Source organism: Methanobrevibacter millerae (assembly GCF_900103415.1).
GTDB lineage: Archaea > Methanobacteriota > Methanobacteria > Methanobacteriales > Methanobacteriaceae > Methanocatella > Methanocatella millerae.
Genome location: NZ_FMXB01000012.1, coordinates 1 through 57,671 on the forward strand (window position 1 = coordinate 1; position 57,671 = coordinate 57,671).

The following is a 57,671-nucleotide window of genomic DNA, read 5'->3' on the forward strand; positions in this document are numbered from 1 at the left end:
TAAGCAGTACCATTTACTACTTCAGCAGTGAAGTTCTTACCGTCAATCGTAATAGTCACATTACCAGTTGCATTATCACCAACAATAACAGCAACTGTACCATTTCCTAAATCAACAACAGTTAAATCAGGAACGATCATTGCTTTTTCCACAGTAACGTTTGAAATAACTTCATTAGGAGCGTAATTATCGTCACCTGAATACCTGACAACAACAGTATGATTACCAGCAGTCAAGTTACCAATCTCAACAGTAGCAACACCGTCTTTAACTTCAGTTGTAATCTCCTTACCACCAACATAAACAGTAACATTACCAGTAGCACCATCAGGAACAGTAACAGTAACAATACCGCTTCCACCCTCAGTAATATTACCAATTTCAACATTTATTGGAGTATCGTACTTAGGAACATCAATAACAGAAGTAGTGGAAGTTGAATTATGCGTATCATCACCAGAATAGATTACTTCAATATCATGGACACCAGGAGTCACATCATCAACATTCACATAAGCAGTACCGTTAATTACTTCAGCAGTAAAGTTCTTACCGTCAACAGTAATAGTCACATTACCAGTTGCATTATCGCCAACAACAACAGCAACAGTACCGTTACCTAAATCAATAACGTTCAAGTCAGGTACAACTTTAGCTTTCTCGACAGTAATATTGGAAATAACTTCATTAGGAACGTAATTATCGTCACCTGAATACCTGACAACGATTGTCTGATTACCAGCAGTCAAGTTACCAATCTCAACAGTAGCAACACCATCATGAACTTCAACAGTAACATTCTTACCGCCAACATAAACAGTAACATTACCAGTAGCATTATTTGGAACAGTTACAGTGACTATACCGCTTCCGCCCTCAGTAATATTACCAATTTCAACTTTTATCGGCGTATCATACTTAGGAACATCAATAGTTGAATCCTTAGCAGTAGCATTGTGAGTAGCATCACCAGAGTAAGTTACATTAACATCATGAACCCCCGGAGTCACATCATCAACATTCACATAAGCAGTACCGTTAATTACTTCAGCTGTGAAATTCTTACCGTCAACAGTAATAGTCACATTACCAGTAGCATTATCGCCGACAACAACAGCAACAGTACCGTTACCTAAATCAATAACGTTCAAGTCAGGTACAACTTTAGCTTTCTCGACAGTGAAGTTGGATAATGTGTAGTTAGATACGTAATTTCCATCTCCGGAATATTCAACGACGACCGTTTTATTTCCAGGAGCCAGGTTATCGAATCTGACACTTGCATTTCCTTTAATTAATTCAACAGTCTGTGCTATATTGTTAATGGTTACAGTGACATTGCCGGTTGCGTTTTCAGGTAATGTTATATTAATTACAGCCACATCACCTTCAGTAATATCTTCAACATCGACTTTAATGGTTGAATTGGCCTTGTTAACGTAGAATACGTCGTTGGCTGTTGCAGTGTTGTAATTGTCATTTCCATTGAATGTTACTTCAACAGGATATTCACCGGCTAATAAGTTGTATAAGTATACATGAGCTTTTCCATCATAAGTTTGAGTTGGACCTGCTCTAAGTATTACGACACCACTGTCATCCGTTTTAAGGACAATAGTATGTTCAGTTCCGTTTACTTTAACAGTTACGTTTCCTTCAGCATTTACACGGATAATAATATGTTCAACATCACCATAGGAAATGTTTTGAACTTCCAATTTAATTATCGGATCAGCCTTAAATACAGTGAAGTTGGCTTCGCCGCTAACGCTGGTTAAGTTATCATTTCCGTTATAGGTAGCATAAGCCGTGTAATTGCCTGCAACTAAATCGTCAATGACAAATGTTGCTTTGCCGTTTTCTAAATTCTTGGTATCAATGACAGTTGTTCCAAGTCTTAAGGTCACGTTACCTATTGCATCAACGTAAACAACAACGGTTTCGCTGTCAAGGTAGGTAATGTTCATGACGCTTAATTCAATTGCAACACCTGATTTATTTACCGTGAATTTATTCTCAGCAGTTGCATTGAGGTATTTTTCATTGCCATTGAAGTATAATGTAATGTTATAATCACCGGCAGCCAAGTCGTATAGGGTTAAATTGCCTTTTCCTTCTTCAATGAATGAAGTGTAGTTAACTCCGTTGATTTCAACTTTAACCAGGCCGGTTATGTTATATTGAGTTTCGAATTTGATTAATTCATCGCTTCCAAATGTGATGTTGGTTCCGTTAACGACAAACTCAGGCTGATACTTGGATACGATGAAGCTTGAATTGGATTTGTTTGTGAAGTATTTGTCGTCACCTTCATAGGTTACGTTGAAGCTGTACTTGCCTGCATCCAATCTGTAAATGTTGAATGTAGCGTTTCCGTTTTCAACATCTGCATAATAGTGGCTGTCTCCAACGTCAAGCAATATCCTTCCTGTTGCATCATTAAGGAGTATTACTGTAATTTGTTCTACTCCGCCGACATATGAGTTGGTTACAACAATATCCATTGGAATTGGGTTTTTGGATACCTTGAACTCTGCAGAAGCGTTTGATACGAGATAGTTCTTGTCTCCATAATAGACTGCATGTACATGGTACTCTTCAGCGTCCAAGCCCGGAATTACGATTGTAAGGTTTGAACTGTTGACAATGTGTTCAACGCCGTTTACGAATACGCTGATGTTTCCTGTAGCTTCCACAGGACCGAATTCGAGTTCGATAGTTATGTTTTCACCTACAGTAATGTTAGCGATTTCCTTAATCGTTAATTGTGTAGGCAGTTTGGATACAACAAAGGTATTAGAACCTGTGTGTTCTATCTTTTTAGTACCGTTTATTTCAATGTAAATAGCTTCTACAAGATATTCTCCGGCATCGAAATGGCCTAAGTTCAATACAACTGAAGTTGCATTAAATGGACTGCCAGAATAACTAGTGAATGTCTCATTTCTATTAATTAAAATATTGCCTTGGGAATCAGTAACAAGGATTTCCACTTGATCTCCTTTATGATTACCTGAAACCATAACTGAAATACTTTCTGTATCATTAACAAATATTAATGGTTGGGTACCAACATATAAATTCAATGCGGTAGGATATACTTCGAATTCCGTCTTGTTTTCGCTTCCTATGTATTTTCCGTCACCGAGATATACTGCAGTCACATTGTAAATTCCGATTGCAGGAGTTTCAAGATGCAGCATTCCAGTACCGTCATTTACATAGACGATGTATGATATGTTTTGTAATCCGTCATTTATTGTTACGTTAACTTTTCCAGTTGCATCAATAGGAGCTTTAATGGTTATGTTAACGTCAGTTCCGTTTGCAACTATTCCTAAATGGCTTACGGTTAAGTTAATGCTTGACTGTACTTTGTTTACATTGAATAATGCGTTGCCTTCACATTCATTGTAGTTTTCATCTCCAAGATATCTTGCGTATACCGGATATGAGCCGTTAGCCAGATTATCCAGTTCTAAAGTAGCAAATCCGCTTTCGATTGTAACTGTGTAGTTTTTACCGCCGACACTAATCAGCACTTTACCTGTAGCGCCTGTAGTTACATTGACTTTAATTGTTTCTTTTTGACTTACATAAATGTCTGATACGTTAATCGTTAATTCAGAGGCCAGTCTTTCAACTTCAAATGTCTTGATAGTTATATTGGAAGTGAAGTTTCTGTCTCCAGGATAATAGACCGTTACGGTATGGTTACCGTAGGCTTCAGTCAAGTTAATTTGAGCAAATCCGTTTTTCAATGTTTTTGTGTAATTTACGCCATCAACATTAATGAGAACGTCACCGGTTGCATTAACATTGCTAACGGTAATATTGACCACTTGCACTACGCCGACATCAATTGAACTTAGAAGTTCAACATCTATGCTGATAGGAGCCTGATAAACGACAAATACGTCATTTACGCTTAATGAAGTGTAGTTTTCATTGCCGTTGTAAATAACTTCAACAGGATAGGTGCCTGCTGCCAAGTCATATACAGGCAGTTCAACCTTATTGCTGTTGATTTCAAGTTCTCTTCCTTTAACGGTGCCGTTAACCTTAATAGTTACGTTTCCACCCACATTAACGTTGACAATAATGTTTTCAACGCTGTAATAGATAATGTTTGAAACGATTACGCTCAGCTGAGGAGTTGCTTTAGCAACTGTGAAGTCCGCTTCGGCGCTTACTGAAGTCAGATTGACGTTTCCGTTGAATGTTGCGTTGGCAGTGTAGGTACCGGCAGCCAAATCAGTAACTGTGAATGTTGCCTTGCCGCCAACTAAATCCTTGGTATCAATTACATTTGCTCCAATTCTTAAGGTTACGTTTCCAACTGCGTTTACATAAACAACAACAGTCTCGTTGTCAAGGTAAGTAATATTCATGACGCTTAACTCGATTCCAACACTGGTTTTATTAACAGTGAAGTTGTTCTTGGCTGATGCGTTCATGTATCTTGCATTTCCGGCGAAGTAAACTGTCACGTTATAGTCTCCAGGAAGCAGGCCGTTAACCGTCAGGTTGCCTTCGCCTTCCTTGATAAATGAAGTGTAGTTGACGCCGTTTATTTCAACGATAACCTCAGAGGTAATGTTTTCTGAAGTTTCGAATTTGATTAATTCCTCGTCTCCAACTGTAATGTTGGTTCCGTTTACGATAAATGCAGGCTGCAGTTTGGATACTTTTAATTTTGAGCGTGTATTGTTGGCGAAGAACTTGTAGTCTCCGACATATGTTACGTTGAAGTCATATTCACCAGCTTCAAGACCTGTTATGTTGAACTGTGCAAGTCCGCTTGTTACGTTGGCGTAGTAATGCTGGCCGTTAATGTCAAGGAGCACTTGACCGGACGCATTGTCAGGCAATGTTACGTTAATCTGCTCGATTTCTCCAACGGTTGAGTTGGTTACTTTAATGTCCATTGGAGCAGGGTTTTTAACAACGTCAAATGAAGCCGTTGCATTTGATTCAAGATACCAGTCGTTTCCGTGGAATACCACATTGACTTTATAGTGTGAAGCATTCAATCCTGCAATCTCTAAAGTTAAATTGGAAGTGTCGGTCTTGTATTCAACGTCATTTACGAATACGCTGATGTTTGCGTCAGCTGCTCTTGAATCCAAGTCAATGCTTAATACAATGGTTTCGTTTTCGCCGACAAATATTGTGGCATTAATGCTTTCAATCTTGATTTGTGAAGGGAGCTTGTCAACATTGAATGAACCCGTACCTTCATGGACTGTAACTTTGCTTCCGTTTATTTCAATATAGTAAGCGAATACGTCATATGCGCCTGCATGCAATAATTTAGGCAGGGTCACGTTTGCTGAACTTAACGTATCGTTAGGAGTGATTGTAGCGTTCTGTTTGAATATTTCACCGCTTGCATTTGATACGATGATTGTCATTTCGCCGTTGTATCTTCCAGGAATCACGACAGTAATGTTTTGGGATTGATTTACATAGATATTTTCAACTAAAACTCCCAGTACTCCTCCGGTTGCATATACTTCATATGATGTTCTGTTGGTATTGCCGAGATACTTGTCATCACCGAGATATTCACCGTAAACCTCATATAAGCCTAAATCAGGATTATCAATGTGGAGGAATCCTTTTCCTTCGTTTACAAATACGATGTATGACTTGATGATTTCGACTCCTTTATATATAGATACGTTAACTTTACCCGTTGCATCTACAGGTACATCGATAGTTATGTTAAGGTTGTTACCATAAGCAATTATTCCATCTTCAGATACTGTTAAATTAATACTTGAAGCAACTTTATTAACTTTAATTGATTGAGTATTGTTAATTCTTGAAAGGTAATTGTCATCTCCAAGGTAAGTGACATTTACATTATATGTTGTGTTCCTGAGACCTGAAATTTCAACTGATCCTTTACCTAAAGTGAGGTTGATTGTGTAGTTGTTTCCACCTACATTTACAACGACATAACCTGTAGCGTTACTTAATAATTCTACGCTGACTGTTGCATTGTCGCCAACGTTGATTGTTGGAGTAACCGTTACGATTACGTCCAGCGTGCATTTGGATACAGTGAAGTTTTCAGTCGTTGCGTTTGCGAGGTATTTGTTGCTTCCGCCATAAATAGCTACAACAGTTTTATTGCCAACCACTAAATCAGATACCTCGAAGTATGCAGTACCTGATGCATATCTTTCCGCATTATATGATTTGCCGTTGATTTCAATAGTTACATTATTGCTTGGAGCAGTCACGTTAATGTAAGCCGTCTGACCGACCAATATGGAATCTACAGCTATTGTAAGAGGTGATTCATATTTGAATACCCAGAAATCGGCAGTTGCATATCTGTCACCATATTTAGCATCACTGAATGTAGCATTGACAGTGTAATTGCCATAAGGTCTGGTTACATTCAATTTGGCAACGCCGTTACTGATTGTAGCATTACCTTCAAAGACTCCATCAATGTAGATTGATACGTTGCCTCTGGCATCATCAGGAACATTAACGATTACGGTAGTGTTCAAGCCAACATAAGTGTCATTTGCTGAAACGTTGATTTGATAGCAGGATACTTTAGTTACAGTTAAAGTATTGTGAACGGTTGCAGCTGCAGTATTGTTATCATCACCGATATAATCTGCAGTGATGTCGTAAGCGCCTGCGACCAGTTTATCAATGACAAATGTAGCAACACCGTTTACGATTGTAGCATTGTATTCAGTGCCATTAACGATAATAGTAATGTTTCCTGTAGCGGTTTCATTGATTGTAACTATGATTGTAGCGTTAGTAGCTGCATCAACGCTTACAGGATTAATAATATTAAGCACTGAATTGACCTTATTGACCTTAAATGTCTTGTTGACCTTATTGGTATTGTTGATGTTGTATTTGCCGTCACCGGAATAGTTGGCCCAAACCATATAGGTACCTGCAGCCAAGCCGGAGACGTTCCATTCAACCATATTATTGACAATAGGTAACGTGATGAACTGAGTATTATTAAGCCTGAGTGTAATGAATCCTGTAGCGTCATTAGGATCTACAGTCACATTGATTCTGGCAATGTCACCATAAATTATGTCGACAACATTAATAGTTAATGTGGTATTGGACTTGGTTACGCCCAGTTTGGTGCCGTTTATGCTTGAAAGATATTGGTCATCGCCGATATAGGTTACATTTACATTGTATGTTCCGTTAGCAAGATCTTTGATATGTACATGACCGATTCCACCGGTCAGGTTAGCTGTGTAGTTAACGCCGTTGACAACAACAACCACATATCCTGTAGCGTTGGCAGGAACTTTAACCTCAATATCAGCAATGTCGCCGACAGTAATGTTTTCAACAGTGACATTTACATATGAATTGCGTTTGTTAACTGTAAAGTTAGCGGTTGTGGAGTTGGATACATACTTATCATCACCAACATAAGCTGCAACAACAGTCTTATTGCCATAAGTTATTGCAGGAACGTAGAATGTTGCAATACCACTAACAGTAACATTGGTTAATTCAATACCATTAATTTCAATTGTTACGCTTTCAGTTACATCTTCAGGAACGGTTACAATGACTTTTACAGTGTCGCCAACATAAATACTATCTTTATTGACTACAGTAATTTCAATTGGAATGTCAACTCTTGATACATAATAAGTGGTTTCAACAGTCTGGTTAGCATATTTAACATCCTCTAATGTTGCATTAACCACATATCTTCCTTCTTTTGTCTGGTTAATGTAGAATATGGCTTTGCCGCCGTGAGTTGCATTAGTTAATTTGGTGCCATTTACCCAAACCGTTACAGTTCCTGTAGCATCAACAGGAACATTGACAACAATGGTTGTGTTTTCACCGACACCCACATCAACAGCAGTAACATTCATAAGGTAAGAATTATCCTTAGTTACATTCAATCCGTTTACAAGGGTTGCATTCTTTGAAGTGTAGTTAGCATCACCAGTATAATTTGCTATAATGTCATATAAGTTTACAGGCAATTTATCAACAGTGAATCTAGCCACACCACCGATAATATCAGCAGTGTAATTCTTACCGCCAACAGTAATGTTTAAAGTACCAGAAGCATCACTACTAATTCTAACATAGATTGTAGCATTAGTGTTAGCATCAGTAAGAGAATCAACAATAGTGATTGCAGGAGTTGCCTTAGTCACATTGAAGTCCTTATCAGCAGTACCAGCACCGTATTTAGCATCACCTTTGTAGTATACGTGGACTGTGTAATTTTCAACAGCTAAAACACCCGCATCAAATACAACTTTACCGTTAACAAGAGTGAACTCGCCTTTATCTGTATCATTAATCTTAATGGTTAAATTACCAGTTGCATCAGGAATAATAATTTCAATTATAGTAGGATTACCATAAGGCACATTACCAACATTAATTGTGATAACTGGCGGTACTTTACTCATTTCAAAGGTTTCAGTGTTATTTTCACTTGGTTTGTACTGATCATCACCAAGATAAGTAGCATAGACATAATAAGTACCATTTCCAAGACCAGAAATATTAACTGAACCGAGACCTCCGGTAGTATTAATTGTATAATTGGTGCCGTTCACATTAACAACCACATATCCAGTAGCATTAGCCGGAATTTCAACACTAATTGTAGCATTGCCGCCAACACTATTGTCTGTAGCAGTCACATTTACAAATGATTCACGTTTAGTTACAGTGAAAGTATCAGTAGTTGAATTGAATAAATACTTATCATTACCATTATAAGTTACTGTGATTGTTTTACCTCCGTTAGTTACAGATGGAATAACGAAAGTAACAACGTTTGAATCAGATTTGTTAGTTAATGTTATGCCATTGATTTCAAGAGTGATATCTTCGTTTTTAATGTCAGTTGGTAAAGTTACGGTTACGGTTACATTATCGCCGACCTTAATATTTTGACTGACAACATCAATAATGAGAGGCGTTTCATGTTTGAATACCCAGAAGTCGCAGATTGCATATCTAGGTCCGTATTTGCCGTCTGTAAATGTTACGTTAACCGTGTGGTTTCCGTAAGGTGCAGTCACATTCAATTTAGCGATTCCTTGGCTGATTGTAGCGTTTCCAACGAAAATAGTATCAACATAAACAGATACATTACCTTCAGCATCAGCAGGGACTTTGACAACAATTGTGCTGTTTAAACCTACCAAGGTATCATTTGCTGTCACATTGATTTGATAGCAAACCACTTTAGTTATCGTTAATGCATTTGAAAGCGTAAATGTGGCATTAGTGTTATTATTATCACCAGTGTAATTGGCAATGATGTCATAAGTGCCTGAGAGCAATTGGTTAATGACAAATGTTGCAACGCCGTTTACGATTGTAGCGTTGTATTCAGTGCCGTTAAGTGTAAGAGTAATGTTTCCTGTTGCGGTTTCATTAATTCTTACTATAATGGTTGCATTTGTGGCAGCATCAACGCTTACAGGAGTATCAATGCTGATTACAGAATTAACCTTCTTGACTTCAAAGTTCTTGGATTCTGTATTGTTGATGTTATAATAATTATTTCCATTATAAGTTACGTTAACCGTGTAATTTCCGGCAGCGAGGCTTTCAACAATCCAGGTTACCTTGTTATTGACTATAGTCAAGGTTATTTCGCTGCTGGCAGTGTCATTAAGTTTAAGAGTAATGCTTCCTTCTACGCCGTCAGGAACAGTTACAGTGATTGAAGCGTTCTCACCGTAAACAATATCATCAGCGACAATTGAAAGAGTCACGTTAGCTTTGGATACCTTGAAAATGCAGTCATCTTCAGCCGTTGTGTAATTGTCATAGGCTTCACCGTAATACTTGATATGTACACTGTAAGTACCGTTGGCCAGTTTTTCTAGCGGAATTTCAGCTACACCATTATTGAAGCTGTCCACACGGATTTGATAGTTTGTGAAGTTTCCGGATACTATTACATAACCATTAGCATTGGCAGGGACATTGATTGTCAGTTTGCCGTTCTCCAATGTAGTAACATTGATTGCTGTTACGCTCACATCAGGAGTTCTCTGTTTTACTTCAAATCCACCCATGGCTTTACTTGGATTCAAGTCTCCATCTCCACCATAGAATGCCCATAGAACCTTATGTCCAACAGTTAAATTGTCAATGTTGAATGTGGCAATACCATCTACGATTTTTGAAGAATAATCAATACCGTTTATATTGATTGTAACGTTTCCAGGAGCACTTCTGATTAAATAACCACCATTATCTAAAACTCTGACATGAATATCTGTAGTGTCCCATACGAAGATATTTCCTGCAGCAATATACAATTTAGTATCCATTGTTAGAACTTCAAACTCAGCCGTATTGGAAGCAGAATTGAAGTTATCGTTTCCGCTGTGAATAACTTCTATTGTATGTGTACCTGTTCTAAGGCCGGTCAGGGATTTTGAAGTTTTATTATTTGCATCTAAAGCCTCATTTTCTGCAATAATGACACCATCCAACTTGATAGTTACATTTCCTGCAGCATTTACAGTAATATTTAGCTTTTCAGTTTTACCGAATAAAATATCAGCAACTTGTATGTCTATTTTTGGATTGGCTTTATATACCTCGAACTTGGATTGGCCGGTGTTGCCTTCATCGGATTCGTCTCCGCTGTAGACTACATCAATCACATAGTCACCAACAGGCAATCTGACCGTAAATGAGGCTGTGCCATTATCAAGAGTTACATTTTCATATACTTTCAGCGTATCGTTAATTTTAAGAGTTACATTACCTCCAACAGCGCCCTGGACTTCAACCAGAATAATGGTGTCATTTCCATAGGTTACGTTATCGGCTTGAATGATTACTGGAGGCTTCAATTTGCTTACTTTAAATAGTGTAGAGTTGGAAGTGAATTTATACTTGGCATCCTCAAATAAAACTGTTATGTTATATACGTCCACATCCAGGTTTTGGAGAGGTATTTTAACCGTTCCGTTAATGATTTCAAGAATATGTTTATATTTGAATTCAGTTCCGTTAATAGTTACGTTTACAATTCCCACAGCATCCTGAGGAACCGCAATGACAATATCCTCTTCGCTTCCGTGAGTAATGTTTTTAGCATCAATCAGGACATCCGCATCGTATTTGTGCACATTGAACGGAGCATAACCTGTACTTGGCGCAAGGGTTTCATTTCCTGCAAACATTGCAACTACATACTTTTTACCTGCAGTCAAACCTGTTTTATTGAATGAAGCCATTGAATTGTTTAAAGTTAAATTGTATTCGACATTATCCAGAATAACAGTAATGATACCTTCCACAGTCTGGTTGGAAATTATCGTAACATTTATATAAATTGTTTCATCAACCATAATGTCCTCGGCACTTACCTTTATTTCAACCAGTGTCCTGATTCTTTCCGTGATATTTTCATACGTGAAGTTTGAGGAAGGCTTGTAATTATCGTCACCGGAATATGCGGCTTCTATTCTTATAGCGCCCGGAGGCATGTTATAGGCTATGCCCATTCCGGTACCGTTTACAAGTTCGACATTAATGATTTGGCCTCTTACATTCAGGGTCACATTACCTGTAACATCATTAGGATCAGTTACGATTCCAGTATCGTTGTGCTCGACGGTTACGTTAATAACGAAATCGTAATAATGGGTAGTTACATTCAGAATTATTCTGGATTCGGCTTTTGTCACATTGAGTACGGTTGTGGTTTCAAACGGCCTGTACTGTCCATCACCGGCATATTTTAAAACGACAGTGTGACTGCCGACTTCCAGATACTTACCGTTTACCAATGTAGAGACATTGATTGTACCTTTACCCTGTTCTAAAGTAATGTTACCCATGAATTGGTCATAAATATAAACAGAGACATTGCTTTTTGCTTCTTGAGGCAATTCCATGCTTACAGTTCCGTTTAAGTGGAATGTGGCATTGGTTGTTGAAGCTTTAAAGCTAGGATATTTTCTTGTAAATTTTTCAACATAAGTGTAATAATCCTGATTGGTTAGATAAACATCAACATATTCAACAGCTCCAATTGAAGCACCCTCATCTAAAATGTCTGCCTTTTTAACAGATATGTGACCGTTTGCATCAGTCAGGAAAGTGCAATTCTTCTTGTTCAGCTGGATTCCATCAGCATTTCCTATTTCAATGGTGAAATTCTGACCGGATTCATTAGTTGGAACCGCTGGATTTCCGGGTAATGTTTGTTCACTTGAACCAGTGTTAGCCTCACCGTTTTCATTCCAGTATTTAACGTTTTTAACCTTCAAAGTCTTTGAATTATCCATGAAAATTCCGTTTAAGTAGTTATCCCAACCTTGGAAGTCTATGGTGATAATTCCATTCGCATCATCGACTACAAATGATGAAGTATTAGCCCTATTCTTTAATAATACTGCATTGTTTAATGTAAAATCTGCAGTTGAATAAATTGCAGAACCCTTGAATGCCTTGTTACCTGTGAAGTTTAAATTATTATTAGTAATAGCGAGAGTTGTGTACAATCCTCCACCTTTTTCGTTTGCAGTATTATTATAAAATGAAGTATCATACATTTTAAGTGCTTTTTCGGCTGAAATTGCTCCACCATTAACTTTAGCTGTGTTGTTTATAAACTTACAATCATACATATTGAAGTCTTGTCCAGTATGAAGAGTCATCAGAGCTCCACCACTAAGTTTAGCTGTGTTGTTTATAAAGGTAACATTTCTAAACTCAACATATTTATATTGTTTAACTTGAACGGCACCTGCCCCATAGGAATGCGGACCAATACACTCTGCAATGTTATTTACGAATTTTACATTTTCAACTTTGAAACTTAAATCATAGTTGTTGTGGTTATATTTAGTACCTGTTTGTATATATAATGCTCCGGCTTCTTTAGAAGATGAACAGTTCTCAAATAAACAATTTCTTATAGTATAATTTCCATGTGATCTTGCATAAATAGCTCCTCCTTGAACCCAAATCTCAGCACCATCATTATCATTTGCTTTATTAGAAGTAGTGTTAATATAATTGCCTACAAAAGTACAGTTATCAATCAAGGCATTGTAACAATTATCCCATAAAATAGCTCCACCATCAGCCTTTTTATCAGATTGAACGGAGTTATTATAGAATTTTGAATTTTTAACAGTACCATAAGATCCCAATTCAGACCAGTAAATACCACCACCACCCAAAGTGGTTCTTGGATCTGTGCCTGCTGGAGGATCTTTAACTACCTTACCTTTAGCATATGCAATATTTCCTGTGAATATACAACCGTCAACAGTATTGTTCATGGAATTAGTTCCACCATACCAGTAAATACCTCCACCATCATAATCTGCAATGTTATTAGTAAAGTTAGAACCATATACAGTAGAATATGAACCAATTGAGTATATTGCTCCACCAAACTTAGCAGAAAAAGAATTGTTGAATGAAGAATAAGTTACATTAGTATGATTACCTTCCAAGTATATTGCTCCACCACGAGCATCACTGTCATCAACTTTAGAACGTAAGAAATCAGAATGTGTTATAGTAGTATAATTACCTTCAACATAAATAGCACCACCATTCAACTTAGCATAAGAATCAACAAAACTGGAACCCTCAATAACAGTACGTGTACCATTAACGTAAATAGCTCCACCTTGAGAACCATCGGCATCCACCATAGAACCAGTGAAACTAGAATTACTTACAGTAGTGTCATTACCTCTAATATAAATAGCACCACCACGCATTTCAGCAGAAGAACCAGCAAAGCTGGAACCCTCAATAACAGCATACTCACCAAATACATAAATAGAACCGCCTTCGGATTCAGCATCATCCACTTTAGAACCATTGAAAGTAGAATTACTTACAGTAGTATAATTACCATTAATATAAATAGAACCACCATCCAACTCAGCATAAGAACCAGCGAAGCTGGAACCCTCAATAACAGCATACTCACCAGAAACGTAAATAGAACCGCCCTGAGAACCTATAGCATCAACTTTAGAATCAGTGAAATCAGAATCCCTTACAGTTGTATAATTACCATTAATATAAATAGAACCACCATTCAACTTAGCATAAGAATCAGCGAAGTTAGAGCCTTCAATGAGCGCATGTTCACCGTTTACATAAATGGATCCACCCTGAGAAACATCACTATCTACCTCACAGTCTGTGAAATTAGATGTTTTAACAGTAGTATTGGTACCATTAATATAAATAGCTCCACCATAAAGGTTGGATCTTGAATGCTCGAAGTTAGAATCAGTAATAGTCGTATTTAAACCACTAATATAAATAGCTCCACCGCGTGCTTCATGGTTATTGTTAGCGTAATTATTTGTGAAGTTTGATGATTCGATATCAGCATAATCACCGCTTATGAATATTGCTCCACCACCATTGTCACGGGAACCGAATGCGTGAGTATTGTCAAATGATGAGTTTACAATTGTTGCGTGTAAACCGCGTACATAAATTGAACCACCGGATACGGTAGCGTTTGTATTTACAAATTCAGCTGATATTGTTGCGTTATGTCCTTCAACGTAAATAGCTCCACCATTTTGAGGAGAACTGGAATCTTCAATGACACAATTTACAATATTCGTATAATTACCTAGGATATAAATTGTACCACCGTCTCCCACTCCTACAGTTGAGTTTTTAAATGTGGAATCCGTTACGTTTACATCATTACCTGTGATGAAGATTGTACCACCGATATATCCAGCGTAACTGTTTTCAAAGTGGGATTTAGTTAATAAAGTGTCATTTCCTGTAATAATAATGGTTCCTCCTTTTGTTGAGGAAGTACCTCTAGGAATGCCAGTACCGGTACCGTTGTTATTAATACAGGTGATATTGTAAATAATACCGTTGTTTCCATCCCAGTAGATTGCTCCACCATCATCAGTTACTGTGTTATTTGTGAAGTTGGAATTGTACAGTTTGCCCCCATGACCGGAAACGTAGATTGCTCCACCGTCTTCAATAGCATTTATATTGCTAAAGTCAGTGTTGTTAACAGTAACGTCATCTCCAGCAACATAAATTCCACCGCCCTTATATGCAGTGGTATAGCTTATTTTTGAAGTGTTAATTACAGCTCCGTCACCGGAAATGTAAATTGCTCCACCAAGTCCTCCGACAGAAGGAGCTTCAATTGTTTCTAAAGTATCATAAATTATATCCAATTCTTTTTCAATATCTTTAATATCTCCAAACAAGCTCTTTAAAGCATCCCTTTGAGATTCAGTTGCGGTTTCATTTATTGCCAATAAGGTTTCTTTCAAGTCACTTAATAATTCTGAAACATGAGTAATTTCAGTGAAATTAAATTCAGTGCCGTTTAACATGTTTTCAGCGGCCTGTTTAAGTGATTGTAAAATATTATTTAATGTTGTGATATTGGCGGCAGAAATACCCGCTGAGGAAAGTGCGGAAAGGTTTCCAATCATTGAATCAATTTCATTAATGATTTTGCCTGGAGCAGAAAAACTGTTTGAAACATTTGAAATTTCATTTAATTTGTTTTCAACCGTTTTAACGTCTTTAAACAATACATCTAACTTTTTAGATTCGGCGGCAGACAGGGTTCCATTAATTTCAGTTAAAGTCTGATTTAAATTATTCAATAATCCTAATGCAACAGTCATATTAGCTGCATTAACTAATCCTTCATCATTCAATATATTTCCAACGGCCGTTTTAAGAGCCTTTAATGAATTGTTTAGTTTGGTAATATTATCAGAAGATATGCTTCCACCTTTTATAGTATCCAAATAGGAAATCATTGAATCAATGACCTTCAATGTATTATTGACGTCATATACACAGAACTCGTCTATAGACATGTAATATGGAAGAACGCCTATTGCTGCGGAGTTAGTGATGACGGACTGTTCTAAAATAGCATTATTACCCAATATGTAGATTACTCCACCGTTATTTGGTGCGGTACAGTTATCGAATGTACAGTTTCTGATTAAGGTATTGTTACCTAGGATATATATTGCTCCACCGTCTTCAATACCAATAGTTGAGTTTTTAAATACTGAATCCGTAATGTTTACATCGTTACCGGTGATGAAAATTGTACCTCCCTGCAATCCTCCATAACTGTTTGTGAAAGTGGATTTGGTTACGGTTACGTTTGAAGCTGTAAGACAGATTACTCCTCCTTTAGTTGATGAAGTTCCGTTGATACCTGTACCTGTACCATTGTTATGATCACAGGTGATATTGTAAATAATACCGTTGTTTCCTTGCCAGAATATTGCTCCACCGTCGTCTTTTGCTGTGTTATTGATAAATGTGGAGTTATGTATTTCACAATAGGTACCGTTAATGAATATTGCTCCACCGTCATAGTTGATTGTGTGGTTGGTAAACGTGGAGTTAATGATTTTACAATCAGCTGCTCCAGAAGCGTAATATGCAGCACCACCGTCACGGGCAGCGTGGTTTGAGTTGAATGTGGAGTTTATGATTATTCCTTCACGGGCACCTGCGTCAAATGCGATTGCACCACCGTGACCGGTTAATGTGTAATCAACTGCAGTATCAGGATTTGCATCATTTCTATCTTCCTTATAATTTTTCCAGGTGTTGTTTGCAATACCCAATGCGGAGTTTTCTTCAAATGTACAGGCTTCGAATGTTATGTTGTCGTTGTCCTGCAGGAAGACTGCTCCACCACGGCCGGCTGCAGTACAGTTAATGAATGTTGCGTTGTAGACGTAAACGTTGTCACCGGTAAACATTATAGCACCTGCGTCACCACCAGTGGTATTTGTATCCCAGTGTGATGAGTCCCATCCGGCATATTTCACTTTGCCGTCGGAACTGTTGTCAAGCGCACCTCCGAATGCGGTTGCATTGATGATTGTGATGTTTATCATTTCACCATAATCACCGTCGTAGTAGATTGCACCGGCTGAACGGGCGGCTCTGGTGTTGTTGAATGTGGAATTGATTACCCTACCGTAGTTTGCACCTGCAAGCCAGTCAAGACCTCCACCGTTGGTACCTGAAGTACAGTTTTCGAAGTATGAGTTTGAAACGGTCACATGGTCTGAACCGAGCATGTATGCTCCACCACCACGACGTGCGGAATTTGAGTCGATGAAGATACAGTTATCGATTAAACCGTTGTCTCCTCCCCAGAGGATGGAACCTCCGTCACCGCCGAAGTATTCGTCAATCGCCCAGTCAGTTGGGGAAGGATCTGTATCATTTGTATCAACGTGGAATAGCCATTCATATCCGTTATTTCCGTCCGGAACAGTGACATATAATGAGTATTTGACTTTATTTCCATCATCGTCCAAAGTAACAAGGACATATAATTTATTGGTGGTTTCTGCAGTAGCTACAGGTAACATATCCAAATGAATAACCTGTGAAAGGCTGACCAGATTTACGTGATCACTATCAATGGCCATACCCAATGCGGAGTTGGACGTGAAGTTACAGTAGCTTATATTACCGTTGATTCCGTTCCATGCGAATGCTCCACCGCTGCGTATAGCAGTGTTATTTACAAAGTTTGAATTGTAGATTGTTGCATTGGATGAACCGTATGCAAAGCTTATTGCACCACCGTCACGTGCAGCAGTGTTGTTTATGAATTCGGAGTTCATGATTGTACCGTTTGAAGCACCTAAATCGAAACCGATAGCTCCACCAAGACCGGTTTTCCATACATTATGTCCACTGCTTGTGTCTCTAGGATTATTATATGTGTTGTTTGCTGTACCTAACGCACGGTTGTTTTCAAATATACATAAATCAAAGGTCACATTGGTATTGTCCTGAAGGAAGACTGCTCCTCCACGTCCGACTGCAGTACAGTTAGTGAAAGTGATATTATATAGATATTCGTGACTACCGGTAATCATGATTGCTCCGGCGTCACCGCCTGTGGTGTTGGTATCCCAGTGTGATGAATCCCATCCTGCGTATTTGACTCTGCCATCCTTGCTTTCGGACAGGGATCCACCCCATGCCTTGGTGTTGATAATGGTAATGTTAATCATTTGACCATACCATCCGTCGTAGTAAACCGCACCGGCTGAACGGGCTGCTCGGGTATTGTTGAACGTGGTGTTGATAATCTTACCGTATCTTGCACCTGCAAGCCAGTCTACTCCTCCACCGTTGGTACCTGAAGTGGAATTTTCGAAGTAACAATTGACGAACGTTACATTGTCACTTCCCGTCATGTAAGCTCCACCACCACGGCGTGCGGAATCGGAACCTATGAATGTACAGTTTTCCACAGTACCTACGTCACCGCTCCAGAGGATGGTACCTCCGTCTCCGCCGAAGAACTGATCGATTGCCCAATCTTTAGGTGATATAGTTTGGCTTATGGTTGTGGTTTCATCCAGTTTAAGCCATACTAAAGTGCCTGTGCTGTCATCAGCAACGTATGATTCAAATACCCTATTTGAAGCGTTAGTATAATTCAATACGTATAGCTTACCGACGTCAGAAACTGAAGGAGTATCCGTAGGCAATTTTTTATCATTTACAACTATTACATTTTCCATCGTCAATGTCATGTTATACTGCAATGTTTCACCGGTTGCCCTGTTGTCTATGAATTTGGAGTTCCTGATGGTACCGTTGTGACCATTCCAGAAGATAGCACCACCTGAACGTTTTGCAGTGTTGTTGTAGAAGGTTATGTTTTCCACAACACCGTTTTGAGCACCTTCATACCAATCGATAGCACCACCGTTAAGGCCAGCAACGTTATTTGCGAAGTAGGAATGCTTGAGAGTAGTGTTGTAACAGTCTTCTGATACACTACCCTGCAGGAAGATAGCTCCACCACGTGCAGCAGCAGTATTGTTGACGAAATTAGATCTTTCAACCTTACCGAGCGCTCCGGACCACATGACAGCACCACCGTCACCACCGTAAGTTAAAGTACCTCCTACACTAATAGCCTCAACAAGACCTAAAGCAGCGTTATTATAGAATTTAGAGTATTTGATGGTACCGTTGTGACCATTCCAGAAGATAGCACCACCAGAACGATTAGCGGTGTTGTTGATGAAAGTGGCATTGCTTATAACACCGTCATGAGCACCTTCGTGCCAGTCAATAGCTCCACCGTTGGTACCTGCAACATTGTTTTCAAAGTAAACGTCAGTGAAAGAAGTGTTTTCACAATTTCCGTGAGAACAGTTCTGCAGGAAGATAGCTCCACCACGACCACCATAATTATAAGAGTCGTTGAATATAGCCCTGTTGTCTATGAAACTAGAGTTTTTAACAGTACCGTTGATACCAGTCCAGATGACTGCACCACCGTCACCGATATTGCCGTGCTCATCCATAACTTCACCTTTAGCTGTGTTGTTGATGAATTTGGAATCCCTGATTTCACCATTGTGACCAGACCAGAAGATAGCACCACCATTGGATTTAGCTATATTGTCCCTAAATGTAGAATTATAAATATTACCGTTATGAGCACCTTCATGCCAGTCAATAGCACCACCGTTAAGGCCTGCAACATTGCTTGCGAAGTAAGAGTCCTTGAAAGTAGTATTGTCACAGCTTTCCACCAGACTGTCCTGGAGGAATACAGCTCCACCACGTTTTGCGGCAGTGTTGTTTACAAAGTTACTTTTCTCGACATTACCTATAGCACCAGACCACATGATAGCACCACCATCACCACCATAAGTTAAACTACCATTTACACTTATGGTCTCAACAATACCTAAAGCTGAATTATTATAGAATTTGGAGTATCTTACAGTACCGTTGTGACCGTTCCAGAAGATTGCACCACCTGAACGTCTAGCAGTATTGTTGATGAAAGTACCATTATTAACTACACCATGTTGAGCACCTGCATGCCAGTCAATAGCACCACCATTGGAACCTGCAACATTGCTTTCAAAGTAACAGTTATTAAAGGTAGTGTTGTCACAGTTACCGTGAGTACAGTTCTGCAGATATACTGCTCCACCACGACCACCATAATCATAAGTGTCATTGAATATAGCAACATTATCAATGAATCTACAGTTAGTTACAGTACCATTGATACCTGACCAGATGATTGCACCACCATCACCAATGTTACCCTGTGCATCAATAACTGTACCTTTAGCAGTGTTGTTGGTGAAGTTGGAATCCCTGATTTCACCATTGTGACCAGACCAGAAGATAGCACCACCATTGGACATTGCTACATTATTGGTGAATGTAGAGTTATATACATTACCGTCATGAGCACCTTCGTGCCAATCTATTGCACCACCATTAATGCCGGCAACATTATCCTCAAAGTTACACCAGTCAAATGTAGTATTGGTACAATTACGGTCAGCATTACTTTGAAGGTATACTGCACCACCCAAACTGGCTGCAGTGTTATTGGTGAAGTTGGAATGACCTACATAACCTATGGTACCTGTCCATACTATTGCACCACCATTACCACCAGTAGTATCATATGTAGCAGCACCATGTTGGTGTGCAGTTACATTACCAATTGCATGGTTATCATCAAAGTTACAATTACTTATAGTACCGTTAATACCATACCAGTATACTGCACCAGCACTACGCCATGCCGTGTTATTGGTAAAGTTGGAGTTGATTAACCTACCTTTCTGAGCACCTTTTTGCCAATCTATTGCACCACCGTTAAGACCTGCAATATTATTTACAAAGTTGCTGTTGGATACTGTAGTATTTGTACAGTTTTCCGTAGAGTTACCATGAAGGAATATTGCTCCACCGCGGTATTGTGCAAAGTTAGCATCAAATGTACAGTTATCGACAGTACCGTTACTACCTACCCATAGCACAGCACCACCGTCTCCACCACCAGTAACGCCACCGATTTCACTAATCACATCACCGGTAGCATTATTGTTAATGAAAGTTGAATCTCTTATCGTTCCGTCATGTCCACTCCAGTGAATAGCTCCACCCGAACGCTTAGCAATGTTGTCTGTAAATGTGGAGTTGATTACAGCACCGTGAGATGAACCTGCACTCCAGTCTATAGCACCACCGTTAAGACCTGCAATATTACCAGTGAACTCACAATTCTCAATCGTACTGCGTGATGTGTGTTTAATATATATAGCACCACCGTGTTCTACAGCAGTGTTATTAATGAAAATACAATCTGTGATAGTTATTATTCCTTCTGAATAAATAGACCCTCCATTACCATTAGATGCATTTCCATTGATAAATGTAATTCCTTTTAACGTTACGGTAGCTCCGTCAGCTATATCAAATACCCTGGCCATATTCTTGGCGTCAATGATAACTTTGCCTTTACCGTCAATGATGATGCTTTGGGTAATATGTATACCGTTTTTCAATTCATCAGGATCGGAACTACTGTTAAAGGTATAATTTTTAGTTAAATTGACGGAGTCATGCCCGTTTAAATCATTCTGCAGCTCTGAAAATGTTCCTGCATCACTTCCAGCCTGCAGCTGATCATCTAGGTTAGGAAGTGAATATGCAGAGACATTATTACTAATTGAAACCATGTCCGGCGTATTCAGGTCATCACTGGCGGAAACCGCCTGAAATGAGAACAAAATACACAGGATTATGCATATTATTAATATTATCTCTTTTCTTTTCATAATACACCCCCTCCTTTTTATAACATTAGTTATATTCTAATGTTACGGAGAGTCTATAGTGATATATATTTTTGATATATTCAAATATATAATGTTTATTACTTTTCGAACAGTTTGAATAAAATCTAAAAAAATAAACATTTTCATAATTAATTTAGATAAATAGCCAATATCATATAATTTTTTAGATTAAAGATTGCATAGTTACAACCAATAAAATTAATTTAATATATGGCACTAGTATTACATTTTGAATTAATACTTTAACGAATGATTAATATAAAAGCTATTTGCGCCGTATAAGGCCATAATTCCAATTATTTAATGTTCATTGACTATGAACAATCAAATTCATAGATTCCTAATTATGTTCAATTTTTAAAATGTATTTTTTATACAATGTTTAAAATCAGACATAACGATTATTTAAATAGAAAATTAGCAATGTTATAAATAAATCATATTCAAATAAAATAATACTTTTTAGCCCAAAATGAAAAATTGTTAATACATTATGATTAATGAACAAAACACAATATAAGATTATACATTTTCAAGAAAATTGAAATGAAAAGGCAAGTATTATAATATTAATTATATAGGTAAAGAAAGGATTTCAATAAACATCAAATAAAGCCAATTCTAATTATATAAATATATAATTATATTGTAAACTTCAAATGCATAAAAAGTACTAATGTCACAACTAAAAAAGATTTATTACTTCTTAATAATATAATTATACTACAGAGGTAAACGAAATGATAGAGAAAGTAAAAAAGATTAGCCTCGGAAACTGGATGCTTATCGGAATGCTTCTTGGTTTTCTTGTGGGCTTACTGTTAAATTTCTATGTACAAAATCCATTCATCAAAAACGTTATCCTTATAGACAACGTATTCTATTTGGGAGGAACGGGATTTATAAAACTTATGAAAATGCTGGTTGTGCCTTTGGTCTTCTTTTCGATTGTAGTCGGTGTGGCTTCAATTTCAGACATTAAAAAAATCGGTGCAATCGGAGGAACAACAATACTGATATATCTGGTAACGACAGCGATTGCGGTGAGCGTCGCCCTTATGATAGCAGGCGTAATCCAGCCGGGCACAGGGCTTAACATGTCAGGACTTGCGCAAGCCAACGTTACCACAAACACGACTGTTACCGATACCATTCTGGGCATGATACCGGACAATCCCTTCAGTTCACTTGCAAACGGTGACATGCTGCCGGTAATCATTTTCGGACTGCTTGTGGGTATTATACTGGCCAAATTAAGGGAAGAGACACAGGTAGTAAACGATTTCTTTACTCAGGGAAACAAGATCATGATGGAAATGACCCGTATCGTGATGAAATTCGCTCCTATCGGAATTTTCTGTCTGATGGCAAAGACCTTTGCATCCCTGGGCTTTGAAGGGCTGCTGCCGCTGGCCAAATACGTATTGTGCGTGCTTGTAGGCCTGGCGATACAGGCGTTCGTCGTCTATCCGAGCCTGATGGTTATCGCAACAAGGCTGAACCCTATCAAGTTCTTCAAGAAGTTCATATCAGTAATGTTTTTCGCGTTCTCATCATCAACTTCAAACGCAACGATTCCATTGAACCTGTCAAAGCTTTCCGAACTGGGAGTTTCACGTGAAGTCTCCTCATTCACCATTCCTTTGGGTGCCACCATCAACATGGATGGAACGGCAATAATGCAGGGCTGTGCGGTAATGTTCGCATCGCAGGCATACGGAATAGATTTGGGAATGAGCGCGCTTCTGACGGTAGTCTTTACTGCGGTAATGGCTTCAATAGGAACGGCAGGAGTTCCTTCAGTCGGACTGATTACGCTGAATATGGTGTTCAATTCAGTTGGCCTTCCGGTTGATGCAATAGGAATCATCATGGGAATAGACCACATCCTGGACATGTTCAGAACTGCGGTAAACGTTACGGGAGACGCAATCTGTACAATTATCGTCTCATTCAGAAACAAGTCCATGGACGTTGACGTGTTCAACGGCAAAAAGGCTCCTTCGGAAGAGTCATGGGATGACATAACCCAATTTTAAAAAACACATTAAAGCCATCGCCATTAAATTTTAATAATAAAAAAAGAGAGGGAAGCTATTTTTTAGCTTCAATAATTGTTTTTCCGTTCATGTAAGGGACAAGCACTTCAGGAATCTTTACGCTGCCGTCAGGCTGCTGGTAGTTTTCCAGAATGCAACACATTGTTCTTTCGGTTGCAATTGCAGTACTGTTTAGGGTGTGCAGTATCTGGGCGTCTCCTGAACCTGCCCTTCCGAAACGGGTTTTGGTTTTTCTTGCCTGATAATCCTTACAGTTAGTGCATGAAACAAGCTCCCTGAAGGCCTTTGAACCAGGGAACCATGCTTCCAAATCATATTTTATAGCAGCATTGTCATTTAAAGCAGATGAGACAATAGCTATTATCTGATACGGAAGACCGAGCTTCTGATAAATCCTTTCGGTAACCTCCATCAGGTGATTGTGCTGGTTTCTTGAATCTTCAGGAGTGGAATAGATGAACTGCTCAATCTTTTCAAACTGGTGAACCCTGAATATACCAAGGGTATCCTTACCGTGGGATCCGGCCTCCTTTCTAAAGCAGGTTGAAAGTGCACAGTACCTTAAAGGCAATTCATCGGGAGATATGATTTCGTTTCTGTGCAATGCAGCTAAAGTCTGCTCTGCGGTTGCAATTAAATACATATCTTCATTTTCAACCTTGTATAATGTTTCGTAGAATTCGCCAAGCTCTGAGGTTTCGGCTGCGACTTCTCCTTTTACAAAGAAAGGAGTCTGCATAGGAATGTAGCCTTCGCTTTCAAGTTCGGACAATGCAAACTGGATTAACGCAAGGTTCAAATGGAGTATGTCCCTTTTCAGATAGTAGAAACGGGCTCCTGCAATGCTTGCTGCGGTTTCCAGGTCAGCACCGTCAATTTTGTTAATCAAATCAACGTGATTTAGAAGCTCAAAGTCATATTCAGGTATTTCGCCGTATGTTCTGACTACGACGTTATCGTCTTCCGTGTCCGAAATCGGCACATCCTCGTCTATGATGTTTCCGACCTTGTATCTGAAATCGTCCCTGAGCTTGAGATATTCCTCGTTTTTAGCACTTAATTCCTTAATTTCTGTTGCAACTTCCTTGGATCTTTTTATTACTTCCTCTAAATTACCTTCCTCTTTGGCTTTCTTGAATGATTTTGATAATTTATTTTTTTCAGATCTCAAAGCGTTTAGTTTCCTTTCACCTTCTCTCCATAAGGTATCATATTCAATTACCTTGTCAACGTTTTCAGTGCTTCTGAATCTTTTCTTCTCAGAGTCAATAATTATTTCCGGATTTTCTCTGAACAATTTAATATCTAACAATTTGTGTCCCCTTTAAAATCTTTTATCACTATATAATTATTATACTCATATTTTTTAAACTTAATCATTGACATCACAAATTTTTCAGTTGAACCCATAACCAAGATTATTTTCCAGATTCTGAAATTTCGTGCATTAGCTAATATGTAATATATATGTAAACTAATGAAAAATATACAAACAATGAAGATAATGTAAAATAGGACAAGTAATAAAAGCATGGAAATTAATGAATATCATATAAGAAGTATCATTTGAATATAGTAACATATAGTGAATTGCATACATTGATAATTATGTTAAATAATATAAATGTAGTGAATAATAGAAGCATACAAAATATGGTGAATTATACCTTTGAGTATGTGATTTCTCAATTCATCATTTCATCCGGCAGCTGAGCCTGAAGAAAAAACATCATCCCCGAAATAAGATTTGAAATAGATTTCATAGCTTTCATTGAAAAAGAAGGAATTAAACAAATATACGGAAAAAAGGTTATAAATGAACAAAACTTAATTATTTTAATGAAATGATAAAATTAATTCAAAAAAATCTATTGTAGACAAAAAAAATTTTCTACAATATATATGGTCTGAGACTCCTCATGATTTAAAAATTCAAAATGAATGATTAAATTGCCTGAACATGAAAAGTTAAATTACTTCAAAAAAACAAATCTAATTTCAGAAATTCAGAGCGTGTTTACCCCTGGTGAAAGTTTACAATATACAATTCCAAAATGAACAGATACACATTTGAAAAAATAAAGATAGCAAAAATAGAAATAAAAAAATTATTTGGCCTGAATCAATTAATAAACAAGTAAATTAAAATTAATCGATTTCTCTGCTTATCATTGACCTTCCCATTCGGGTATTGTCCAGTAACTTCAAATTGTCATCCACATCATATTTTAAGTTGGTAACGAGATCTATTTCCTCATTCCAGCCTTCCCTTTCGGAAGTTCTAAGCTTCTCCCATCGCTCATAATCCTCATCAACAGGAATTCCGTTCTTTTTAACGTTTTCAATGGTCGTAAAGAACTTCAATTGAATGCTTTCACGCAGCTCCAATAGCTGATTGTACTCTTCCAAAAGATTATCCAGCTGAAACGACATCAAACGCAATTTTTCACATTCCAGCTCCAATTCCAATCTCTCAACTTCACTATTAGTCATATTAATCATTAATTTTTTCTAAAACTTCCCTGTATTGGGATTCATCTATTTTATCTTCATTTTTCTTCAGGAGAATCTTCAAATGACCTTTACAGTAAAAGCAATTATAGATTTGCTCGTTTGTAATGGCTGCAAAACAGATTCTGGAAAGCTGATCTGGCGTAAATTCTCCGGAAAAATTTTTAAACTCAATTAATATGGACTCTGCACGCTTAAAATTGTTTGCTGCAAACAAGTCCCTTATTTTGAATTCAACCTCATGCGGATGCATAATATCACAATTAGTATTTATAAATATTAAGATATATGAAATTTTTCAATTGAAAAAAAAAGAATTTTAATAATGTTAAAACATTATTAATCGTTAATAAGCAGTTTATCCTTAAAGCTGCTACGGATTTTGCCTTTGGTTTCATCATTGAATTTGGTATCACCCATATCCTCATCAATGCTGAACATAGCCAGTTCATAAACAATCCTGTTGAGAGCCTGGCCCTTTTTAGTCAATATGTATTCAACGTCACGTTCGTATCTCTTGGATATCCTTTCAATTAGCCCGTCCTTTTCCATGGATTTCAGGCAATTGCTCAATACTTTATTTGACAGCTTAGGTTTGTCTTTTTTAAACTCTGAAAAGCGAGTTTTTCCAAAAAACAAATCTCTGAGAATTTCAACAACCCATTTCTTTCTAATCAAGCTGACTGATAATTCAATTGGACATTTGCTGTAGGCACTCATTCAAATTACCTCCAAGTAATCATATAGGCTTTTTTATCATATATAAAGTTATCGTTTTTAAGAAGTTACTGAATGGTTACCAAAAGCTTTTATATAACGAATGCCGAAGTTTAAATTGAAAGTTTTAGTATCTAGGACTTTCAAATATCAGAACAACTGCTTATAATATCTCAACTCCCAACAATCCCATATTTCCCAACTAAATAGATTTTACGGTTGTTTTGGTATTGAAAGGGGATATCTAATCCCCACTAATTTTTTAAAAAAAGATCATAAAAGGTTTTCTTCCCATTCCTTGACCTTAAATCCGGTCAGGACAAGATCATCCTTTACAATAACAGGCCTTTTGACGAGCATACCGTCGGTTGCAAGCAGTTTCAGCTGTTCGTCTTCAGACATTTCAGGGCGTTTGTCCTTGAGATTCAGTTCACGGTATTTCATTCCGCTTGTGTTGAAAAACCTGTTCAGTGAAAGACCACTTTTCTCATACCATTCCTTCAATTCCTCATAGGTAGGATTGTCTTCAATGATATCCCTTCCTTCAAAATCAATATTCTTTTCTTCAAGCCATTTTTTAGCCTTGCGGCAGGTTGAACATTTCGGGTAGTAAACAAATAACATGATTATAGATTGTATTTCAACTTAAAAATACTTTAGTATCTGGGAAAACTCGTCAACGCATTCAAGCACATAATCGTTTTGCCAGACATTTTCATCGCCGTAGCCCCACTTCACTACAATACAGTCGATTCCGGCGTTTTGAGCGGTTTTAATGTCAGTACCCGAGTCGCCAATATAAACTGCCTGTGAAGGTGAAACTCCCGCCTTTTCAATGATTTTATTTATTCCTTCAGGAGAAGGCTTTGACGGCGTATCGAAGTTATGCCCTTCAATCAATACAAAATCAATGTCATCAAAAAACCTGTCAACAAAAGACTCGATGGAATCAGTAAAGCGGTTTGAATTAATGGCCAACAAAACCCCCATTTCCTGCAGTTTCAAAAGTAACTCATGAGACCCAGGAAACGGAAGGGTATTTTCCTTTTCAGAATTATAATAGATATCCAGATAGGTCTCCTTAAGGGCTTCCATGTTTTCGGGAGTGTTTTGATCCTTTAACACAAGAGAAAGGATTTCATCGATGTTTCCGCCCAAACATGAAAAGAACTCCTCACGGTTTAAGCATTCAAAACCAAGTTTAGCCAACGCCTCATTAAAGCAGATGACAACATCATCCACCGAATTGAAGAGCGTTCCGTCAAAATCAAAAATAGATAGCTTTTTCATAAAAATCCTTTGAAAAATTCCTCAAGTTCCTCATCGCTCATGGGTTCGGGAAGTGAAGGCTCTTCATTGTTCATAATGCTTAAAGCAAGGTCACGGTATTCGCAGGCTTCCTCTGATTCAGGGTATTTTTCTACAACAGTCTTTGCATCTAATTCACTTTCCTGAATCAAATTGCTTCTGTGGATTGTGCCTAGTACATGGGTTCCTATCTTTTTGGCAAATTCATTTACTATTTCCTCTTCATTATTTACGTTTCGGCAGTTGCATACGATTCCCGTAAGGTTTCCCTTAAGCTTCTTAATGCCTCTGACAATGTTGTTTGCGGCATAAAGTGACATGAACTCGCCTGATGTAACGATTACCACCTCATCAGCGTATTTTTCACGCAAAGGAACTGAAAATCCTCCGCAGACAACGTCACCCAATACGTCATAGATGACAACGTCCAGATCCTCGTCGAATACTCCGAGATTTTCAAGCCTTTTCATTGCGACAATGACTCCACGTCCTGCGCATCCGACACCGGGTTCGGGGCCTCCGCTTTCAACGCACAATATATCCTTATAACCTTTAAAGACAAAATCATCCCTTTCAGCGTTTCTGTTTTCCTTGATTGTCCTTACGACTGTCGGGATTCTTTTTCCGTATAACGTACGAGTCGTGTCGGCCTTGGGATCACAGCCTATAACCAGACAGTTTAAACCGTCGTTTGCATATACAGCAGACAGGTTAGCCACTGTCGTACTCTTTCCAATACCGCCTTTTCCGTAAATAGCTATTTTTTTAATCATCCTGTGACCTCTCAACTAATTTATATACAAAATCGTTTTTTCTAACCTTTTCGGGAAGCAATACTCCTACATTGGAGTTTTTAGAAACATTTTGGACATCTTCGCCTTCAACCTGCATGGAATCTATTGTATGGGTTATGGAACCTGTGGTCTTTCCCTGGATTATTATCTTATCTCCGATTTGTAAATCATCCCAGACCCTCAGCTCAGCCACATTAACCCTGTTGTAATAGTTGACAACCTGTCCGATGTCCTTTTTAATGTATTTTGACTGATTGTCTTCACTTGTCTCAAATGGAGTGTTGAAATAGAAATTGGTGTCAAAGCCCCTGTTGAAAACGCTGGTTAAATCATCCATCCATTCATCCCGTACATTATACTCGGAAGGGTTTTCATTGTATGAATCGATTGCCTGCCTGTAGATTCCGGTTACCATCGCCCCGTAATCAGCGCTTCGGGCTCTTCCCTCTATTTTAAACGAATCGACACCGCTTTTCATCAGTTCGGGAATGTATTCTATCATGCACATGTCCTTTGGAGAAAAGAAGTTTGTCCTGTAGCTTTCATCATCGCTTCCAGTTATAATGAAGCGTTCATCCTCAACGTCTGAGAAGTTAACGACATTGTCCTCTCCTTCCTCATAGGTAAGCGTCCAGTTCTTTCGGCATGGCTGAAGGCAGTCACCACAGTTGGCGCTTCTTCCATACAGCCCGTAGCTTAAAAAGCATCTTCCGGATACCGCCATACATATTGCTCCGTGAACGAATATCTCAGTTTCAATTGGAGACTTTGAAGCGATTTCAGTAATTTCCCTTAACGAGAGCTCGCGTGAAAGTATCGCCCTTTTGGCACCCAGCTTCTTAAGTGTCTTTAGGGTATATGAATTTGTGACGTTTTCCTGAACGCTAATATGGGCTTCAAGGCCGTTTGAAACGCAATTTTCTATTAATCCAATGTCTGATAAAATGAGTCCGTCGATTTCAGAAGAAGAAATTATCTCCAAATTAGAATCAAGTTGCGAAGCCAGCTTCTCGTTTAAAATTATATTTGTGCCCAGATATGTCTTTGCGGAGTATTCCTTGGCTATTTTGGAGACTTCGCTTAAGTCCTCCAGTGAAAAGTTGCGGGCATTAGCTCTCATGTTAAAGTTATCCAACCCAAAATAAACGGCATCCGCACCGTTTTCCAGTACGGCACGAAGAGATATGAAATTTCCTGCGGGAGCCAATAATTCTACCATGTTATCTTAAGGTTTATAATAAGTTTCAGCTTCAATGTTTTCAGGCAATTCTGTTGGGTAGCATTCATTTAAACAGCCTAAACATAAATTCTCTTCAGGCATTCCTATTGCTTCGACCAGCGCTTCTAAAGTAATGTAGCCTAAAGAATCTATTTCCAGCTGCTCGCGTATTTCCTCAACGCTATAATTGGCAGCAATCAGTTCCTTTTTGGTAGCCATTGCCACCCCATAATAACAAGGTGAGATGACAGGAGGGCATCCGACCAAAAAGTGGATTTCGGCAGGCTCGGCTTCCTTAACCAAATCAAGCAGCTGCTTTGAAGTTGTTCCCCTTACTATACTGTCATCAATAAGAACAATCTTTTTGCCCTTTATTGCCTGCTTTATCGGATTCAGCTTAAGCCTTACTGCAAGTTCCCTTTCCTCCTGGGTCGGCATGATGAATGTCCTACCAACGTACCTGTTCTTGATTAATCCTTCACCGTAAGGAATTCCTGAAGCTCTTGAATAGCCTATTGCTGCAGGAATTGAAGAGTCCGGAACCGGTATGATAACGTCAGCGTCAATAGGATATAATTTGTATAGCTGCTTTCCGATATTTAATCTGGTATTATAGACATTAATGCCGTCAATCGTACTGTCAGGCCTTGCAAAGTAAACGTATTCGAACATGCAGTGTGACAGGTTTGATTCGTCAGCGATTTCAAGCATGTGACTTGCTATTTCCTCGTTTTCAAAGTAAACGACTTCACCTGGTCTGATGTCTCTTATATATTTCGCATTGATAACGTCAAAGGCAACGGTTTCTGAAGCTAAAATATAGTCACCGTTTCTTTCGGCAATTGCCAATGGCTTGATTCCCATAGGATCGCGAACGCCATACAAGTCGCCGTTTACAAGAATAACCAGAGCATATGAACCGACCAATTTGGCTGAAACCGCTTCGATTGCATCAATAATGTCTTTGTGATTATCATAATGCTCCTTTTTAAGCATGTAACAAATTACTTCAGAGTCAGTGTCGGATTTGAATTCATAGCCTTCATCAATAAGCTCATTTCTCAGTTCTTCGGAATTAACGATATCTCCGTTATGAGCCATGGCAATGAATCCATCGTCAAAATCAGTTACAAAAGGTTGTGAGTTTTCCAGTCTTGACTGACCGGTTGTAGAATACCTTACGTGGCCAATGGCCATATTTCCTGAAAGGTTCTGTATTTCATAATCCTTGAAAACATCGGTAATCAGTCCCATGCCGCAATAATAAGCCAATCCCTTTTCCTGTTGGAATGTAGCTATTCCGGCAGATTCCTGACCCCTGTGCTGTAAAGCATATAAACAGTAATAAACAAAAGAAGAAACATTCTTAGAAGCATCTTTAGAATGTATCCCTACAATACCACATTTATCCTCTATTTCCCCTTGCATTTAGAAACTCCAAAATAATTATAATATAATTTATCTTGAAACTAGTATAAAATAATAATGTTTTCATTCCCAGAAGTTTTCAAAAGTGTTGGGAATATCATAATCATCACGGGCTTCAGGAGGCTTTCTCTCAGTTCTTGAGGACAGTTCTTCGGCCAATTCATCCTGTGAGTCTTCAACAAAAATAAGTGCGGTTTTAATGATTTTTAACCATTCAATAGCATGATTTCTGGATTGTGCGGCGATGTATCCCTGACCTACGAGTATATTGTCAGGCCTGAACTTGTTGGTGGCTATAACAATCTTTTCTGCATCAAGCAATTCCTCCCTAAACACTTCAGCCCACAGGTCTTCGAGATTATAGATTTCAAGGAAATCCTTGGAGTATATGTCCTCAAAGCGGTTCTTGAATTCGGTGAAATCACTTTGAAGTGAGTTCTTTTCCTCACGAAGATTGCTGTTTTCCATGGCCATGACTTCATTTTCCTTAATGAGCTTATTATAATCATCAAGCAGATTATTATAGTTGTGCGTTACCTTCAAGAGTTTGTTTTCTAAAGTATGGATATTAATGAGATTTAAAGAATAAGATAAGGTAGATTTGATTATTGAATTTAAAATCTCCTTTTGTGCAAGCTCCGCATTAACTTCCTCGCTTTCATACAATACGTTATTATAGTCAAAGAGGCCAATATGGTTAAAATCGGTTTTCAAATCGTTATATAACAGATTGAAGTTGTCATCCTGGCCGTATCCTCCGATGAGAATGATGTCTGCACCTTCGGCTACCTTTTTAGCCAGATTCAAATCTGTAGTTGGTATGATGGAAGAAACAACAATATTATAATCCCTTTCAAGTTGAATGTTATCGATAGCCTTTGAAACAAGTCCCGCAATGTCCAGATTGGAAACGATAATTCGAACATCAATTTTAGAGTTGTTACTGTTATTTTCCATATCAATTACCATCTTAAATAGAATTTATTTTCTGATGCCATTTCCATGCAGATGAAACGATGCATTCCAAATCGTATTTAGGCTGCCAGCCAAGTTCATTTCTGATTTTTGAAGCATCTGCAATTAGAATGTCCGGATCTCCTTCACGGCGGTCGGCTATTTCGACCTTGAAGTCCTTTCCGGTGACCTTTTTACACATGTCAATGATTTCACGGACTGAATAACCTTCACCGTTTCCCAAGTTGAAGATGTTTGAAGTGTTTTTATCACATAAGTATTCATATGCTGCTATATGAGCACTTGCCAGGTCATTAACGTGAATGTAATCCCTGATACAAGTTCCGTCAGGAGTGTTATAGTCGGTTCCGAAAATGGAAATGCTGTCCCTTTTTCCGATTGCCGCATCAAGAACCAGTGGAATCAAGTGGGTTTCAGGGTCGTGAAGCTCACCGATTTCACAGTCAAAGTCACATCCCGCAGCATTGAAATATCTCAGTGAAACGTAATTGAAGTTACCTTTTTCGGCTTCCCTTTCTAAAGCCTTTTCGGTAATCCATTTGGAATGTCCATATGGGTTGATTGGCTTTAATTCCTGATCTTCTGTGATAGGAACCTTTTCGGGATTTCCGTAGACCGCTGCGGTTGAAGATAAAATGAATTTATCGACACCGAATTCCCTCATTACCTTAAGGAGATTTAAAGTGTTTTTGTAGTTGTTTTTAAAGTACTTCTGCGGAAGCTCAACGGATTCAGCCACGGATGAAAAGGCTGCAAAGTGCAGTACCCCGTCAATGTCATATTTTTCAAATACTTCGCGAAGGTCACTGCTTCCAAAGTCGCAGTTTACGAACTCACCCCATTTGGCGAAGTTTTCATAGCCTTTACATAAGTTATCGAGAACTACTGTTTCGTATCCTGCCTTATTCAATGCCTTGTTGGTATGGGAGCCAATGTAGCCGGCTCCTCCAGTTACTAAAATCACCATTAACACCTAGACGAATTTACCTAACTTCAATAAAGCCTTAGGTGATATCTTTATTAATTTCTTAACGATTTCGGTTGTTGAAATCTTATCGAAAGATTCGCCCTGGAATGCGTGGCCTATGCTGTTAAGCTCATCATCGGATAGGGTAAGCAGGTATTCCTGAACCTTTTTATACCTTTTGATTTCATGGTCGAGCTCCTGGTGAGCCAGTTCGTCATATTGCTTGAGGAACTTTTTGGAGCAGTCTTCCTTGATTGCCTGGGCAGCTACCTGACCTGCGCACATTCCACCAGTCATTCCGCTGATGATTCCTCCTCCGGTCAATGGGTTGACCTGTCCTGCTGCGTCTCCGCAGACTAAAATGTTATCGCCATAAAGTTTTTTGGTCATTCCGCCGACAGGGTCTCCGCCCACATTCAATTCGACGGCCTGAGCGTTTTTAAGGTAAGGTGATTTTGCAACAAAGTCATCCAGATATTCCTTGGCGGTTTTTTCTGCCTTATGAGGCAATACTGCCAAACCGACGTTTGCGATGTCTTCACCTTTAGGGAAAATCCATACGTATCCCCCAGGTGCGCATGAACCTAAGTAAAATTCGATGACACCAGGCTTTTCGAATTCGACATTACACATTTCATACTGTACACCGGATTCCATTTCCTTTGGCTTAGCGGCAGGTTTCAATCCTGCCCATCTTGCAATGTGGCCTTCAGGACCGTCTGCTGCGATTAGGATTTTACATTTGAAATCCTGTTTTTCGCCCATGGATTCTGTGAATACAAGATAACCGTCCTTAACTTTTTCAATACCTGTTACTAAGGTCTTGATTCTGATTTCAGCACCTGCCCTTGCGGCATCCATTGCCATGTGCTTGTCGAATACTTTTCTTTCAAGAATGTATCCTGCTTCAGGCAGCTTTACCTGATCTTCAGTCATCCATATGTCTGTACCGTCAGGGGTCTGAATCCTTACGCCTTCGATTTTTTGAGTAATCCAGCGTGGAGAAGGCTTGATTCCTAATTTTTCAAGTCCCTGAATTGAAACACCTTCAGCACATCTTTTCGGTGCACCAATTTCTGATTTCTTATCCATTAAAATAACTTTTGCTCCACCTAATGCAGCGTGTTTTGCTGCTGATGAGCCTGCAGGTCCTGAACCCACTACTATAACATCTGTTTCAATCATAAAATCATTCCTCTTTTTCTAAAGCGTTGATTGGACAGGCCTTAACGCATGTGTCACAATCTCTACAGTCATCTTCATTAAAAACTAAAGCGTACTCTCTTACTTGAATTAAATTTCTCGGGCAAACACCTGCGCACTCTCCGCAGAATGAGCACCATTCTTTGACTATCATAAAATATCTCCTATTCTAAAAACAAACTAAAAAGTTTAGTTATTAATAATAATGTCTTTATTACTATTTAAACGTTTAGATAATATTGATAATTTAATTAATAAAAAATAATAAAGGAAAAAAAGAATTAGAAAAAAATAATAAATTATTTGACCAGTAAAACCGGAACGTCAGATGTCCTTAAAAGTCTTTCTGAAACAGAACCGATCTGGTGATCGCTTATATTATTCTCATCAAAGGAGACAAACCTTTCATTATCAGAGCCCAATGCGTGAATAACGACCAAATCAGCCCCCGTTTGCTTAACGATGAATTTCATGTCCCTTAATGCGTCTGCAGTCAGGAGATGCTCGACAACTTCAACATTAAATTCAGCCGCCTTTTTGGTGATTTTTGCCAAAATGGCATCACCTGAGTTTTCCTCGGATTCATAGCTGTTTAAGGAGAATTCCTCAAGAACATGAACCGCAGCTATTTTTGATGAGAATTTACTGGCCAGTTCAATGGCGACGTCAGCCGCTTCATATCCGTAATCGGACCCGTCAACGGGAACGCAGATAACGTCAAACATCTATTCGTTCTCCTTCAGATAGCTTGCGTGACAGAAATCAATGAAATTATCGACAATTTCATCCATATTCTCGCTGTCGTCGATTATTTTACCGTCATCCATAAAGAGCGCCCTGTTGGACAGTTCCTTGATGAATTCCGTATTGTGTGAAACCATTACAATGGTAATACCGTACTTTTTAGAAATGGTTTTAAGTGAATTCGTTACAGTCCTTAATGTAATAGGATCCAAATCACCGAACGGTTCATCTAAAAGCAGTATTTCAGGCTTTGAAACAAGAATCAAAGCAAGCATTACACGTACTTTCTGGCCTCCGGAGAGTTCATATGACTTTCTCTGAAGGATATCCAAATCCAAATCAAGGCTATCGAAAATGTCTGCAACCGCTTCACGGGTTGCGGTTTCAGGGAATCTCGGGAAGAGCTCGCCTAAAATGTCAGGAGGAAGTCCAACCTGTTCCAGACGGGCTTTCGCTTCATTTTCCTGCAAATCAGTAAGAAGATAAAGTGAATCCAAGAGTTCATCACTGAGTCCCATCCTTTCAGCCCTTTGGCGTGCTTCAGATACAATATTTTGATTTTTATATCCCAGACGGGTTGCCAGCTGGTCAAGAACTGTGGCATAGTGAACCAGAGAGAATTCCTGGTGCATGAAACCCAGCTTTGAACGGATTTTCATACGTCCCAGTCCGGCAATGGCTATGTCATGCCATTCACCGTCAACTTCATATAATACTTCACCGCTATCGGAATCGTCAAGTCCTCCAAGCATCCTTAAAAGAACGGTTTTTCCGGCACCGCTTGGACCAATCAGGCTTAAAATGTTTTCCTTTTGAACCTTGAAATTAATGTCTTCAATCTGAAGTACCTCTCCTCCGTTTAAAAGGTAGAATCTCTTATTAATATCCTTTACGTCAATAATGTCCTTGTCTGTTGAAAGGTTTTCGATATCGACAATAGGATCCATTGAACTCATGAACTCCTCGGTAATCTCATTAGGAGTGCCTTCCTTTACGATTTCGCCGTCCTCCATCAGCATTACCCTGTCGGCAAGATACTTTTGGACTTCAGGCAAGTGTGAAACAAGGACTACGGTAATGTTTAGCTCCTCATTAATCTTTTTGACAGCATCGAGGATTTCCTGTTTTGTTTTGGGGCATGCCATTGTTGCAGGTTCATCTAAAAGCAGGGCTTTCGGACGCTTTGCGAGCTGACGGGCCATGATCAGCCTTTGCTTTTCACCGCCGCTCAACACCGCAGCGTAATGGTCTTTCTTGTGGGTAAGGGATACCAGTTCAAGAAGCCTGTCGGCCTCCTCGCCGAATTCACTTTCGGCAACGTTAAAGTCAGTGCTTCCCTCATCGAGATATTCACGTGCGTATAATTTTCTTAAGACGTTTTGACGTACCGTTTCAGGCCATAATCCGAAAGACCTCTGAAGGTGAATGGCAGTGACCTTTTTAAGCTCATTATAGTAATACTGGGAGGATTTTGCGTCAACGCTTACGTCGCCGACGGTAATGGAACCTTCATCAATATGCTCCACACCCCTTAATGCTCTTAAAAGTGTCGTTTTACCGGAACCGCTTTTACCCATGATTCCAAGTATTTCGCCTTCATTAACTTCAAAACTAACGTTTTTTAAACCTACAACGGTATTTCCGTCGTCCAATTCATATGATTTACTTACATTTTCGACTTTAATCATAGTTTATAGCCCCATTAATATTATACAAATTTATATTAATGAAACTATTTAAAAATATTTATTAGGTGATAAAATGAGTTGTGAAAACAAGATTCAAGAATATTTAAATAGTCTGCAAGAGGACAAATTAACTATTGAAACCCATTTTGCAAACATGGAAAAGATAACTAGGGAAAGCAAGGAACTGGAAAGAGACCAGTTAATCGGACTGCTGTCTAACTTCAGCACCCTGAACATTCAATACGACCAATTATGCAATGATTTAATCACATTTATGAAAATCTTCAAACCCGAAACTGAAGAAATCAGAATTTACAAAACTGATGAGCTTGTTGAGTTATTAAACCAGAAAGCAAATGAACTTGAAAACTAGCTTCTGTAAGAAAGCGTAACTTCCCCACCAGGATTTGTAGTTGAATTTTCAGCTACAACATTACCATTCCTTATGAGTTGAACAATCAAATTGTTTGATGATTCATCATTTTTCTGAACCGTTACGGAAACTTGATCCCATGAAGCTGAATCCAGATTAATGGAAGCGTTACCTGTATCTGACTTTTCCTGCAGGTAACCTGGAGTACCGGCTTTGGAATACCAGCTGCCGTCGTAAATGATTTTTACTTGATAAGGATGAGTGGAACCTTGTTGAACATTCTGATCTGCCGTAATAACATTCAATGATTCTTCGTTAGTCGGTTGGGAATTATTATAAACAACAGAGAATAATAAAAATGCAATAACTACAATCCCAACGATTAAAACAATTTTCTTCGCTATTCCCATAGACCACCCGCCTTTTTTCTTTTCGACAGGTGCTTTTTTCAATGTATAGGAACAGTTTACGCAATATGTAGATGATGAAATATTTTCATATCCACATCTTGGACATTTAACCATAATATAAACCTATAAATTCTTGTATGAAATTATTTTTTAAAGTACTTATATTTAAATTTAATTGTTAATTTGGGCTTTTTTTGACAAATCAATGGTAATAATCAAAAACATTTTGGGCAGCATTTCTGCTCATCCCCTCCACTTCCATAAGCTCTTCGAAGCTTGCATTTTTGATGTTTTCAACACTACCGAATTCCTTTAAAAGATTCATTTTCCTTTTATTTCCTATTCCTTTTATGTCATCAAGACTGGATTGGCTTATATTCTTGCTTCTAAGCTTTCTATGATAGGTAATTGCGAAACGGTGGGATTCGTCACGAACCTGCTGAAGGAGGTGCAGGGCACGATTGTTCTTGGGAATTATGATTGGCCTTTTCGAGTTCGGAAGATATATTTCCTCAAATTCCTTGGCAAGGCCTATTACCGGTATGTGGGTCAGATTCATTTCGTCAAGCACTTCGCATGCCATGCCCAGCTGGCCCTTTCCTCCATCAATTACAATCAAATCAGGCTCGGGATCCGTTTCAATTAACTTCAATCTGCGGGTTAAAAGCTCCTTCATCATGGCAAAGTCATTAGGTCCCGGAGTTTCCATACGGAAATGCTTATACATCTTCTTGTTGGGCTTGGCGTCCTTAAACGATACCTTTGAGCCTACGGCGAATTCGCCCGAAATGTTACTTATGTCATATCCTTCGATAACACGGGGTATGTTTTCAAGCTTCAGATACTTCTTAAGCTCTATTAGAGAGTTTTCAAGTTTTTTCTTTTGATGCTGAATAATTTCGGCATTTTTCTGGGCCATCTTTACGAGACGAAACTTGACACCCTTTTGAGGAACCTTGATGTAAACCCTGTTTCCCCTCAAATCGCTCAGCCATTCCTCAAGCAATTCGGAATCGTCAATGTCCTCGGCCAGAAGAATCTGCTTTGGAACGTGCCTGTTGTAGCCGTAATACTGCTGGATGAAAGCCGAAAGTATCTCAGAAGTGGAATCGTATTCCGATGCGCTCATTAAAAAATCGTCCCTTCCGGTGATTTTTCCGTTCCTTACGGGCATTATGATGACAACGATGTCCATTTTTCCCTGGGCTATGGCTATTACGTCCTGGTCCAAATCGTCATCGGCCAAATCGACGAACTGCTTTTCCATTATCTCTTCAATGGATGCAATCTGGTCCCTGAGTACGGCTGCCTTTTCATACTCCTCATTTAAAGCGGCCTGAGTCATTTCCTCTTTAAGGTTTTTAACTATCACAGAGTATTTTCCCTGGAAAAACAAATCGATCTTGTTTATTATCTCGGAGTATTCCTCCTCGGAAATCCTCTCATCGCATGGAGCGTAGCACAAATCAATCTGTGAATTGAGACATGGCCCGTCCATATTTCGGCAGGTTCTTATTTTAAAAAGTGATTTGAGAAATTTGACTGTCCTTTTAACCGAACCGACATCGGTGAATGGACCATAATAAACCCCGTTTTTCGTGACGTTTCGGGTAATGACCAAACGGGGAAACTTCTCATCGGTAATCTTAACGTATGGATATCTCTTGTCGTCCTTGAGCTGGATATTATAGCGGGGATGGTGCTTTTTAATCAGTGTGGCCTCTAGAATCAGGGCTTCCTTTTCGGAGTTCGTCAGGATATATTCCAGGCTGTCGAAATGACTCATCAGTATCTGGGTTTTCGGCCTGTCAAGCTTCTCCCTGAAATAGGACATTACTCGGTTTTTAAGGTTTTTCGCCTTTCCGATATAGATGATTTCATCATCGGCGTTTTTCATTATGTAAACGCCCGGCTTTTTAGGCAGGTTTTCGGGAGAAGTGATTTTTGATGACATTTTAAAAGTAACCTAATTGAGCTCAACCATATCCTTGTCCATCTTGACTGAACCGTCCGCAATCATCGAATCCAGAACACGCTTGATTGACTCTGAAGTCTTGCGGGAAGTTGACTTGAATCCGAAATTGCGTGAAACTTCCCTTGTAAGAGCTGCCGTTGGCACACTCTGCTTGTGGGAGATAATCGTTTCAATGTTTTTAGCTATTTCCTCATCTGAAATCAAATCTATGTTAGGCTTTACGCGCTTTCTTATAACCACGTCATTGCTTAAAGCGTCATACAGGAAGTCTCCTATTCTTATGATATCTCCTGAATTTTCCGACTCCTTAATCGCCTTGCTGACCTGCTTTTTCATTTTGGAGCCTGCCCTTTTGATGTGGCAGCTGTCCTTAACCCTTTTGGTGACTTCATCAACATGAACAGGACCTTCAACATTGACAATTTCACTGACTGACTTGGAAACGTCTTCAATCGGACGGTTGAATAGGTCATCCTGTGAATTAAGGCCGAAATCGCTTGCAAACTTGTATTCAAAGATTTCATCTTCAATGTTTCCCCTTTTCGGAAGCTTGTTGTCGTCAAAAGCCTTCAGGGTATTGTTGCTTTTGAACCTTTCCTTTTCGATTTCCTTGTAGTCCTCGTCAGCTATCTGGATAATGTCCTCCAGAGCCTGGTCCTTTTTAACTTCACGCCTTTCCTCTTCGTGAACGGTTACAATAGTATCCTTATCACTGCTCAGTTCCTTTTTGAGCTTTTCCATCTGGAGCTCCCTTTCATATCTGAGCTCCTCCTCTTCGGCAAATGTAAGTCCCTCATCTTCCGGAACATACTCCTCACCTTCATAATCCTGAACAGGAGTCAGGTAATCGTCCTCATTATATTCGGCAGTCCTGTCAACAACGGAAACGTATCCGACCTGCGTCGGGTTTTCAATTTCCTCAAGGGACTTTTTGATGTATTTGATGTCCCTTATTCCGCTTTTTATCGAATCTTTTACTGACTTGTTCCTGTTTCTGTCCTCATCATAGTAGAGATTGTTCTTTCTGAGAGGACTGTTGACGTCATTAATGCCTTCGTAATAGGTAACTCCATCGGGAGATGTAGATGGGGCATAAACTTTTTGCGTGTCTTCCTCATAAGCATCATCATTTTGATTTTTTGCTTCATTATTTTCATAGTTATCTTTTTGAACTTGAGTATTTTCATCGTCTTTTTCATTTAATGCATCAGAAATAACTTCGTCAAAAGCACTGCTTACGATTGCAGAGGCAAGGTTTGTAATGTCCTCATCCTCAAAACTGCCTTCTGGATTGGACTGGAAAGCCTCATCTATAATACTGTCTAACTTAACTTGTTTACTAGGTTTCATATCAGATACACCATCAACATTTCTCTTAAATACAACATTTACAGGATTTTCATCAATAACTTCTTCATAATCATCATTTGAAATTTTAGAGCCCGGAGTGATGATTTCTGCTTCAACGACATCCTCATCGCTTGGCGCAGGCCTATGTTCAATAACATCCTCATCAATGACTTCGGAATGGACGGTTTTAACTTCCTCTTTGGTTAAATCAATTCTTGTGGTACCTCTAATGGCTTCGGAAATGCGGGATTCACTTAAACCGTTAGGATTTTTAGGTTTTCTGTCACCGAATAAATTTTTAATAGGATTGACCTCAACGACAGGAGGTTCATTTTCATCAACCTGCTCAATTGTACTTTCTTCGTCATTGCTATGATCTACGTAAATATAATCGTCATCGGAGCCCAGATCCACATTTTCATCTTCATTAATTTCATCCGCTTCAGGAATGTCCTCATTAATTTCAGGGGATTCCTCGATTTCATCATCGCTATGGTCTACATAAACATATTTGTCATCTGAGTCCAAATCAATCTTTTCATCATTAATAGGTTCCTCTTTAGCCAGGATGTCATCATTAATTTCATCATTGGAAACATTTATTTCATCATCATTGCCCACATAAACGTATTCGTCATCGAAATCAGAATCTGGCGTTTTATCATTAATGATTTCCTCTTTTGCTGGAACATCATTCAAATCGATGCTGTCTGTAGAAGTGGAAAATTTGACCTTAGGAGTTTCCTTTGTTTCTTTTTTATCCGGAATTATATCTATGACTTCCTCTTCAACAGGTTCTTCCACAATAGGTTCATTAACTTCCTCTTCAACAGGTTCTTCCACAATAGGTTCATTAATTTCTTCTTCGATCGGTTCTTCTTCAACAGCAGGTTCTTCTACCTGTTCGATAGATTCCTCTTCAACAACTCCATTAACTTCTTCATCAGCAGGCTCTTCATCATCAATAGCTTCATTAACTTCCTCTTCTACAGGTTCATCATCCAAATCCTCATCGGATTCATCAATATCTTCTGTTAAATCGTCCTCAATGATTTCCTCATCATCACTGTGGTCAACATAAATGAAATCGTCTTCATCAATTTTATCTTTAATAATCTGATCCAAATCATCAATATCCTCCAAATCATCCTCATCATGATTGAATATTGAAAATTTATTTTTAATTGTAGACAATATGCCGCCGCCGGCAGCTTTTGAAATAGTAGAACCGAATTTAACTTTAGGAGTTTCAGATTCTTCATCTATTTCTTCTTCTTGGCCTTCTTCTGCGGTTCCTTCGTCTTTATGTTGAACATCTTCGCTATCGTCTTCATCACTTTCAAATGTATCTTCATCATCTACACCGTCGTCTTCTTCAATAGGTTCATCGTCAGATAATTCATCAATAATTTTATCAACGTCAAATTCTTCAGATTCTTCCAAATCATCCGGAGTTTCTTCATCAACTTCCAGCTCATCAGGAACTTCTTCAACAGTTTCGTCTTCATCCAACTCAACAGAATCTTCTTCAACAGTTTCGTCTTCATCCAACTCAACAGATTCCTCTTCAACTGATTCGTCTTCATCAATATCTTCATCGTCTTCCTTTAAAAAGTCAGAAATTTCATCTTTTACACTGTCATCGGATAAATCAATAGGCTTTTCATCATCCAATTCATCTTCATCATCATTAACTGGTTCTGATGAATCCATATCCTTATCATCATTAATTGGCTCTGATGAATCTACGTCCTTATCATCATCTGAATCAACTTTATCATCATTAATTGATTCGGATTCATCTTTTACTTTCGGAGAATCCTTCTTATCAGCAGCAAATACAAAGTCATCGAAGGCACTGAAATCTTCATCCATTTCAATGAATTCGCTAGGTGACTCTTCAACCACGTCATCATTAATTTCTTCTATAACCTCAACAAACTGGCTAGGAGACTCTTCAACAAATTCCAAATCGTCATCATGGTCGAAATCGTCCTCAGAATCCTTGCTGACAAAAATTATGTCATCATCAAAGTCAAGACCGTCCGGAGGAATGACTTCAATGTCATCTCCAAGCATAGCCATTTTAGCCTCTTCCTCTTTTCTCCTCTGCTCTTCAAGTTCTTTTTCACGCTGCTTTCTTAATTCTTCAGCTCTTTTTTCAGCTTCGATTCTGCGCTCTTCTTCTTTCTTTCGGGCAATTTCCTGTTCCTTACGGGTTTGCTTTATGGATTTTTCAATGTTGTCCAATAGCTTTTTGCGTCCCAGGTCACGGTTTCTATACCAGTCTGTGGACCATAAATGATAAAGCTTCCATCCCAATCCTTCAAGTACCTGTTCACGAAGCCTGTCACGGTCACGGGCAACTTTGCTGGACGCATACATCTTTCCGTCGGTTGTAATACCCAATATGTATTTGCCAGGATTTTCCTCATCGACAATGGCTAAATCAACCCTGAATCCGGCACATCCGATTTGCTTGTCTACCTGATAGCCGTTTTCTTCCAAAAAGCTTGCAATTGCATCTTCAAACGGTGCTGATGAATGTTCCTCGTGGGTATGTGCACCTATGGTTAAGTTTTCGGCATATTCAAGAAATTCCCTTAATGCCCTTACACCATGTGGCGGATTGGCAGTAAGTTTCATGCTTGATGCCTTGAAATTGGAAAATACAACACATTTCTGTCTTGCACGTGTAATCAATACATTTAATCTTCTCTCACCGCCGTCCTGGTTTAGAGGACCGAAATTCAATGACATCTTTTTATCATCATCGAAACCGTATCCTACACTGATTAATATGACGTCCCTTTCGTCTCCCTGAATCGTTTCAAGGTTTTTGACAAAGAACCTTTCATCCTTGTTTTCAGAAAATAATGGTTCAAGTTCAGGCCTTTCACGGCGCTTTTCTTCCAGCTTTTCCAAAATAGCGTTCTTTTGTGCGACGGAGAATGTTCCAACACCCAGACTTTTAGTGTCGCCGTATCTGTCGAAATGGTCAAATATCGCTTCTACGACATCTTCGGCCTCTTTCGGATTTGCAGAGGATGATCCCCTTTCATAGGCGGTATTCGGATTATAGTGGAATTTCAAACCGAGTTCCTCGTCATTGTGTGAAGGTGAAGGATATACAAGCAGTTCATTGTCATAAAACTCCCTGTTTGATACGTTAATCAGTGATTCGTGACGGCTCCTGTAGTGCCATTTAAGCATCTTTACAGGGAATGAAAGCTTACATAAATGGAGGATGCTTTCCATATCCAGTGAGGTGGCTTCCTCCTCATCGCTTTCGCCGCTTGCCATCTGGTCAAAGAATGATGTCGGAGGCAGCTGCTGGGTATCTCCCATAACGACAGCGGTTTTTCCTCTCATGAATGCACCAAGTGCATCTTCCGGCTTTACCTGACTTGCCTCGTCAAAAATGACTACGTCAAACTGGAGTTCCTCGTTTGTAGGGTCAAGATACTGGGCAACTGAAAGCGGAGACATCATGAAACACGGTTTGATTTGCTTAATCATTCCTCCGGCCTTTTCCAATAGTTTCCTAACAGGAAGGTGGCCGCTTTTTCTTGTAAATTCTCCTGCCAGAACCTTTGCCTGAGGGTTTTCCGTTGCTCCGAATATCTGCGGAATGTTGCTGTTGAGCTTATGGAAAATCCTTTTACGGTTCAATACCAGAATCTTTTTGTCCAGATCCTTGAATTCCCTGATTCTGTTTTCATGAAGCTCGCCGATGAATGTGGCCAGTTCCTGATTTTCAACAAAGAGAATGTTTAAAAGAGAATCGGCGAAGTTACCTTCAACCAATGCCTTTACGTCATCCTTTTTAATGTTTCTTTTCTCGATGGAATCAACGAATAAATCTGCAGACGTTCCCTTTAATGAGTTTTTGGTGTTAAGGTACTGTGACCATAAGTGAAGGCTTGAAAGCTGTCCTCTCCAGTTGTACAGCTGGGTTTGCCATTCCTCAAAGGTCACGTCATTGGCGCCTTTCTTGAATATCAGTTTGCTTCTAGGGTTCAGCTTGGACTTTAGCTTGTCCAAATCGTTGCTGAATTCGTTTCCGGAGTCAATGTAGTCGACCAAATCCCTTTCTGGATTGATTTCAAACAAGTCTTTTGATAAGATGTCAACGGTATTCTGTGAAAAGATTCCTTCCCTTGTAAGTGCGGTGAACTGCGTCATCCACTGGGCGATTGATTTTAAATCATTAATGTCTGCATTAAGATGCCAGTAATCGCCGAAATACTGTTTTGCCAGGGCCTCATTGGCTTCCAGGTTTTTCTTAAGCCCGATAGCTACCTTTGCATATTTCAGGTCATTGATTATTGAATTGATGTCATCGCTGACTGGAACCCTGTAATAGCGCTCAACAAGCTCCACATGCTGCTTGCCTTTAAAGAAGCGCAGCTTCTTATGGGACTGTTCATTGAGCTGATATATTAATGCGTCTATGTTAACGTGATAAATGCCTGGATTGAACTTGTCCAGAATTCCTGCAACTTTCTGATATCTGTCCAGTTGCTGAATAATGCGGTAAGCGTCATCATTGTTCCTTTCCCATGCGCCTGATTTTAATATCTTGGCGTCAATCAGCTCGGAATTCTGTGATTTGATAATGTCAAAAGCGGACAGTGACTTTTTAAATTCGTTTAACGTATCCGGCTTTTTGATTCCATAAATGTCATATACCCTTCCACGCTCAACCAGAAATGCGTCAAGGGAAGTCAGCGTATCGTTAATAAGTATTTCAATTTCTCTTAAATCTGCCGGAAGCAGGCTTTTAGGTTCACATTTGCTCCAAGGATTTTCCTTTGAAATTGTCTGATAGAGCTCTGCAACGCTTTCAAGGCCTAAAATAATATCATCCAAATCCTTTAAGGAGATTGATTCCGGATTGCTGAATCGAACCAGAGGCATCATGGCATTCTTTCGTGCAAAGTGGTCGTCAGCTGATTCCTTCATACCGTACAATTGGAAAGCTGAGAGATTCACTGCAAATACCGGCCTGTGAATAACGCTTGCGTAATCGTCAAGCTGCCTTTTTAAGGTTTCAAGTTTCCTTATTGTCTGGTCAATATTTAATGTATCCACGGCACGCACGGTCGTTGCCTTCTGCAAATCCTTTAGGAACTTCTTTCGTCTTGTCTTGTGTGAATGCAGTTCCAGAACGAATTTGCCCAAACCAACACTTGTAAGCCTGTCCTTTACAACGTCAAGCGCAGCCATCTTTTCTGAAACAAATAAAACTGATTTTCCTTCCGCCAGAAGCTCTGCAATCAGATTAACGATGGTCTGTGACTTACCGGTTCCCGGTGGCCCTTCAACGACCAGGTTGCGTCCTGCCTTAACGTCCTGAATGGCCGCAATCTGGGATGAATCCGCATCCAGAACCTGATACATCGTACTGTATTCTAGCTGAGTGTCAACGTCCTCCTCGTTAAAGGCTTCAACGTCATTTTTAGCCGGATTGAATATTGCCTGTATCAGTTCGTTTTTGGTTAAATCGACATTATCTGCCCAGCTGTCAGGGTTTAAGTCATTATACATTACGAATTTTGTAAAGCTAAAAAAACCAAGGGCAATATTGTCGTTGACCTTCCAGCTGTCCATTCTTTCAACCGCATGCCTAACTTGAGCTATGTAATGGTCTATTACTTCACCGTATCTCTTGAATTCAAAATCGGGAAGCTCGATTCCGGCTTCCAAAAGCTTTGCCTTAAGTGAAATGTTTGTCTGAATGTCCTCGCCGGTCCATTCCAGATTGAATGATTCTCCAACCTTTTTCCTCTCCATTGAAACCGGAATAAGAACAAGAGGAGCCTTATTTATCTGTCTAGGCTTGGACTTGTCCTTCCATTCCAAAAATCCTACGGCAAGATAAAGGATGTTGTAACCCTGTTCCTGAAGCATCGTTCTGGCCTGGTTGTTAATGTAATACAGCCTCTTTTGAAGCTCATTCGGGGTCAAATCGGTAGCCAGTTTCTTGTTTCCTTCTGAAAACTTTGACAGGTCAAAGGGAATGTGATCCCAGACAGAAGACTTTTCCTCTTTCTTGTCCTTTTTGTTGGCTACAAAATACATCTTGTTCTGCTGCAAGACCAAAGTCTGGAAAATATTGAGCGGAGTCTGGTTTAGGATAGTGACCGTTTTTGCACGGGACTTGAAATTGAGCAACTGGTTTCTTAAAGTCAAATCCAGCAGCTCTTTACGCAGATTTTCGAACTCCTTTTCGATTTTGTCATTTGGTGAGTTTGCAAACATGATTATCAGTTTATTATTTTAAAATTCTTTGAATCATATATAATTATTAATTATCTAATTAATAAAGTTTACTTTAATTTAAATAACGGGTTTATAAGGGCCAAAAAAGCTGAGTTTATCACTAGCTATTTTTGATGCGAAATTAGCGGATTTTAAAACTGATTTAGTGGTTAATTTTTTTGAGATGTATGCTGCCATATAGGTGTCTCCGCAGCCGGTTGAGTCAATTACATTATCGCATTTAACGGCTTCGATTTTATATTCCTTATCAGAAATAATTCTGGAACCTTTAGAACCGTTTGTAATAATGATTTCAGAAATATTAAAGTCGTTAATATCGTTTTCTCCAACCAATATTGAATATTCCGATTCATCAAGAAATAGGGCTTCAACAGAAGATATAATCTTTTCGGTTTCATCGCTATTTTTCAAGGCGATGGAGTAGTTATCTTCATCTATTTTCTCACCAGGATACCTTAAAAAGCCCTGAATTGACATATAAATCGGCACGTTAAAGCTTTTCAAGTAATCGACAGTTTCCAAAGGAAAATCATAAGCGTTTAAAGGATTTAAAATAAAAGCGTCAATTTCATCAGGCAAAATCCCTTCCAAATCATTTTTTGTTATGGGAATATCTGCAAAATTGCTTGACTGTATGCGAATGTCGTTATTGTTAATGTCAGGGTAGTGATTAATGAAATAGTGAGTATTGTCCTTTTTTATTAACTTGACTTTACTAGAATCCGGAAACTCACCGATTAAGGATTCGTCGCTTCCATTGACAATGACAATATAATCATCAAAAAACTCTTCAAAAACAAAAGACTGGAAATAAACGGCACCTCCTGTCTTTGATTCCTTTTTATCACCTACGATAATCAAATCATTTGTTACGGGACCTATAGCTACTAGCGTCATGATTTATTCCTTAGTCAAATTCAATCGTAATGTCTACAACATGATATCTGTTTGAAATGCTATAAATCTCTTCTTTTATTTTACTCTGATTTTTCAAATCATCAATTGAAACCTTTAACGTCATCACCGAATCGATTCCGTCAAGTGACCATATGTGAAAGTCATCAATCTCATTAATTCCGTCGATTGATAAAATGCTGCTTCTGAACTCGTCCACGTCAAAGTTATCCGGGGTTTTTTGAAGCAGTACCTGAACAGCCTTATAGAGGTTTCTTCCAAGATTGAATATGAGCCACAGGGCAATTCCTATTGATACGAAGGGATCCAGATATGGCGCGCCGTCCCAGAACATCAAAACTATGCTTAATATTAAAATAGCCACCCATTCGAATACGTCTCCGAGCTGATGAAAGAGTATTGCCTTTTCGTTGAATGTTTCGCCGTCATGAAGTCTCCAGACTGAAATTGACTTGAAAATCAAGCCGACAATGGCTACTACAAGCATTCCTCCAGCATCAACGCCTTCAGGTGCAAATAAACGTGGAATGGCTTCCGATAATATGACGAATGCCATTATTATAACGAAAACAGATATTATTACAGCTCCGAGAATTGAAAAGCGCTGATATCCGTATGAATAGTTGTCGGATGAATCTCTTTGGGAAATGCGTTCAAGAAACCATGCCAAAGCTATTGAAATGGTATCGGACATGTCATGAATGCAGTCTGCAAGAATAGCCATACTGTTGGTCGCTAAACCTCCTGCAATGACTATAATGTTGAATGCAAGGTTCATGAAAAACACAAAGGCGAGATTTTCACCGGCTTTCTTGTGATGATGATGCGTATCAATTCTCATGGTTATTAATATTTAAAAGTAATACTTAAAAAAAGTTATTAAAAGTCACCTAAAGTAAAACTAAATTGCACTTTCAAGTAAATATTTATATAATCAAAAAATTAAAAGAATATTAGTGATTAAAAATGGCAATAATTGGAACAACAATATTTTCACATATAATTCCCGTAATTTTTGGATTTTTCGGATTATTACTTATTATTTCAGGCATATTGGATGAAAACAATCCTAAGTTAGGTTTAGGAATCGTATTATTCCTTGCAGCTTGTGCTTTCCCATATGTCGCATTGCATGCACTTATATAATTGTTATTTCACCTGAATGTAGGCTCGTTCCTACAAGCACTTTTTTTATTCCAAGACTTTCCAGCTCACCGATGGAATTCTTGTTTAGACCGCCTGCAATAATCAATTTATCCTTCATGTCGGCGAAAAGATTTAAAAGATTTTCATTGTATCCCTTTTCGGTTCCCACGCCGGATATGTCAAGAAGTATTATCTCATCGGGATTGACTTTTTTGAGGATTTCCTTGAACTCGGAAAGGGTCAAATCGAGATTTTTGCTGTAGAGCTCGTCATCCTTTACGTCAACGCTGATTACTATCCTCTGTTTCGGGAACTTTTCAAAGATCTTATACATTTCATCAACACTTTCCAGTGTTTCCGTTGGAATTATGATTTTAAATGCGTAATCCAGGAAAAATTCAAATGATTCTGCGTTTTTAACCCCGGCATCCAAAATGACCGGAAGAATCGTGTTGACCATCTTTATGTCATTTATGTTGTGGCCATTGCTTTCAATGAGGTCTAAATCGGCAATGTACATCTCGCTTGCACCGTTTATTTTCAGTCCCTGAGCGATTTCAATCGGATTTGATGATGGAGCAAAGACTGTTTGAAGCGGTTGATATGTATCCCTTAAACCTGATTTGCCGCTTACTGCCTGACCATCCTTTAAATCTATAACAGGTATCTTTTTAATCAAACTAATCACCCTTAATATAAATTTAATTAAAATGGTATTTAAAATAAACGAAAAAACAATAGGAGGAAAATTAAGCTAAAATAAAATTTTAGCCTAATTTTGAAAATTAAAAATAATGATCAATTTAGGGGAGAGTATAAAAATATGATTTTTAACTCTTGTTTATTATGTTAACCTTTATACTATATAAAGTTACCTATATTTTATAAAAATTAAATTATACTTGAATTAATTAAATTCAATTATAATGCTAAATTTTAAGTAACTGTTCAATTAAATAATGCCAATATAAACAAAAATTAGATAAAATATAGAAATTATACAATCAAGGAAATTTTCAACTTAAAAAAATACAAAATTCAATAAAGTTCGCTTGAAAAAGTGACATTATCATATTCAAATACGAATCATTTCACAATCTGAAAAAATCTAATAATGCAAGTACATTTGATTAAAGTAACACATGATGTAGTAAATATGATGAATTTGAGAAGTTTTAAAAAATAAAAAAAAGGAGTTTGAAGTTGAAGAGGGAATTTTTGAAAGACAGAAAAAATATGTGTTTACACTGAGCTATTTAATTAACTTCAAACTATATTATAATTTAATTTACAAGTATAAATACTTTTTGCTAAAAAAGTAATACCTATGTATTATAAAAAGTAATAAAAAGTATTACTTCAAAAATCGAAAAAAAATAATAGAGACTTATTCCATATAGTTTTCATCGATGTAAGCGTCAAACTTTAAATAAGCTTCATCAATAGCTTCATTCAATAAATCCTGATTGATTTCGGACAATTCATCGAAACTGACACCTAAATCAACGTCTACGTCAAGTTGAGAATTTTCATAATTAATGGTGATATCCAAATCAAGATCTTCAAGTTCCTTGGTTGAGATAACGCGTGAAACTTCCCTTTCGAGCATTTCACCAAAATCATCTGAAATGGTAGCTAAATCATCACGGGATAATTCTTTAAGCTTTGACATGTTAATCTAAAAAAAAGAATGGAAATTAAGCTCCATTAGGAGCCATTCCTTGCATTGCAGCTTGAATATTGGTTTGCATTTCTTCAAGTTTTTTCATGACCCTTTCTTCCTGGCGAGCCATGGTCTGTTTTCTTAACTTGAGGGTTTCCAGTTTTTCTTCTGCATCATCGACTGCATCCTTGTAATCCACTTTGATAAGCAAATTACCTGCTTGCTTGAATACTTCAGTATTTTCATCAGTCTTATTTAATTCTTCCAATGCTCTTTCAGTTTCTTGAATTTGAACTTCTACAGTTTGAATTTGCATAGTTACAGCCTGAGCTTGTTGTTGTAACTGTTGAAACTGATTTAATTGCTGTTGTATATTTTCAGGAATCTCCATATTTAATCACCTTTTTATTAAAATTACTTTTTTATAATATTTATACGTTAGTCAAGTTATTGATTTCCAAAGACAGGTTGATCCATTTGATTGCCGAATTGACGGAAGCCCTGAATGACGTCGAATCCTGAGCGTCAATGTCAACCAGTATGCATTTGCCTTCAAGGGTCAAATCCATTGTTGAGCGGTAATCCGGAGCTGTTTCGAATTCCAAAACGATTGAATTGTAAATGATTTTGGCCTGAGCATCACTTTCAAATTCAACGCAAATCTGGCTTTTAACGGATTCCAGGGGACTGTCTTCAATCATTCTTATCCAAAATCTTTTTAACGTTAATCTGGAAATCGGTCTTGTCTCCAAATTTATTGATAAAGTTTATCCTAGCTATCAAATCGCTGTCTTCACGGGAAATATAAATGTAATTCTCCTCTGCATCATCCACCAGTTCATAGCCCATAATGTCGCTTAAGCAGTTGAGCTGCTCAACTTCGGATACTATTTTCAATTTTGACGGTGAGACATTCAGCCTTTCATTTGAAATGCTTACGGTTATAAGGATTGAAAGCAGTTCATCTCCCCTGTTGGAGTAGAAAGTGATTTTGCTCGGATTGCCCTTAATCTCATTGACAATAGCCAGATTAACCTCCTCTTCTGCAAGAGCCTTAAGCAAAAGCTCGCGCATATTCATCTTTCCCCTGTTGACGGAAGTGGAATCCGTTGCATGGGAAAAATTCTTACAGAACTTTCTTGTTTTCTGGGAAGGTTTTCTGGAAGTTGAAATTAACATTTAAATCAAAAATAGTAAAAAAAATTATAGATTAAACAAGATAAAAATCTTGGTTTAATTCTATTTTTTAAGGCCGACTCTATTGGCCATGTTACCATCGGGAACACTAGCAGATACCCATCTGGTTACTTCAGGAACATTTTTAAATAAAATCCTGTATCTACAATTAGGACATTTGTTGTCCATGTAGCTTCTCTGATCTACTTCTGTTCCACAGCGTGGACACTTATACAAGGATTATTCCTCCGTTTTAATATATCTGATACTACGTGCTGCGGATTTAGCCATAGGGGTTTGAGGAACGTAAGCTCCACCGGTGAATACTGCACCGCATTTTCTACATTTCCAAATTCCAGCAGCTTGTCTTTTTACATATGGTCTATCACATTTAGGACAAACATGATTCTTTTTCATGTTTTCTTCGATGAGTTTAACAGATCTTTTAGCTTTTCTTCCGTATCTTGCACCGAACCTACCTGTAATACCTACTTTTTTAGTTCTTGCCATTTTAATTTCTCTCCATTCAAAAAATAATAATAAAAATGTAAATCTTTACGATTTACCATGATTAAAAACAATCATAAAATTATCTAATGTAATAATATTGTATCACATCATATTTAAAGTTAATGGTAAAATCAATGTATTTAAGAAAATAATTAAGCATTTTCTCAAAATAGCATTGAATTTCTAATCGAAAGTATGATAATTAGGACTTTCGTTAGTAATCAGCAAATCATGAGGATGTGACTCTTTGATACCGCTGCTTGTAATTCTTACGAATTGAGCCTTTTTCTGCATGTCAGAGATATCCTTAGCTCCACAATAACCCATTGAAGACTTTAAACCACCAACCAATTGGAATAATATTTCACTGACGGTTCCCTTGTAAGGAACAGCGCCTTCAATTCCTTCAGGAACGTATTTAGTGTGGTTCATCTTACTTTTGGTCTTGTTGTGAGTACCCTGGAAGTACCTGTCAGCTCCACCGTCATATTCGCTGGTCATTGCGCCCATTGAACCCATTCCACGGTATTTCTTGTACTGCTTACCGTTCATTATGACAACGTCACCAGGAGCTTCGTATGATGCTGCAAGCAGATTACCAAGCATTACTGCATCCGCACCTGCACCTATTGCCTTTGCAACGTCACCGGAGTATCTGATACCTCCGTCTGCAATTACAGGAATTCCTGAATCTTCGGCTGCATCTGCAACATCTGAAATTGCGGTTAGCTGTGGCACACCGACACCTGCAACGATACGGGTGGTACACATTGAACCAGGACCGATACCAACCTTAAGGGCATCAACGCCCATTGAAATCAGGTCTTCTGCGGCTTCTGCGGTTGCGATGTTTCCGACACACAATTCAGCATCGATATTGTCCTTCATGGTTTCTGTGAACTTGACAACGTTCATGTTGTGTGCATGAGCGCAGTCGATTGAAATTATATCTGCTCCGGCCTCATCCAAAGCCATTGCACGGTCCAAATCAAATGGTCCACATGCTGCTGCAACAAGGAAATTGCCATTTTTGTCACGTGCGGCTTTAGGATACTGGGCCTGGTTTAATATATCCTTAATAGTGATAATACCCACCAGTTTGCCGTCGTGAAGAACAGGCAGCCTTTCAACCTTGTTTTCATAAGCTATGTTTAAAGCCTCTTCGGCAGTAATCGGCTCCTCGACAGTGACAACGTCTGAAGTCATGATGTCCTTAACGGTCTTTTGAGGATCTGACTTGATGACCGGCCTGATATCCCTTTTTGAGATGATGCCTATAATCTTGTCGCCGTCAACAACAGGAAGACCGCTAATTAATTCATCCTGCATTTTAGCCTGAACTTCAAGGATAGTGGAATCAGGAGTAATCGTTACTACATCGCGAATGGTCAAATCTTCGGCGGACTTAACCTTTTTAACTTCTTCAACTTGTCTGTCTTGTGAAATATTTCTGTGAATTACTCCGATACCTCCTTCCTGCGCCATTGCTATAGCCAGTTTGGCTTCGGTAACAGTATCCATAGCGGCACTTAAGACAGGAATGTTAAGCGTAATGCCCTTGGACAATTGAACAGTAGTGTCAATGTCTTTTGGCTCCACGTAACTGGCATTTGGAGTAAGTAAAAAATCATCAAAAGTATAAGACATTCTTGCTTCTTGAACTTTTTTAGAAAACATCATAAACACCTATTTAAAATGAATCGCATAATTCTTTAAGCTCAGCTACAGCAGTATGATGTATCTTTCCGGTATTTCTGTCCCCGCCTACACAGGCAGCGCCTCTGATACCGACAACATCACAACCAATATCATACAATGGTTTTAACTGATCCTTTTTGACGGATCCTGCAAGAGCTGTCTTTAGATTATAGCTGTGAGCTTCCTGAACGAATTCAGTTAATTTATCAATATCCAAATAATCAAATAATGTATGACCGTCCTTAACTGCAGTGTCAAGCATTGCCAAATCACAGTTAGCGTCACGAGCAACTTTCGGAATTTCCATTGGATCAACGGCACCAACACGATGGGCATCAGCATATCCGGCAGCTACTACAATGGTATCTGGACTTACATCTTTAACAGTTTTAGATACATTTTTCATAACTTCAACAGCTTCATCGTAATTTTTGGTTCCATATAATCCTACTTTGATATAATCTGCCCCTGAAACGTGAGCGCCCATTGCTGCAAGGGAAACTGTACCAGGTTTGTAAGGCACGTCACCTAAAGTAGCGCTGACAAGCTTGTCTTCAGGAGTCAATTCCCTGATTTCTTTAATTACCCAAGGGAAATTAGCGCCTAAAGAGCCTTCTTTAGGATTTTTAACATCAACAATATCTGCTCCACCTTTAATAGATTCAAGAGCTTCTTCATGGTTTATAGGACTTATTAATAGAAGCATGTATTTCCTCCGTTCATATAATAAAATATTAAAATATAATATAGTTATATCTTTATTTCCTAGTTTATAAGTATATGCTTTATTTTGAGAAATTGATGGAAAATGAAAAATTTGTTGATAATTATTAGGCATTTTTCACTCCGGCATTATGCCAGTTGATTGAAAAATTTAAACAAAAAGTGTACAGTAAAACAATTACTTTATATAATTTATAGAACAGATTTAAATTCGTGAAAAACATAATGGAAAACACCAAATACAGTTGCGAAAAATACATTATGAAAGAGTTTAAATTCGACTACGGCCGTGTTCTCAACGATATGCCTGTTGAGTACGCCACCAGAGGGACTCCGGAATATGATGACGACGGCAATATCACCAACGCATTCATATTCTGCCACAGATTCAACGGCAACTATTCCTCCTTTGATGAACTTGGACACCTGGTCGGCCCCGACAGCATACTGTCCGATTATAACTTTTTCTACATTTCAATTACGTCTTTGGGATTTCCTGAATCATCTTCACCATCCACAAGCGGATTGAGATATGAATATCCTCAATATTCGATTTTAGATTGTGTTAACTTCAAAAGAAGATTTTTGGCCGAAAAATTCAACATTAAAAATGTTTTAGGTATTCTTGGAGTTGGATTCGGCGGATATGAGGCATTTACATGGGCATGCGAATATCGCGATGAAATGGAATTTCTGATAATCGGAAACAGCGCATTTAAAACGGACGGCAACCGATACATATTTTCTAAAGCCATAGACGCCATGATTTCCTCATCCGACGATTATTATGACGAGGACATCTACAGCCAATCAATATCAAGAATCATGGTTTCAATCAACAGGCTAATCTTTTCACAGCTATTTTCCAAGGAAATATATCATAATTTAAGTTTACGGGAAATTGACGCACTGATGGATGAATTTGCCGATGAAGGAATGTTTACAGAGATTTACGATTTGAAATACAGAAATGACGCTGTCCTTGAATACAATGTAGAAGACAAATTAACCAACATCACCGCAAAGACATTAATCGTCAGCGATTCACAAAATACCCATTATACCCTTGAATACGATACCTATCCCCTTGAAGAGAAAATCGAAAACATAAGCTTTTACATTTTCAATGGAATGGATTTCTTTTTCAGTGATGACTACTCAGAATTCTTCAACGTGTTTATAGAATTTTTAGAAGAGTTTAAAAAATAGATTTTGATAAAAAAAATAATAAAAAAATGGCAGAAATTATTCCACCATTATTTTTTCCTTATAAGTATTCGTTTTATTTGCACTATCAGTGAATTCTACCGTTATTTCATGTTCTCCAAGGTATTTATCAATGATTTCAAATAAGACCTGTGTTAAATCATCGGTTGTGGTACCGTTAAAGACAAGCTCACCATCAATGTATATTAAAAGGTGTCCATTGATGAAAGTCATGTTGAACAGTTTGTTCAAGTAATCAAGGATAAAGAATTTTGATTTACAGATTACCTGATTGTCTGATACGCGCGTAACGGTATATGTCTTTTGAGCTACATAAGTGGACGTTGATTTAACCGGACTCTGCTTAACTGGAGTGCTTGGAACTGTCTTATTGGATGGAACATCTTTCTTTAAGAAGAGGTTTAAGAATTTTTGCAAATCAAAACCGTTAATAAATGCTGCCAAATCAAAGTCAGTAATGTTAAACAATGCCAAGATAGCAAATAAATCCAAGCTGGTCAAATTAAAGCTGGATATTAAACCAGATAAATTAAGACCACCCATATCAAGATTGGATAAGTCTATTTTAGAGAAAATAGCAGACATATTGAAATTAGGATCGCTCATAATAGATGAAATGTCTGAAATGGTGATTGCAGACAGATTATAGCCTGACACATTGACACCCAAATCGGACACATTAATGCCGAATGATTCGAACAATCCCGTTAAATTTAACACGCTTGAGCCTAAACTTGAATAGTTCATGCTTGAAAAGAGGCTTCCTAAATTAAAGCCTGAAACATTAACACCTAAACCAGTACTGGAAAGGTCAATAGCATTGAAGTCTATAGAACTTTTGTATTGACCAGGCATATTATCAGTATAAGTGGTAATTTTGAATCCTGAACTCAAATAGGAAACAAGGCTGGATAAGTCCATTTTAG

At 38.4% G+C, this 57,671-nt stretch carries 34 protein-coding genes and 1 pseudogene (1 of these 35 running past the window's edge); 4 read left to right on the plus strand and 31 right to left on the minus strand.

From position 1 onward, the window contains the following. Window positions 1-21,659 (minus strand): Ig-like domain repeat protein (locus F3G70_RS07725; protein ID WP_149732131.1); only part of this gene is annotated, 21,659 nt, incomplete at its 3' end. A 761-nt stretch (window positions 21,660-22,420) separates the two neighbouring features. Between F3G70_RS07725 and F3G70_RS07730 the strand changes: the two genes are divergently transcribed. After that, complete coding sequence (locus tag F3G70_RS07730) at window positions 22,421-23,719, plus strand: dicarboxylate/amino acid:cation symporter (RefSeq protein ID WP_149732132.1); 1,299 nt, start codon at window positions 22,421-22,423, stop codon at window positions 23,717-23,719. 55 nt (window positions 23,720-23,774) lie between these two features. Here the strand turns inward: F3G70_RS07730 and serS are convergent, their stop codons facing one another. From serS to F3G70_RS07805, 15 genes are all read right to left on the minus strand, one after another. After that, the gene (gene serS / locus F3G70_RS07735) at window positions 23,775-25,052 is read right to left on the minus strand and encodes a serine--tRNA ligase (RefSeq protein WP_149732133.1); all 1,278 of its coding nucleotides are present in this window, start codon (window positions 25,050-25,052) and stop codon (window positions 23,775-23,777) included. A gap of 836 nt (window positions 25,053-25,888) precedes the next feature. Next, entirely contained in the window at window positions 25,889-26,233 is a 345-nt protein-coding gene (locus F3G70_RS07740; protein WP_149732134.1) for a hypothetical protein, read from the minus strand. Window position 26,234: 1 nt separating this feature from the next. Further along, window positions 26,235-26,504, minus strand: a complete 270-nt coding sequence (locus F3G70_RS07745; protein WP_149732135.1) for a hypothetical protein — start codon at window positions 26,502-26,504, stop codon at window positions 26,235-26,237. An 86-nt stretch (window positions 26,505-26,590) separates the two neighbouring features. Then, window positions 26,591-26,971, minus strand: coding sequence for a winged helix-turn-helix transcriptional regulator (locus F3G70_RS07750; protein WP_149732136.1), 381 nt, complete (start codon window positions 26,969-26,971; stop codon window positions 26,591-26,593). 270 nt (window positions 26,972-27,241) lie between these two features. Further along, the gene (locus F3G70_RS07755) at window positions 27,242-27,592 is read right to left on the minus strand and encodes an arsenate reductase family protein (RefSeq protein WP_149732137.1); all 351 of its coding nucleotides are present in this window, start codon (window positions 27,590-27,592) and stop codon (window positions 27,242-27,244) included. A gap of 21 nt (window positions 27,593-27,613) precedes the next feature. Next, window positions 27,614-28,258, minus strand: a complete 645-nt coding sequence (locus tag F3G70_RS07760) for an HAD family hydrolase (protein ID WP_149732138.1) — start codon at window positions 28,256-28,258, stop codon at window positions 27,614-27,616. Then, window positions 28,255-29,049 (minus strand): Ni-sirohydrochlorin a,c-diamide reductive cyclase ATP-dependent reductase subunit, encoded by a 795-nt coding sequence (gene cfbC / locus F3G70_RS07765; protein WP_149732139.1) that lies wholly within the window; start codon window positions 29,047-29,049, stop codon window positions 28,255-28,257. Before cfbC ends, F3G70_RS07760 begins: the two co-directional genes overlap by 4 nt. Continuing rightward, entirely contained in the window at window positions 29,042-30,289 is a 1,248-nt protein-coding gene (locus tag F3G70_RS07770; protein ID WP_149732140.1) for a peptidase U32 family protein, read from the minus strand. The genes cfbC and F3G70_RS07770 overlap by 8 nt, the downstream gene beginning before the upstream one ends. Window positions 30,290-30,295: 6 nt before the next feature. Then, the gene (gene purF / locus F3G70_RS07775) at window positions 30,296-31,717 is read right to left on the minus strand and encodes an amidophosphoribosyltransferase (RefSeq protein WP_149732141.1); all 1,422 of its coding nucleotides are present in this window, start codon (window positions 31,715-31,717) and stop codon (window positions 30,296-30,298) included. A 63-nt stretch (window positions 31,718-31,780) separates the two neighbouring features. Then, on the minus strand, window positions 31,781-32,674 hold the full coding sequence (locus F3G70_RS07780; RefSeq protein WP_149732142.1) for a hypothetical protein: 894 nt from the start codon (window positions 32,672-32,674) through the stop codon (window positions 31,781-31,783). Between the two features lie 13 nt (window positions 32,675-32,687). Continuing rightward, a complete protein-coding gene (gene galE / locus F3G70_RS07785) occupies window positions 32,688-33,656 on the minus strand; it encodes a UDP-glucose 4-epimerase GalE (protein ID WP_149732143.1) in 969 nt (322 codons plus the stop codon). 9 nt (window positions 33,657-33,665) lie between these two features. After that, window positions 33,666-34,844: an NAD(P)/FAD-dependent oxidoreductase gene (locus tag F3G70_RS07790; protein ID WP_149732144.1), complete on the minus strand. Its 1,179-nt coding sequence runs from the start codon at window positions 34,842-34,844 to the stop codon at window positions 33,666-33,668. Between the two features lie 4 nt (window positions 34,845-34,848). Then, on the minus strand, window positions 34,849-35,016 hold the full coding sequence (locus F3G70_RS07795; protein WP_149732145.1) for a 4Fe-4S binding protein: 168 nt from the start codon (window positions 35,014-35,016) through the stop codon (window positions 34,849-34,851). Between the two features lie 145 nt (window positions 35,017-35,161). Further along, on the minus strand, window positions 35,162-35,587 hold the full coding sequence (locus F3G70_RS07800) for a universal stress protein (RefSeq protein ID WP_149732146.1): 426 nt from the start codon (window positions 35,585-35,587) through the stop codon (window positions 35,162-35,164). Further along, entirely contained in the window at window positions 35,588-37,294 is a 1,707-nt protein-coding gene (locus F3G70_RS07805) for an ATP-binding cassette domain-containing protein (protein WP_149732147.1), read from the minus strand. A gap of 73 nt (window positions 37,295-37,367) precedes the next feature. On the opposite strand from F3G70_RS07805, the gene F3G70_RS07810 reads away from it, so the two are divergent. Continuing rightward, window positions 37,368-37,667 (plus strand): hypothetical protein, encoded by a 300-nt coding sequence (locus tag F3G70_RS07810; protein ID WP_149732148.1) that lies wholly within the window; start codon window positions 37,368-37,370, stop codon window positions 37,665-37,667. On the opposite strand, the gene F3G70_RS07815 is transcribed toward F3G70_RS07810, so the two are convergent. The 5 genes from F3G70_RS07815 to F3G70_RS07835 all read right to left on the minus strand — a co-directional run bounded on the left by F3G70_RS07815 (window position 37,664) and on the right by F3G70_RS07835 (window position 49,443). Continuing rightward, entirely contained in the window at window positions 37,664-38,191 is a 528-nt protein-coding gene (locus F3G70_RS07815; protein WP_149732149.1) for a zinc ribbon domain-containing protein, read from the minus strand. The genes F3G70_RS07810 and F3G70_RS07815 overlap by 4 nt on opposite strands. An 88-nt stretch (window positions 38,192-38,279) precedes the next feature. Next, complete coding sequence (gene uvrC, locus F3G70_RS07820; protein ID WP_149732150.1) at window positions 38,280-40,031, minus strand: excinuclease ABC subunit UvrC; 1,752 nt, start codon at window positions 40,029-40,031, stop codon at window positions 38,280-38,282. Window positions 40,032-40,043: 12 nt separating this feature from the next. Continuing rightward, window positions 40,044-47,666, minus strand: a complete 7,623-nt coding sequence (locus F3G70_RS07825) for a DUF3320 domain-containing protein (protein WP_149732151.1) — start codon at window positions 47,664-47,666, stop codon at window positions 40,044-40,046. Window positions 47,667-47,744: 78 nt separating this feature from the next. Then, on the minus strand, window positions 47,745-48,584 hold the full coding sequence (locus F3G70_RS07830) for a PfkB family carbohydrate kinase (RefSeq protein WP_149732152.1): 840 nt from the start codon (window positions 48,582-48,584) through the stop codon (window positions 47,745-47,747). A gap of 10 nt (window positions 48,585-48,594) precedes the next feature. Next, window positions 48,595-49,443: a cation diffusion facilitator family transporter gene (locus tag F3G70_RS07835; protein ID WP_149732153.1), complete on the minus strand. Its 849-nt coding sequence runs from the start codon at window positions 49,441-49,443 to the stop codon at window positions 48,595-48,597. A 125-nt stretch (window positions 49,444-49,568) separates the two neighbouring features. Between F3G70_RS07835 and F3G70_RS07840 the strand changes: the two genes are divergently transcribed. Continuing rightward, window positions 49,569-49,748: a hypothetical protein gene (locus F3G70_RS07840; protein WP_149732154.1), complete on the plus strand. Its 180-nt coding sequence runs from the start codon at window positions 49,569-49,571 to the stop codon at window positions 49,746-49,748. On the opposite strand, the gene F3G70_RS07845 is transcribed toward F3G70_RS07840, so the two are convergent. The 9 genes and pseudogenes from F3G70_RS07845 to F3G70_RS07885 all read right to left on the minus strand — a co-directional run bounded on the left by F3G70_RS07845 (window position 49,741) and on the right by F3G70_RS07885 (window position 55,501). Beyond that, entirely contained in the window at window positions 49,741-50,427 is a 687-nt protein-coding gene (locus tag F3G70_RS07845) for a HisA/HisF family protein (RefSeq protein WP_149732155.1), read from the minus strand. The genes F3G70_RS07840 and F3G70_RS07845 overlap by 8 nt on opposite strands. 708 nt (window positions 50,428-51,135) lie before the next feature. Beyond that, a complete protein-coding gene (locus tag F3G70_RS07850) occupies window positions 51,136-51,420 on the minus strand; it encodes a DUF3194 domain-containing protein (protein ID WP_149732156.1) in 285 nt (94 codons plus the stop codon). A gap of 25 nt (window positions 51,421-51,445) precedes the next feature. Next, the gene (locus tag F3G70_RS07855; RefSeq protein WP_149732157.1) at window positions 51,446-51,802 is read right to left on the minus strand and encodes a prefoldin subunit beta; all 357 of its coding nucleotides are present in this window, start codon (window positions 51,800-51,802) and stop codon (window positions 51,446-51,448) included. Between the two features lie 40 nt (window positions 51,803-51,842). Then, window positions 51,843-52,112 carry a KEOPS complex subunit Pcc1 gene (locus F3G70_RS07860; protein ID WP_149732158.1) on the minus strand — a complete coding sequence of 90 codons (270 nt, stop codon included), beginning with the start codon at window positions 52,110-52,112 and terminating at the stop codon, window positions 51,843-51,845. After that, complete coding sequence (locus F3G70_RS07865; protein ID WP_149732159.1) at window positions 52,105-52,590, minus strand: Brix domain-containing protein; 486 nt, start codon at window positions 52,588-52,590, stop codon at window positions 52,105-52,107. The genes F3G70_RS07860 and F3G70_RS07865 overlap by 8 nt, the downstream gene beginning before the upstream one ends. Window positions 52,591-52,698: 108 nt before the next feature. Next, window positions 52,699-52,824 (minus strand): annotated as a pseudogene (locus tag F3G70_RS07870) (DNA-directed RNA polymerase subunit P); the annotation flags it as partial. A gap of 3 nt (window positions 52,825-52,827) precedes the next feature. Beyond that, window positions 52,828-53,097: a 50S ribosomal protein L37Ae gene (gene rpl37A, locus F3G70_RS07875; RefSeq protein WP_149732161.1), complete on the minus strand. Its 270-nt coding sequence runs from the start codon at window positions 53,095-53,097 to the stop codon at window positions 52,828-52,830. A gap of 183 nt (window positions 53,098-53,280) precedes the next feature. After that, window positions 53,281-54,774, minus strand: coding sequence for an IMP dehydrogenase (guaB, locus tag F3G70_RS07880; RefSeq protein WP_149732162.1), 1,494 nt, complete (start codon window positions 54,772-54,774; stop codon window positions 53,281-53,283). 13 nt (window positions 54,775-54,787) lie between these two features. Beyond that, window positions 54,788-55,501 carry a (5-formylfuran-3-yl)methyl phosphate synthase gene (locus F3G70_RS07885; RefSeq protein WP_149732163.1) on the minus strand — a complete coding sequence of 238 codons (714 nt, stop codon included), beginning with the start codon at window positions 55,499-55,501 and terminating at the stop codon, window positions 54,788-54,790. A 230-nt stretch (window positions 55,502-55,731) separates the two neighbouring features. Between F3G70_RS07885 and F3G70_RS07890 the strand changes: the two genes are divergently transcribed. Then, window positions 55,732-56,727, plus strand: coding sequence for an alpha/beta fold hydrolase (locus F3G70_RS07890; protein WP_149732164.1), 996 nt, complete (start codon window positions 55,732-55,734; stop codon window positions 56,725-56,727). Between the two features lie 36 nt (window positions 56,728-56,763). On the opposite strand, the gene F3G70_RS07895 is transcribed toward F3G70_RS07890, so the two are convergent. Then, window positions 56,764-57,671 carry the final stretch of a DUF945 domain-containing protein gene (locus tag F3G70_RS07895; protein WP_149732165.1) on the minus strand. 1,042 nt of this gene lie beyond the right edge of the window, so 908 of the gene's 1,950 nt are visible here — the last part of the coding sequence; its start codon lies off the right edge, out of view — the gene reads right to left on this strand; its stop codon occupies window positions 56,764-56,766.

Coding starts and splice junctions, on each gene's coding strand:
- F3G70_RS07740 (WP_149732134.1), bottom strand. CDS start 26,233: ATGACTAATAGTGAAGTTGAGAGATTGGAATTGGAGCTGGAATGTGAA.
- F3G70_RS07830 (WP_149732152.1), bottom strand. CDS start 48,584: ATGACGCTAGTAGCTATAGGTCCCGTAACAAATGATTTGATTATCGTA.
- F3G70_RS07750 (WP_149732136.1), bottom strand. CDS start 26,971: ATGAGTGCCTACAGCAAATGTCCAATTGAATTATCAGTCAGCTTGATT.
- F3G70_RS07730 (WP_149732132.1), top strand. CDS start 22,421: ATGATAGAGAAAGTAAAAAAGATTAGCCTCGGAAACTGGATGCTTATC.
- cfbC (WP_149732139.1), bottom strand. CDS start 29,049: ATGATTAAAAAAATAGCTATTTACGGAAAAGGCGGTATTGGAAAGAGT.
- F3G70_RS07800 (WP_149732146.1), bottom strand. CDS start 35,587: ATGTTTGACGTTATCTGCGTTCCCGTTGACGGGTCCGATTACGGATAT.
- F3G70_RS07795 (WP_149732145.1), bottom strand. CDS start 35,016: ATGATAGTCAAAGAATGGTGCTCATTCTGCGGAGAGTGCGCAGGTGTT.
- rpl37A (WP_149732161.1), bottom strand. CDS start 53,097: ATGGCAAGAACTAAAAAAGTAGGTATTACAGGTAGGTTCGGTGCAAGA.
- guaB (WP_149732162.1), bottom strand. CDS start 54,774: ATGTTTTCTAAAAAAGTTCAAGAAGCAAGAATGTCTTATACTTTTGAT.
- F3G70_RS07790 (WP_149732144.1), bottom strand. CDS start 34,844: ATGATTGAAACAGATGTTATAGTAGTGGGTTCAGGACCTGCAGGCTCA.
- F3G70_RS07810 (WP_149732148.1), top strand. CDS start 37,368: ATGAGTTGTGAAAACAAGATTCAAGAATATTTAAATAGTCTGCAAGAG.
- F3G70_RS07815 (WP_149732149.1), bottom strand. CDS start 38,191: ATGGTTAAATGTCCAAGATGTGGATATGAAAATATTTCATCATCTACA.
- F3G70_RS07745 (WP_149732135.1), bottom strand. CDS start 26,504: ATGCATCCGCATGAGGTTGAATTCAAAATAAGGGACTTGTTTGCAGCA.
- F3G70_RS07780 (WP_149732142.1), bottom strand. CDS start 32,674: ATGGAAAATAACAGTAACAACTCTAAAATTGATGTTCGAATTATCGTT.
- purF (WP_149732141.1), bottom strand. CDS start 31,717: ATGCAAGGGGAAATAGAGGATAAATGTGGTATTGTAGGGATACATTCT.
- F3G70_RS07855 (WP_149732157.1), bottom strand. CDS start 51,802: ATGGAGATTCCTGAAAATATACAACAGCAATTAAATCAGTTTCAACAG.
- F3G70_RS07850 (WP_149732156.1), bottom strand. CDS start 51,420: ATGTCAAAGCTTAAAGAATTATCCCGTGATGATTTAGCTACCATTTCA.
- F3G70_RS07835 (WP_149732153.1), bottom strand. CDS start 49,443: ATGAGAATTGATACGCATCATCATCACAAGAAAGCCGGTGAAAATCTC.
- F3G70_RS07865 (WP_149732159.1), bottom strand. CDS start 52,590: ATGTTAATTTCAACTTCCAGAAAACCTTCCCAGAAAACAAGAAAGTTC.
- F3G70_RS07805 (WP_149732147.1), bottom strand. CDS start 37,294: ATGATTAAAGTCGAAAATGTAAGTAAATCATATGAATTGGACGACGGA.
- F3G70_RS07825 (WP_149732151.1), bottom strand. CDS start 47,666: ATGTTTGCAAACTCACCAAATGACAAAATCGAAAAGGAGTTCGAAAAT.
- F3G70_RS07860 (WP_149732158.1), bottom strand. CDS start 52,112: ATGATTGAAGACAGTCCCCTGGAATCCGTTAAAAGCCAGATTTGCGTT.
- F3G70_RS07770 (WP_149732140.1), bottom strand. CDS start 30,289: ATGGTAGAATTATTGGCTCCCGCAGGAAATTTCATATCTCTTCGTGCC.
- uvrC (WP_149732150.1), bottom strand. CDS start 40,031: ATGTCATCAAAAATCACTTCTCCCGAAAACCTGCCTAAAAAGCCGGGC.
- F3G70_RS07760 (WP_149732138.1), bottom strand. CDS start 28,258: ATGAAAAAGCTATCTATTTTTGATTTTGACGGAACGCTCTTCAATTCG.
- F3G70_RS07755 (WP_149732137.1), bottom strand. CDS start 27,592: ATGTTATTTGTTTACTACCCGAAATGTTCAACCTGCCGCAAGGCTAAA.
- F3G70_RS07840 (WP_149732154.1), top strand. CDS start 49,569: ATGGCAATAATTGGAACAACAATATTTTCACATATAATTCCCGTAATT.
- F3G70_RS07885 (WP_149732163.1), bottom strand. CDS start 55,501: ATGCTTCTATTAATAAGTCCTATAAACCATGAAGAAGCTCTTGAATCT.